The sequence below is a fragment of the Acinetobacter sp. YH12236 genome (assembly GCF_013417645.1).
In the GTDB taxonomy this organism is placed as follows: domain Bacteria; phylum Pseudomonadota; class Gammaproteobacteria; order Pseudomonadales; family Moraxellaceae; genus Acinetobacter.
Genome location: NZ_VPDM01000013.1, coordinates 1 through 57,671 on the forward strand (window position 1 = coordinate 1; position 57,671 = coordinate 57,671).

48 protein-coding genes, 1 tRNA gene and 2 pseudogenes (1 of these 51 running past the window's edge) are annotated in these 57,671 nt (G+C 42.0%); 23 read left to right on the forward strand and 28 right to left on the reverse strand.

The genetic code is table 11. The annotated features are described in order from the left end of the window. Positions 1–160: 160 nt before the first annotated feature. The 3 genes from FTV14_RS07520 to FTV14_RS07530 all read right to left on the reverse strand — a co-directional run bounded on the left by FTV14_RS07520 (position 161) and on the right by FTV14_RS07530 (position 3,203). Entirely contained in the window at positions 161–1,435 is a 1,275-nt protein-coding gene (locus tag FTV14_RS07520) for a glutaminase (RefSeq protein WP_166138439.1), read from the reverse strand. 266 nt (positions 1,436–1,701) lie between these two features. Next, positions 1,702–2,508 carry an SDR family oxidoreductase gene (locus FTV14_RS07525; RefSeq protein ID WP_159122835.1) on the reverse strand — a complete coding sequence of 269 codons (807 nt, stop codon included), beginning with the start codon at positions 2,506–2,508 and terminating at the stop codon, positions 1,702–1,704. Then, positions 2,508–3,203, reverse strand: a complete 696-nt coding sequence (locus FTV14_RS07530) for a hypothetical protein (RefSeq protein ID WP_180002252.1) — start codon at positions 3,201–3,203, stop codon at positions 2,508–2,510. Before FTV14_RS07530 ends, FTV14_RS07525 begins: the two co-directional genes overlap by 1 nt. A 175-nt stretch (positions 3,204–3,378) precedes the next feature. Here FTV14_RS07530 and FTV14_RS07535 point away from each other — a divergent pair, with 175 nt between their 5' ends. The 3 genes from FTV14_RS07535 to FTV14_RS07545 all read left to right on the forward strand — a co-directional run bounded on the left by FTV14_RS07535 (position 3,379) and on the right by FTV14_RS07545 (position 7,943). Beyond that, on the forward strand, positions 3,379–6,273 hold the full coding sequence (locus FTV14_RS07535; RefSeq protein ID WP_180053677.1) for a valine--tRNA ligase: 2,895 nt from the start codon (positions 3,379–3,381) through the stop codon (positions 6,271–6,273). Positions 6,274–6,393: 120 nt separating this feature from the next. Then, a complete protein-coding gene (locus tag FTV14_RS07540; RefSeq protein ID WP_180053678.1) occupies positions 6,394–6,945 on the forward strand; it encodes an SLATT domain-containing protein in 552 nt (183 codons plus the stop codon). Then, the gene (locus FTV14_RS07545) at positions 6,858–7,943 is read left to right on the forward strand and encodes a nucleotidyltransferase (RefSeq protein ID WP_180053679.1); all 1,086 of its coding nucleotides are present in this window, start codon (positions 6,858–6,860) and stop codon (positions 7,941–7,943) included. The genes FTV14_RS07540 and FTV14_RS07545 overlap by 88 nt, the downstream gene beginning before the upstream one ends. A 100-nt stretch (positions 7,944–8,043) precedes the next feature. On the opposite strand, the gene FTV14_RS07550 is transcribed toward FTV14_RS07545, so the two are convergent. From FTV14_RS07550 to FTV14_RS07560, 3 genes are all read right to left on the reverse strand, one after another. Next, complete coding sequence (locus FTV14_RS07550) at positions 8,044–8,424, reverse strand: endonuclease domain-containing protein (protein WP_180053680.1); 381 nt, start codon at positions 8,422–8,424, stop codon at positions 8,044–8,046. A 68-nt stretch (positions 8,425–8,492) separates the two neighbouring features. Continuing rightward, on the reverse strand, positions 8,493–9,536 hold the full coding sequence (locus FTV14_RS07555; protein WP_180053717.1) for a molecular chaperone DnaJ: 1,044 nt from the start codon (positions 9,534–9,536) through the stop codon (positions 8,493–8,495). A 142-nt stretch (positions 9,537–9,678) separates the two neighbouring features. Further along, positions 9,679–10,365 (reverse strand): carbonic anhydrase, encoded by a 687-nt coding sequence (locus FTV14_RS07560; RefSeq protein WP_180053718.1) that lies wholly within the window; start codon positions 10,363–10,365, stop codon positions 9,679–9,681. 478 nt (positions 10,366–10,843) lie between these two features. Here FTV14_RS07560 and FTV14_RS07565 point away from each other — a divergent pair, with 478 nt between their 5' ends. Beyond that, positions 10,844–11,521 carry a DUF421 domain-containing protein gene (locus FTV14_RS07565; RefSeq protein ID WP_104426479.1) on the forward strand — a complete coding sequence of 226 codons (678 nt, stop codon included), beginning with the start codon at positions 10,844–10,846 and terminating at the stop codon, positions 11,519–11,521. Here the strand turns inward: FTV14_RS07565 and FTV14_RS07570 are convergent. From FTV14_RS07570 to FTV14_RS07580, 3 genes and pseudogenes are all read right to left on the reverse strand, one after another. Beyond that, positions 11,518–12,219, reverse strand: a pseudogene (locus FTV14_RS07570) (HAD family hydrolase). The gene FTV14_RS07565 and the pseudogene FTV14_RS07570 sit on opposite strands and share 4 nt — an antisense overlap. Positions 12,220–12,356: 137 nt before the next feature. After that, positions 12,357–13,475, reverse strand: a complete 1,119-nt coding sequence (locus FTV14_RS07575) for a porin (RefSeq protein WP_180053681.1) — start codon at positions 13,473–13,475, stop codon at positions 12,357–12,359. Positions 13,476–13,611: 136 nt separating this feature from the next. Next, complete coding sequence (locus tag FTV14_RS07580) at positions 13,612–14,853, reverse strand: MFS transporter (RefSeq protein ID WP_180053682.1); 1,242 nt, start codon at positions 14,851–14,853, stop codon at positions 13,612–13,614. Positions 14,854–14,986: 133 nt separating this feature from the next. Here FTV14_RS07580 and FTV14_RS07585 point away from each other — a divergent pair, with 133 nt between their 5' ends. From FTV14_RS07585 to putP, 5 genes are all read left to right on the forward strand, one after another. Beyond that, a complete protein-coding gene (locus tag FTV14_RS07585) occupies positions 14,987–15,616 on the forward strand; it encodes a 1-acyl-sn-glycerol-3-phosphate acyltransferase (RefSeq protein ID WP_180053683.1) in 630 nt (209 codons plus the stop codon). A gap of 64 nt (positions 15,617–15,680) precedes the next feature. Next, positions 15,681–16,598, forward strand: coding sequence for a patatin-like phospholipase family protein (locus FTV14_RS07590; protein WP_004783071.1), 918 nt, complete (start codon positions 15,681–15,683; stop codon positions 16,596–16,598). A gap of 101 nt (positions 16,599–16,699) precedes the next feature. Beyond that, entirely contained in the window at positions 16,700–17,182 is a 483-nt protein-coding gene (locus FTV14_RS07595; RefSeq protein WP_004783073.1) for an NfeD family protein, read from the forward strand. A gap of 3 nt (positions 17,183–17,185) precedes the next feature. Beyond that, positions 17,186–18,037: an SPFH domain-containing protein gene (locus FTV14_RS07600; protein WP_159122844.1), complete on the forward strand. Its 852-nt coding sequence runs from the start codon at positions 17,186–17,188 to the stop codon at positions 18,035–18,037. A 213-nt stretch (positions 18,038–18,250) separates the two neighbouring features. Then, complete coding sequence (gene putP, locus FTV14_RS07605) at positions 18,251–19,762, forward strand: sodium/proline symporter PutP (RefSeq protein ID WP_159122845.1); 1,512 nt, start codon at positions 18,251–18,253, stop codon at positions 19,760–19,762. A gap of 83 nt (positions 19,763–19,845) precedes the next feature. On the opposite strand, the gene FTV14_RS07610 is transcribed toward putP, so the two are convergent. Together FTV14_RS07610 and prpF are read right to left on the reverse strand one after the other, a co-directional pair. Next, positions 19,846–20,754 (reverse strand): farnesyl diphosphate synthase, encoded by a 909-nt coding sequence (locus FTV14_RS07610; RefSeq protein ID WP_180053684.1) that lies wholly within the window; start codon positions 20,752–20,754, stop codon positions 19,846–19,848. Between the two features lie 224 nt (positions 20,755–20,978). After that, a complete protein-coding gene (gene prpF / locus FTV14_RS07615; RefSeq protein WP_004783077.1) occupies positions 20,979–22,169 on the reverse strand; it encodes a 2-methylaconitate cis-trans isomerase PrpF in 1,191 nt (396 codons plus the stop codon). A 332-nt stretch (positions 22,170–22,501) separates the two neighbouring features. On the opposite strand from prpF, the gene FTV14_RS07620 reads away from it, so the two are divergent. The 4 genes from FTV14_RS07620 to FTV14_RS07635 all read left to right on the forward strand — a co-directional run bounded on the left by FTV14_RS07620 (position 22,502) and on the right by FTV14_RS07635 (position 27,166). Next, positions 22,502–23,854, forward strand: coding sequence for an amino acid permease (locus tag FTV14_RS07620; RefSeq protein ID WP_166139632.1), 1,353 nt, complete (start codon positions 22,502–22,504; stop codon positions 23,852–23,854). Positions 23,855–23,944: 90 nt separating this feature from the next. Further along, positions 23,945–24,020, forward strand: a tRNA-Arg gene (locus FTV14_RS07625). Positions 24,021–24,357: 337 nt separating this feature from the next. Next, positions 24,358–25,629, forward strand: coding sequence for an OmpP1/FadL family transporter (locus tag FTV14_RS07630; protein ID WP_180053685.1), 1,272 nt, complete (start codon positions 24,358–24,360; stop codon positions 25,627–25,629). A gap of 316 nt (positions 25,630–25,945) precedes the next feature. Next, a complete protein-coding gene (locus FTV14_RS07635) occupies positions 25,946–27,166 on the forward strand; it encodes an OmpP1/FadL family transporter (protein ID WP_180053686.1) in 1,221 nt (406 codons plus the stop codon). 60 nt (positions 27,167–27,226) lie between these two features. Here FTV14_RS07635 and thrH read toward each other — a convergent pair whose 3' ends face one another. Beyond that, entirely contained in the window at positions 27,227–27,844 is a 618-nt protein-coding gene (gene thrH, locus FTV14_RS07640; RefSeq protein WP_180053687.1) for a bifunctional phosphoserine phosphatase/homoserine phosphotransferase ThrH, read from the reverse strand. 208 nt (positions 27,845–28,052) lie between these two features. Here thrH and FTV14_RS07645 point away from each other — a divergent pair, with 208 nt between their 5' ends. Beyond that, on the forward strand, positions 28,053–28,787 hold the full coding sequence (locus tag FTV14_RS07645) for a phosphoadenylyl-sulfate reductase (RefSeq protein WP_034703384.1): 735 nt from the start codon (positions 28,053–28,055) through the stop codon (positions 28,785–28,787). Positions 28,788–28,959: 172 nt separating this feature from the next. Beyond that, complete coding sequence (locus FTV14_RS07650; protein ID WP_159122852.1) at positions 28,960–30,342, forward strand: wax ester/triacylglycerol synthase family O-acyltransferase; 1,383 nt, start codon at positions 28,960–28,962, stop codon at positions 30,340–30,342. 157 nt (positions 30,343–30,499) lie between these two features. Here the strand turns inward: FTV14_RS07650 and FTV14_RS07655 are convergent, their stop codons facing one another. From FTV14_RS07655 to FTV14_RS07680, 6 genes are all read right to left on the reverse strand, one after another. Continuing rightward, positions 30,500–30,673 carry a PA1571 family protein gene (locus FTV14_RS07655; RefSeq protein ID WP_004783090.1) on the reverse strand — a complete coding sequence of 58 codons (174 nt, stop codon included), beginning with the start codon at positions 30,671–30,673 and terminating at the stop codon, positions 30,500–30,502. A gap of 132 nt (positions 30,674–30,805) precedes the next feature. After that, on the reverse strand, positions 30,806–32,260 hold the full coding sequence (gene rng / locus FTV14_RS07660) for a ribonuclease G (RefSeq protein ID WP_005234484.1): 1,455 nt from the start codon (positions 32,258–32,260) through the stop codon (positions 30,806–30,808). 39 nt (positions 32,261–32,299) lie between these two features. Continuing rightward, on the reverse strand, positions 32,300–32,866 hold the full coding sequence (locus FTV14_RS07665; RefSeq protein ID WP_180053688.1) for a Maf family nucleotide pyrophosphatase: 567 nt from the start codon (positions 32,864–32,866) through the stop codon (positions 32,300–32,302). After that, positions 32,854–33,345, reverse strand: coding sequence for a rod shape-determining protein MreD (gene mreD / locus FTV14_RS07670; protein WP_180053689.1), 492 nt, complete (start codon positions 33,343–33,345; stop codon positions 32,854–32,856). Before mreD ends, FTV14_RS07665 begins: the two co-directional genes overlap by 13 nt. After that, the gene (gene mreC, locus FTV14_RS07675; RefSeq protein WP_180053690.1) at positions 33,332–34,189 is read right to left on the reverse strand and encodes a rod shape-determining protein MreC; all 858 of its coding nucleotides are present in this window, start codon (positions 34,187–34,189) and stop codon (positions 33,332–33,334) included. Before mreC ends, mreD begins: the two co-directional genes overlap by 14 nt. A 16-nt stretch (positions 34,190–34,205) precedes the next feature. After that, positions 34,206–35,252, reverse strand: a complete 1,047-nt coding sequence (locus tag FTV14_RS07680; RefSeq protein ID WP_005234480.1) for a rod shape-determining protein — start codon at positions 35,250–35,252, stop codon at positions 34,206–34,208. Between the two features lie 132 nt (positions 35,253–35,384). Here FTV14_RS07680 and gatC point away from each other — a divergent pair, with 132 nt between their 5' ends. Genes gatC through gatB form a run of 3 tightly spaced genes read left to right on the forward strand, consistent with a single transcriptional unit; the run spans position 35,385 to position 38,705 of the window. Further along, positions 35,385–35,699, forward strand: a complete 315-nt coding sequence (gatC, locus tag FTV14_RS07685) for an Asp-tRNA(Asn)/Glu-tRNA(Gln) amidotransferase subunit GatC (RefSeq protein WP_005234479.1) — start codon at positions 35,385–35,387, stop codon at positions 35,697–35,699. A 52-nt stretch (positions 35,700–35,751) separates the two neighbouring features. Beyond that, entirely contained in the window at positions 35,752–37,230 is a 1,479-nt protein-coding gene (gatA, locus tag FTV14_RS07690; protein WP_180053691.1) for an Asp-tRNA(Asn)/Glu-tRNA(Gln) amidotransferase subunit GatA, read from the forward strand. Further along, entirely contained in the window at positions 37,230–38,705 is a 1,476-nt protein-coding gene (gene gatB, locus FTV14_RS07695) for an Asp-tRNA(Asn)/Glu-tRNA(Gln) amidotransferase subunit GatB (RefSeq protein WP_180053692.1), read from the forward strand. The genes gatA and gatB overlap by 1 nt, the downstream gene beginning before the upstream one ends. 50 nt (positions 38,706–38,755) lie before the next feature. Here the strand turns inward: gatB and FTV14_RS07700 are convergent, their stop codons facing one another. Further along, on the reverse strand, positions 38,756–40,279 hold the full coding sequence (locus tag FTV14_RS07700) for an ATP-binding protein (protein WP_180053693.1): 1,524 nt from the start codon (positions 40,277–40,279) through the stop codon (positions 38,756–38,758). A 331-nt stretch (positions 40,280–40,610) separates the two neighbouring features. On the opposite strand from FTV14_RS07700, the gene FTV14_RS07705 reads away from it, so the two are divergent. Both FTV14_RS07705 and yddG read left to right on the forward strand, forming a co-directional pair. Beyond that, positions 40,611–41,216, forward strand: coding sequence for a hypothetical protein (locus tag FTV14_RS07705; RefSeq protein WP_180053694.1), 606 nt, complete (start codon positions 40,611–40,613; stop codon positions 41,214–41,216). Between the two features lie 541 nt (positions 41,217–41,757). Next, a pseudogene (gene yddG, locus FTV14_RS07710) lies at positions 41,758–42,693 on the forward strand (aromatic amino acid DMT transporter YddG). Positions 42,694–42,735: 42 nt separating this feature from the next. Here yddG and FTV14_RS07715 read toward each other — a convergent pair. The 5 genes from FTV14_RS07715 to sbmA form a co-directional block, all read right to left on the reverse strand. After that, entirely contained in the window at positions 42,736–43,230 is a 495-nt protein-coding gene (locus FTV14_RS07715) for a hypothetical protein (protein WP_180053695.1), read from the reverse strand. Between the two features lie 156 nt (positions 43,231–43,386). Then, positions 43,387–45,435, reverse strand: coding sequence for a M13 family metallopeptidase (locus FTV14_RS07720; protein ID WP_180053696.1), 2,049 nt, complete (start codon positions 45,433–45,435; stop codon positions 43,387–43,389). A 193-nt stretch (positions 45,436–45,628) separates the two neighbouring features. Next, positions 45,629–47,668, reverse strand: a complete 2,040-nt coding sequence (locus FTV14_RS07725; RefSeq protein WP_180053697.1) for a M13 family metallopeptidase — start codon at positions 47,666–47,668, stop codon at positions 45,629–45,631. A 412-nt stretch (positions 47,669–48,080) separates the two neighbouring features. Then, entirely contained in the window at positions 48,081–49,064 is a 984-nt protein-coding gene (locus FTV14_RS07730; protein WP_180053698.1) for a hypothetical protein, read from the reverse strand. Between the two features lie 617 nt (positions 49,065–49,681). After that, entirely contained in the window at positions 49,682–50,875 is a 1,194-nt protein-coding gene (gene sbmA, locus FTV14_RS07735) for a peptide antibiotic transporter SbmA (protein ID WP_180053699.1), read from the reverse strand. A 513-nt stretch (positions 50,876–51,388) separates the two neighbouring features. Here sbmA and FTV14_RS07740 point away from each other — a divergent pair. From FTV14_RS07740 to FTV14_RS07750, 3 genes are all read left to right on the forward strand, one after another. Beyond that, positions 51,389–51,583, forward strand: a complete 195-nt coding sequence (locus tag FTV14_RS07740; protein ID WP_125279298.1) for a hypothetical protein — start codon at positions 51,389–51,391, stop codon at positions 51,581–51,583. Between the two features lie 569 nt (positions 51,584–52,152). Continuing rightward, positions 52,153–52,998 (forward strand): trehalose-phosphatase, encoded by an 846-nt coding sequence (otsB, locus tag FTV14_RS07745; RefSeq protein ID WP_180053700.1) that lies wholly within the window; start codon positions 52,153–52,155, stop codon positions 52,996–52,998. Continuing rightward, positions 52,991–54,424, forward strand: a complete 1,434-nt coding sequence (locus FTV14_RS07750; RefSeq protein ID WP_180053701.1) for a trehalose-6-phosphate synthase — start codon at positions 52,991–52,993, stop codon at positions 54,422–54,424. The genes otsB and FTV14_RS07750 overlap by 8 nt, the downstream gene beginning before the upstream one ends. Positions 54,425–54,453: 29 nt before the next feature. On the opposite strand, the gene FTV14_RS07755 is transcribed toward FTV14_RS07750, so the two are convergent. The 4 genes from FTV14_RS07755 to FTV14_RS07770 form a co-directional block, all read right to left on the reverse strand. Then, positions 54,454–55,701, reverse strand: a complete 1,248-nt coding sequence (locus FTV14_RS07755; protein WP_180053702.1) for an MFS transporter — start codon at positions 55,699–55,701, stop codon at positions 54,454–54,456. A 204-nt stretch (positions 55,702–55,905) separates the two neighbouring features. After that, a complete protein-coding gene (locus FTV14_RS07760) occupies positions 55,906–56,619 on the reverse strand; it encodes a glycosyltransferase family 2 protein (RefSeq protein ID WP_180053703.1) in 714 nt (237 codons plus the stop codon). Continuing rightward, positions 56,616–57,230 carry a class I SAM-dependent methyltransferase gene (locus tag FTV14_RS07765; RefSeq protein ID WP_180053704.1) on the reverse strand — a complete coding sequence of 205 codons (615 nt, stop codon included), beginning with the start codon at positions 57,228–57,230 and terminating at the stop codon, positions 56,616–56,618. The genes FTV14_RS07760 and FTV14_RS07765 overlap by 4 nt, the downstream gene beginning before the upstream one ends. Next, a protein-coding gene (locus FTV14_RS07770; protein ID WP_180053705.1) for a PIG-L deacetylase family protein crosses the window boundary here: on the reverse strand, positions 57,220–57,671 show its 3' portion. The gene runs 334 nt beyond the window's last position; only the last 452 of its 786 coding nucleotides appear in the window; the start codon falls outside the window, past its right edge — the gene reads right to left on this strand; its stop codon occupies positions 57,220–57,222. Before FTV14_RS07770 ends, FTV14_RS07765 begins: the two co-directional genes overlap by 11 nt.

Below are 57,671 nucleotides of genomic sequence, written 5' to 3' on the forward strand. Positions count from 1 at the left end.
CGTTCAGAGTTGTATGAGGGATAAGGGCAAATTGTAGGTTTTATCTCAGGTTCAAATTTAAGATTTTAGCAGCACTCCAAACTCTACAATTTGCGTATAGTGGTAGCTAATCACTATATCAATCAAGATACAAGCAGCACTGCTGCGCAAGGGAGGGGTCTCATTTGAACCTTTCCAAAAACTTCTCCAACTCCTCCGTCACCACCACCCTTTTTCTACCCTTCAACTGGTCCTTATCCAGCAAACCTTCTGAATCTACGACTAGTACTTTATGTCCATCCTGTTTTAAACGATCTACACCTTCAAACAGCATTCGAGCACCGACATCATGCATCAAAGTGAGATTAGTCAAATCGAGGATAATGGTACTTTTACCTTCAGGTTCATCCTGCAAAATGCGTAGCAGCATTTCAGACTCGGTAAACTGCAATACGCCACGCAGTTCATAAACCACGACGTTATTCTTTTTCCCCACTGTGTAACGACTTTGCAAAATGGTCTGTGCTGACGGCGTACCTTCCATGAGATGCAGTCCCATATCGTGCGACAGATTTTCAAAGATTCTGACCCCACGTACACTATTACCATGCTCATCAATTTTCGGAGAAAATACCGCAATCCCAACTTGCCCTGGCAGCACTCCAATAATGCCACCTGCCACGCCGCTCTTGGCAGGAATACCCACTGTGGTCAGCCAGTCCCCAGCAGCATCGTACATACCGCAGGTCAGCATGACACTGAGCAATTGCCGGACTAAAGCCCGATCCAGCATGCGCTTACCTGTCTTGGGATGCACACCACCATTGGCCAAGATACTGGTAATCACCGCCAGATCTTTGACGGTGACCTTAATTGCACACTGCTTGATATAACCATGTACGATTTCTTTAGGATCTTCATCCAGCACACCAACGGTACGTAGCATGTAGCCAATCGACATATTACGAAAAGCCGTTTTAATCTCAGAATTATACACCTGCTCATCAAAGGACAATTCACGTCCAGCCAGCCCACTGAGAAAACGGCGTAACTGTTCAGCACGTGATACTGTTTTTTTGGCAGGAATCAGAGAATGTGTGGTAATCGCGCCAGAATTAATCATCGGATTTTTGGGAATATTCCGTTCTTTTTCTAACGAAATCTGGTTAAAGGCCTCTCCCGAAGGTTCTACACCCACTTTTTCCAGAACCTGTTTTAGCCCTAGCTCTTTGATTGCAAGCGCATAGGCAAAAGGCTTGGAAAGAGACTGCATGGTAAATTCAACGTCATCATCCCCGGCAGAATAAATGGTCCCGTCTACGGTCGATAGTGCAAGTCCGAGCTTGTCAGGATTAACCGACGCGAGCTCAGGAATGTAATCTGCCAGTGCGCCTTTTTTATTATCATGACAAGCAGAAAGCACATGATTCAAATAATCCGGTACCGGCGTTTTCATGGCAAATGTTCCCATCTCAATCTTTTATATCATTTTTATTAAAACTGAATACTGAAGACGATTTTGCTACTTTTATGCAGTTTTATGTTGTGAAAATGGGATATGGGCAAAAGAGATAGAAAAAATAAATGAATTCATTGGACAAGATAAGAAATCTTAAAAATGGAAGAGAATAAAGATGAGCACATTATTTTCAGATTACAGGTCTATTTCTATGGAGCAATAAACCTGTAACCGATAACAACCAGCTTGATCTTGCAGGCAGATTATTTCACTTTCGTTTTGCGAATCATCTTATACAACACTTTTGGCGATAGACGTGAAACTAAAACACCTAGTTTTTCTTTAGAGCCACCCACCACGATATATTCTTCGCCACGTTTCAATGCTTCTACAGTCTGACGGGCAAAATCAGCCGGTTCCAGGCCATTTTCAATCGCTTCATCCTGCTTGGCCTGAGGTTTGCCTTCCCCATTTAAGGCATTAAAAGACACATTGGTTTTAATAAAGCCCGGAAAAATCACGGATACCTGAATACCCTGATCTGCCATTTCAGCGCGCAGGCTATTCGCCCACATATGAATCGCGCCTTTGGCTGCTGAATAAGACGCCCGATATTGAGTTCCAAGCAGGCCGGCCACACTGGAAATAAAAGCAATCCGGCCAGATTTCTGTTTTAAAAATGTCGGTAAAACTGTTTTGGTGAAAAACACCTGAGAGAAATAATCGACTTCCATAATGGCGCGTTCAGTCTGCATGGTGGTTTCCTGAATCAGGGCACGCTGGCTGAGTCCGGCATTATTGATTAGCCAATCAATGCGGCCTTTCTCACTCAGCACCTGTTCATAAGCCGTGCGTACCTGACTTTCATCAGTAATATCGGCCACGACTGAGATGTGTTGATCAGGATTCACCAGTCCTGAACGGACTTTTTCCAGTTCTTCCAAACGTCGTGCAGTCAATACTATCTGTGCACCTTGGGCAGCACATTCTTCAGCCAGTGCCTTACCAATTCCTGAAGATGCTCCGGTAATCCAGACTACTTTTCCCTGTAAATTTTCTAGTTTTGCCATTAAATCCTGTCACCCTCTTTATATGAATGTGTTCCTGGCGGCATTTCATCTTCCAGAAATGCCAGCAACTGCTCAAAATAATAACTCATGGTATCCGCATCATAGAGGCTACCGAGTTTATCAAAACGTTTATAACCCAGTTGTGTGGTCAGGTGAATCACACCATTCAATGTTTTATCCACCACCACATTAAATTTCAGCATCTTTTTTGGTTCACGCACCAGATGCGTCACACCCTGATCCACCACCTGAATAAAAGCTTTCAATGCCGGTGAGACATACTGGTTATTGCCACTTTTCATCTGCTCCACGCAGCCCAGCAGTTCCGTGATCAGCATGCGTTCTACCGGATAGCGAACAAAGTATCCATCTTCATTTTCATGGGTCATCTTGTACAGATAGTTCACCATAGGAATCAGCCGATCATTACCAAAGAAAGAAACCGACCATGGCATATATTTGCGAGTCGTTTCTAAAATCTGTTGAATGACTTTTTCGGATTCCTGATCTGGGGAGCTAGAGAGCTGCACCACACGACCAAAAATCTGGTCAATAATTTCACAGGCAATATCGGCCAGATTTTCACCGAGCAGTTTGGCCAGGCTTTCCTGCTCACCGGCATTAAATCGGGAATGCAGGTCTTTAAAGCGTTGATGGGTATCGGGGTGAATCTTGAGAGAAATGCTATAGCTCATCTTGTTATCCTTTTTTTAATCGTCTGCGATGAGTCGCGTTTTTATCAATCTATCATACGTTGAGTTCAGGCAACTGCCAATTGGCGAAAGTTTGCTTTTGGTTAAGCTGCCGCATGCCTTGATTTTTTTGCTACAATAGATGCAATTTTTTATCCACTTTTGATCTGTTTAGACTATGACTGATTCAGCGCAAAATATTGCTACGACCTACGATCCGACCGAGATCGAGAAAAAATGGTACCAAACCTGGGAAGAGCGCGGTTACTTCAAGCCGTCTCAAAAAGGTGAATCATTCTGTATCATGATTCCGCCGCCAAACGTCACTGGTAGCTTGCACATGGGTCATGGTTTTAACAATGCCATCATGGATGCCTTGACTCGTTATAACCGTATGTCAGGCAAAAATACCTTATGGCAGCCAGGTACTGACCATGCGGGGATCGCAACTCAGATGGTTGTTGAGCGTCAGTTAGGTGCTCAAGGCGTAAGTCGTCATGATCTGGGCCGTGAAAAGTTCATCGAAAAAGTCTGGGAATGGAAAGAACAGTCTGGCGGTAACATTACCCGTCAAATCCGTCGTTTGGGTTCTTCAGTAGACTGGTCACGTGAACGCTTCACCATGGATGAAGGTTTATCCAACGCGGTTAAAGAAGTATTCGTGAAACTGCATGAAGAAGGCCTGATTTACCGCGGCAAACGTCTGGTGAACTGGGACCCTAAACTGCAAACCGCCCTGTCTGACCTTGAAGTAGAATCTGATAAAGAAGAACAAAGCTCATTGTGGCACTTCAAATATTTCTTTGAAGATAAATCGCTTCGCACTCAAGATGGCAAAGACCATATTGTCGTTGCAACCACTCGTCCAGAAACATTACTCGGTGATACTGCGGTTGCGGTCAACCCTGAAGATGAGCGTTATGCACATCTTGTCGGTAAAAATATCGTATTGCCTATTACTGGCCGTACCGTTGCCATTGTTGCTGACGAATATGTTGAAAAAGAATTCGGTACAGGCTGTGTAAAAATTACACCTGCACACGACTTCAATGATTATGAAGTGGGTAAACGCTGTGGTCTGGCACTAATCAACATCTTCAACAAAAATGCCGAAGTTCTGGCTGAGTTTGAATACATCGCGAAAGCGGGCGAACAGATTTCTAAAACCATCCCTGCGCCTGCAGACTACATTGGTTTAGAGCGTTTTGAAGCACGTAAAAAACTGGTTGAGCAAGCAGAAGCTGAAGGCTGGTTAGACCAAATCCAACCTTACACACTAAAACCACCTCGCGGTGACCGCTCAGGTGTGATCGTTGAGCCATTACTGACAGACCAATGGTATGTAAAAATTGCGCCACTGGCTGAACCTGCAATTGAAGCGGTTAAAGATGGCCGTATCAAGTTCGTTCCTGAGCAGTACAGCAACATGTACATGTCATGGATGAATAACATTCAGGACTGGTGTATCTCGCGTCAATTGTGGTGGGGTCACCGTATTCCGGCCTGGTACGATGCTGAAGGCAATGTATTTGTCGGTCGTAACGAAGAAGAAGTTCGTGCGAAACACGGTATTGCACCTGAAGTTGAATTGAAACAGGACGAAGATGTACTGGATACCTGGTTCTCTTCTGGTTTGTGGACATTCTCAACATTAGGCTGGACTGGCGACGAAGCGAAAGATAAAGAAAACTATTTCTTGAATACTTTCCACCCGACTGATGTTCTTGTCACTGGTTTCGACATCATTTTCTTCTGGGTTGCCCGGATGATCATGATGACCATGCACTTCATGAAAAATGAAGATGGCACACCACAAGTACCATTCAAAACTGTGTATGTACACGGTCTGGTACGTGATGGTGAAGGTCAGAAAATGTCTAAATCTAAGGGTAACGTACTTGATCCATTAGACCTGATTGATGGTGTTGATCTGGAAACCTTGGTACAAAAACGTACTTTCGGTCTGATGAACCCTAAACAGGCAGCGAAGATTGAAAAATCAACCCGTAAAGAATTCCCAGAAGGTATTCAGGCTTACGGTACGGATGCAGTTCGTTTTACCTTCTGTGCGCTTGCCAACACTGGCCGTGACATTAAGTTCGACATGAAACGTGTTGAAGGTTACCGTAACTTCGCCAACAAAATCTGGAACGGTACCCGTTTCGTGATGATGAATGTTGAAGGTCAAACGGTTGGTCAAACTGCTCGTCCTGATCTTTGGGAATTGCCAGAACAATGGATCGTGAGCCGTCTGCAAAAAGCGGAACAAGCAGTTCAGCAAGCCTTCGCGACTTACCGTTTAGACTTGGCTGCACAAGCGATCTACGAGTTCATCTGGAATGAATACTGTGACTGGTATGTTGAGCTGACCAAACCAGTTCTGAATGATGAAAACGTGTCTGAAGAGCGTAAAGCTGAAGTTCGCCGTGTGTTACTGGCTGTGATGGAAGCATCTTTACGTCTTGCGCATCCAATCATGCCGTATCTGACTGAAGAAATCTGGCAAACGCTTGCTCCTAAACTGGGGATCTCTGGCGAAACTATCATGCTGGCTCAATACCCTGTTGCAGATGAAGCGAAGATCAACGAACAGGCTGAAGCAGATATGCAATGGCTGCAAGGTTTGATCGGTGCGGTACGTAACATCCGTGGTGAAATGGGCTTAGGTAATGCGCGTCTGTTACCAGTTCTTCTTCAGAACACCACTGAAGCTGAAAAAGCACAGATCACGCGTATTGAAGCATTGTTCAAAGCATTGGCGAAAGTTGAAAGCATCACCTTCTTAGGCGACAGCGAGCAACCTCCGCTCTCTTCATCTTCAGTCGTTGGTCACGTGTCTGTATTCGTTCCAATGAAGGGCTTGATTGATCCTAAAGCGGAATTGGGTCGTCTACAAAAGGACTTAGACAAGGTTCAAAAACAGCATGACCAGATTGCCAACAAACTTTCGAATGAAGGTTTCGTGGCAAAAGCTCCTGCTGCTGTAGTTGAAGGTGAACGTGCGAAACTGGCTGAATTTGCTGACCAGTTAGCGAAGATTAAAGCAAATATGGAGCAGATTGCGGCGCTTTAATGTGTTGTTAGTTTGATTCACAAAAAAACCCTCTTTGTGAGGGTTTTTTTGTAATAATTAGTATTGAAATTGTAGAACTAATCACCATAAAACGTGTAACACAATAAATACCTGAATTACATGACAAAAGACGAGCTATTACACGAAATTGCAACCTATGCTTATGCTACAAGTTATGGCAAAGATAAATGCTTTTCTACCTACGACATTGCTACTAAAACAAGTACAAGACTGACTGTGGGTGGTGTTATTTTGGGCATCTTATTATTAGCATACCAAAACCTTAATGCTATTACCGCGCTCGTAGTGACTGGAATAATAGCAGGTGTAATTTGTGTATATATTTCAAAATATGACGATAAAAATTACTTAGATGGAGCTTTAGCTCTTCAAGAAGTTGAAAAAAAATTTAAAAGTCTTTATTTTGCAGTAAAAGCATCTAATAACAATCAGTTAGATTCCTATATAGATCAAATGCATCAGCTTAATGATGAACAACAAAAATTAGCTTTTGAAAAGCATATTTTTGGTAGTGATTGGTACGCTCATATTAAAATGTTTTGGACAAAAAAAATTAATACTCAATGGTTTACAGAAGAATTAAAGATGTTAAAAAAGCTATTCAAACTGTCTATAACAATGAACAAGTCAAAGCAGATGGTCAAATCGTAGGAATCGATTTAGACGGATTTCGAATCGAAGTTTTACCGACTTTCTATTTAGATAAAAATGAAGATGGAAGCTTAGATCTCAATGTGTATACATTTCCTGATACTAATAATGGGGGGCGTTGGCGAAAAACAAAACCTAAGCTTGAAATAGAAGCCACTCGTACACTAAATTTAGAATACGGAAATGATACTTACCGTCATTTATGTCGGATGGTGCGCTCTTGGAAAAACCATGTTGGTGCCAAGTGTTCAGGTCTTTGGATTGATACTTTAGTTTTTAACTTTCTTACACAAACTGAAGAATATAAAGATATTAGTTATAAGAAGTATGGTGAGTTAGTAAAAGACTTTTTTAAATATTTATTTGACCAATACGAGCTTTCACCTGATCAAAAAATTTGGAAAGCACCAGGTAGTAAGCAAAATGTACATGGTTCGTGGCAAAATCATAGAAAAATCAAAAAAGCTTATCAATTATGCCTTGAAGCTTTAGAAGATGAATCTCTTGCTAATGAAAAATGGTCAAAAGTATTTGGGGTGAACTTCCCAGAAGAAGAATTAGAGCAACTTCACGAGAGTTTCCTTGTTCGTAAGAAAGCTCCTAACGAACAATTTATTGAATATGCTTATAATGGAAAAGTTGATATTAGAAATTATCTATCTATTGATTACTCTATTAGTCAGGAATCAATAACTTGGAAAATGCTTAAGAAAGCTTTGTCTAATTATAAAGTTCCTATAAGTAGAAATTTGGAGTTCCACATCAGGGATACAGATGTAGAACCACCATATCAAGTCAAGTGGAAGGTACGTAATATTGGTCCTGCTGCCGTAGCAAAAAATCAAGAACGTGGTGCATTACAAGATAGTACTTTCGGAAAGCACAAAGATTCTCGCCTTCAGGAAAAGTCTAGTTTCTGTGGTGAACATTGGGTTGAATGCTACATTATAAAAAATGGAGTATGTGTCGCTCGTGATCATGTAAGTGTCCATATCTAGTACCCTCACCCCAGCCCTCTCCCATAGGGAGAGGGAGCGTCATTTGAATTAATGCTTGCATGGATTTAGTAATGAAATTCCCTCTCCTTTTAGGAGAGGGTTAGGGAGAGGTGTTTTTACTTTTAAGCCCTAAACACACTTTCCATAAATCATCTAATACATCATCAGTTTCTAACAACACTTCATTATTCCAATACCTCACAACTCTCAAACCCAAAGCCTCCAAAAACTTGGTTCTTTCAGCATCATATTCCATAGCATCATCCGTTCCATGCTGACTGCCATCCAACTCAATCACCAAACCAATTTCATGACAGTAAAAATCCACAATATAAGGCTCAATCACATGCTGACGACGAAATTTAAGATTCATAAAACGTTTGGCACGAAGGATTTGCCACATGAGGTGCTCAGCATCGGTGGCAGTGTGGCGCATGAATTTGGCGAAAATTAAAAGTTGAGGAGAAAGCTTTTTGTTCATGGTATTTTTTATTTTTTGTGAGATTAGCAGATTTTATAACCTCTCCCCAAGGAAGAGGTAGAAAAACCTTAAAGCATCCCACGCCTTAAAAACATCTCTAATCCACTTACCTTTTTGATATACATCAGGCGTTCTTTTTCGACCTTAATCTGCTGCTTGATAGTGGAAGTATCTTCATCAATCTGTTTATACAGATCAGCAATTTGAACCTTACCTTTTGCCTTTTTGACTGCAATTCTGGTTTTTGATGACCAGACCAATCGATTGATCAATGCATCAATCTGCTCTTGTAACTTCTGGCTCTGCACATCCAAAGCCAGTTGATACAGCTTGACTTGCTCTGCACTTAAACTCTTTTGCGAAGGATCTCGATCTTGCTCAATCTGAAGCTGCATTTTTAGTAAGGCAAACAAATCCTGTTCTGCATAAGCCTCATTGGCACGTTGCAACAATTCAGTCTTTTTAATCTTCTTTACGTCATTTGCTTCACGATCCGGATGAATCGCTGCAGCAATCTTTAAATATACCGATTTCACTGACTGCTCTGCCATTGCGGCTGCCTGTTCCTGCTTTTCCTGCTGGCGTTTTAGTTTGGCCTGCTCGCGGATATGCTGAAAATGATCAGAGGCCCATTCTTCAAATCCCTCAACATCAGCCGGATCTGGGACATTTTCATTCTTAAAAAACCTTTCCAGTTCATTGGTCTTTTTTTGGCTTTTTCTGAATTGAGCATGTTCAGCGCGTTGCTGATAATAGATGAAGATTTCATTGACCTTATTGGCTTCTTGCGCTGACATCGCCTGAGAATCTTGCAGATAATCTGCCAGGTATTGAATCTTCTGATCCAGTACTACCAACTCGACCTTGGTAAAATCTGTTTCCTGCAAGTGCTTCCAGAGCTGTTCGAGCTGCTCAAACAGCACACCATGTAATTCATGATAGACCGGCATGAAAGTTTTATGCGTATATTGCTGTAGGTCTTCTTCAGCCTGTTGCCATTGTTTTAACTCCAGCTTCTGCTGTTCGATTTTATCAATCAGACGATCCAGCTTCTTCTGCTGTGGCGAAAGCGCTGTGAATGGCTGGATCATGGTTTTTAAGTCAAAGAGCATGGCAGCAGAAAGACCCAAGGAAATCTTATCTATATTAATTCGTTCAGCTTTCGCCACAAAGTTCTTTTGACCTTAGGCTATTGAAATTTGTATCAGAATTAAAAAAAGCAGAACTAAGTCAGCTTTTTCATCCAGATTTTTGTTATTCCAGTACCACACGGCCATTTAAGGACTGCACTGGACGGTTATTTGGATGACCCATTAACTTGGAAAATTCTGAAATCTGTGTCGCAGAGGCCTGTTGGATCTCTTTCAAAATCAACCAGCGCACACCTTCAGAACATGGTGGTGTCGTCAGCGAACCACTAAAGCGGTAATAATCCAGATTCTTAGGCAACATCTCATTTACAGGTTGCGGAGTTTTCAAGACGACTTTTTCACCTTGCTTTTTCGGCAAGCGATTCCACATACGTTTAAGCATCGGATTTTCTGTACCCTGCGCAAACATCATCGCCACTACAGCAAGTTCACCTTGAGTATTGGCATGGACAAAATGAATCTCTAGAGGATAGCTCTTGCCTTTAATTAGGTTCTCACTTGGGCTATGTAGATGAAACTGTTTCAGCACAAAAGTTTCACCATCCAGCTGTAATTCTCCGCCTTGAGCAAAGTCTACCTGAACGGTATGACCTTTATTTTCAATTGTGTGAATCATAGTGTTATAGCTAAACTTGAGCGGTTCCAGTTCGGCTTTGACTGTTCGCTCGATATTGATTGGTGACTGGTTCAGTCCATTACAGGCTGAATATTTCTGGTTTAGAGTCGACCATTGTTCAGGCTGATCATAGTTCCAGTCTGCATCTGCAAATACCGCTGTACTTAAGCCCATAACCGTTAAAAGCGTGAATATCTTTTTCACAATACATCCTTTCTTGGAAGTCAAAATCAATATTTTTAATTTAAAAAACAGATTTTTAGCTTGATCTAATCGCTATATTTTTCAGGGCACAACATACAGAAATTTATAATTATCAAGTTATTTGATTACAAATCATTAAATAGTGCTCATTATTCCTAGGAAATTGCTCAGATTTTATCTTGATATATTTCAGTAGGATATTATTTGTACTGATTAAAAATCACACAGAGTAAAATGTGAACTGGTTCAAATTTAATCTGTTGAATAATCAATCAATATTTACATGAAATATCTATCTTATTTTCTTAAAATCGCTATATCTTTCACTCATAGCAATCACATTCAAAAAACATAATTTATTTTTATTCAAAAACTTACACAATTACAGCAGCAAACTAACAGCCGAGATTGATAGACTCGTAACAAAGAGTGATCTGGAATAATAACAATGGACTGGGCCACCATATTTATAAATGATACGACCTGGGAATTTGCCACAGAGATTTTGCTGCGCTGTGTAGTGATGTACGCGATGATTATCCTGTTTCTACGGCTGACAGGTAAACGTGGGGTACGACAACTTTCGATCTTTGAAGTCACCATCATTCTTGCTTTGGGTTCCATTGCTGGCGATCCGATGTTTACAGAAGATCTCCCCTTGATCCAGGCAGCGCTGATCATGTCGGTGATCATTTTCCTGTATCGTCTGACCACCTGGCTCATGATGAAATTTCAATGGTTTGAAGACCTGCTCGAAGGCAAACCGATTCATATTGTGGAAGATGGTTTACTGGTCATTGATGAAATTAAAAAAGGCAAAATGTCCCACGATGAATTCTTTGCTGAGATGCGTCAGCAAGGCATTGAACATTTAGGTCAGGTTCGTTTGGGTTTACTGGAAACTGACGGTAAATTCAGCATTTTATATTTCCATCCAGATGATGTTCGGCATGGGCTCCCGCTTTTCCCTAAATCCTGCTGCATAGTCAAAGAAGTCAAGCCAGAAGAGCTTTATGCTTGTATTTATTGCGGTCAAGTCCAGCATTTAAAAGAAGCGGAACAAACTTGTCCACGCTGTCATTCTCACCAATGGGCAAAAGCCATGAATAGTCACCGGATTACTTAAAGCTGCTTAAGCCGCTGCAAATGATCAAAGATTTCTGGTAATTGCTGAATCTTATATTGAATATGTCCGGCATCCGGATGGAAACCTTGCATCCACAAAGCATGCATACCTACGGCTGTTGCGCCTTGAATATCATTGACAGGATGATCACCAATATAAAGACACTGCTATGGACGCACGCCTAAACGCTCTGCGGTAATCTGGAAAATTTCCGGTTGCGGTTTATTAAAGCCGACCAATCCTGAACTGACAATCTCATCAAAATACTCTGCAATACCTAAACCGCGAATGGTATTTAATCGGGTCTCATGTCCGCCATTGGATACAATGGCCAAGCGATAACCTTCAGTTTTAAGCTGTTTTAATACTTGCCCTGCTTGCGGCATCTCTACGGCGAAACGTCCAAACTCGCTGAACCAGAACTGCGCTAGCTCCTCTAGATCTGGTGGAGTTAACCAGGATAATTCCTGCAACAATGCATATGCAGCTGAAGCGCCAATACTGCCATGAGTCAGCAATTCCTTTTTCGGATAACCGCCATTATCAATGCGTCGTACAATTTCGATAATTTTCTCAAGCTCAACCTGTGCTAGTGCCGAAGCATAATACTCCGCCAGATAACGGCTATAGGCCTGTGTCGTCAGGTCACGGTGCGTCAAGGTATTGTCGAGATCGAATAGAACAGCTTGAATGGTCATAATTTAAAAAGGAATTGAAAGTTTTCTGTCATGGTAACAGCTAGGAACTTTCAGGATTAGACCTAAAATTGCTAAGTTTTGTTGTTTCAGACATAAAAAAAGCGATGCCGGAGCACCGCTTTTATTTTGTTCTAAAATTAGAACTTGTATTCAATACCTGTACCAACTACTGGTTGTTTAGTTTCAGCTGCGCCTCTTTCAAGGAATAAGGCACCTGCATAGCCATATGCTTTAACTTGTTTAGAGAATGCATAGTCTGCGCCTAACAAGATTTGCTGTGCTTCGTAATCAGCTGTTCCATTGTTAAATTCAGTCGTGTTCTGACTATATTGGCCTTTAACTGTCCAGTTTTTTGCATTTGGCAGGTTGTATTCAGCACCAATTAACCAGCCTTGTGCATCATCAATGATGGTAGCTGCAGCATCATTACCCGCAACCTCTTCAACTTCTGAAGTTTGATATAGAGCACGTAGAGATAGACCGCCATCAAGGTTAACACGACCAATCGCACGAACAGTGTTGGCTGCTGCGAATGCACTACCTGCTACCCCACCTGTTACTTCTGGAGCAGAAGCATTTACAAAGCCACGACCTGCAAAGTTTGATGGAATCGCTTTGTCATAACCAAGACCTAAAACTACAGGTTTACTGTCATATACTACAGATGCTGACCATGCATCGCCTAAACCACGGCCTGCAACTTTAGCACCACCTTTAGAAGAGCTGATACCACTAGCTTCACCCGTAGCCAAAAGTGTAGTTGCTTTAAGTTTACCTTCACCTACAGCGAGTGCTGGAGCTTCATAAACTACAACGTTATCAATACGGTTCTCACCAGTAAAAATACCATTTACGTCAGCTCTATTTGCAATATAGTTATTAAACGTATCAACTACCGCAGAAAGCTGTTTCACAGGTGTATCGATTTTACCCAATTTTACTGTACCCAGCTTTTCATCTTTTAAACCGACTAAAAGGTTACGTGGAACAAATGTATCGCTGCTTCCCCCATTATCTACATAGAATGTAAATTCAGCTTGATAAAGACCACTTAAACGATCAGTCAGTTTTTCATCACCTTTAATACCGATAAATGAGTTATTACTATTTAATTCCACAACATCACGGTTACCGCTGGCATTGTCTTCAGGTAAGTAATCTACTGTTGCATCAATTTCACCATAGAAAGTTGGTGCTGCAAATGTAGTCCCCGCTAAAAGGCTGAGTGCGATTGCTGTTGCTAACTTAGTTTTCATTAAAAAATCCTTTAACTTATTTTGTTACAAATAATACACACGGCGCCTATATTACAAAATTATTAAAAAAATATTTACATATTCTTTTTAATACTTTAGGTGGGGAGTCAATTAACTTACTTATTCATAAGAGATTTTAAATATTTTTCGCTACTTTCATCCATCGGAAAATAGGAATCAGGCAAAAAATTGCAATGATTACGATCAAATTTAGATAGTTTTGGTAACCTAAAGCGTTCCCTAGTAGCCCGCTCAGGCTATAAAGTCCCCCGCTTACAGTAGCCATCAAGGCGACCTGAAAAGTGAAATCAGTTCCTGCCAGATGCTTGCGGCTGTATTGCATCACCAAGGTCAGCATAACCACTAGGAGCATGGCCGATATCATATCCTCGGCAGCATTGATAAGATAAATGATCCAGTTTGCTACTTTGTTCTGGGCTTCATATTGTGCAGCCAGCCAGGCATAAGCAATTAGACTGAGTATTTTCAGAATAGAGAAAATCATTAAACTCCAGCTGCGCGACCAGTATTTCAAACACCAGCCTGCTAGCCCTGCGCCAATTAATGCTGCAAAAGCACCAAGCATGGTGACATAAATACCAATCTGACTAAAACTCAGTCCCAAATCGACCATCAAAGGTTTTAATAAGGGCCCAGACAGACCATCTGCCACTTTAAAGGTCAGTAAAACCAGCAGCCATGTCGCCAAGGTAGAATCAGCTAAAAAATATTGAAAATAAGCTTTGATTCTAGTCCGAGCAGGTAATTTTTCAGATGATGAAGAAACCATCTTTTGATGATCCGGCTCTTTAAACCATAACACCGGTAAAGTATTCAGAAAGACCAGAGCTGCCAGCAGTAAAAAGGTTATCTGCCAATGCAAAAAATCGAGTAACCACAGGATTGCCCCGCCTCCAACAATAAAGCCCAAGCGGGAGCCAATCACCTGAAAGGTATTACCCCAGTGTTGCTGTTCATTTTTCAGAATATTGACTGCCAGTCCATCTGTAGCAATATCCTGAGTAGCACCGATCCCATTCATCACTAACAACGTGATAAAAAAGATCAGCTGATACAGCGGCTGGTTTAAAGCTTGGATCGGCAAAAAAGACAGTCCTATCAGCACAGCGACAGAAAGCCATTGCAAAGGAATAATCCAGCTTCGATAATGGCCTCTGGATCTTGATCCATAGCGATCAACTAAAGGTGCCCAGAAGATTTTTATCGACCATGGCAGCATGAGCAGGCCAAAGCCACCAATATGTGCCAGAGATACGCCTTCAGCCCGCAGAATGACCGGCAAGGCATGGGTCATAAACCCGACCGGGAGCCCCTGTGCCCAATATAGGGAAAACAATAAAATATAAGTATTCCGCATATTCAGCGCAGGTCCTTAAGGTAAAAATGCTAAAAGCATCCATCATCGCCATACATTTTGCCAATGATCCAGATTTTACAACAGTCTAATATGATCAAAAATAAAGAAAAATACGTTTCAGGATGAGACATCGATGAGTACAACACGCTTTCCCAAACTCCCTCCCCTGGTTCCCTCCCGCGGAGGTAAACTGAGCCAAACCCTGTTTAAACAGCTATTTTTGGTTCAGGGCTGGCAGCTCAAAGGCGAGTTCCCTAACCTGCCTAAAGCAGTGGCAATTATTTCCCCACATACCTCGAATATCGATGCCTGGTTAGGCTTTAATGCTCTACTCGGTCTGGGTATTCAGATTACGATTTTTGGTAAAGACAGCCTGTTTCGTACTCCGCTTAAACCCATTCTGGAATGGATCGGTGTAGTTCCTGTAGTACGCGATACACCGCAAGGTCATACCCGACAGATTGTTGATGTGATTAATAAAGCAGACCGGATCTGGGTCGGTATGGCACCGGAAGGTTCGCGTAAGGGACCGGAAAAAATCCGTAGCGGTTTTTATCATATTGCCAAGGCAGCCAATTTGCCGATCGTGATGTTTTCCTTTGACTATGACATCAAGGCCATTCATATCCTCGGTGTATATCACCTGACAGGTGATTATGAATATGATCTGGAACAGATCTATAAGCATTATGAAGGTAAATTTTCGGCCAAAAATCCGGATTGGGTTGCCAAGCCGTTACAAAAGCTTTTGAAAAAAGACTAGGCAAAACTGGCTTTTTTTGATGTGATAGCCTGAATTTTGTTGATTTAATCGCCAGTTTTTTATAATGAAATTAACCCGTTATGCTCTGATTGGCTGCTTGGGTTTAAGCCTTGCAGCATGTGATAAAGCTACTAAAACCCCAACAACCTCTACTCCTCTTCAGGCTCGTGAACCTGTGGTGGCTATTGCGCTCGGTGGTGGCGGTGCCAAAGGCTTTGCCCATATCGGGGTACTCAAAGTCCTCGAATCGCACGGCATCAAACCGAAGATTGTTACTGGAACTAGTGCCGGAAGCTTCGTGGGCAGTCTATATGCCAGCGGCAAATCTCCTTATCAGTTGCAGCAAATCGCCTTGAACTTTAAAGAATCCGATATTCGTGATTTAACCCTGAACCGCCAAGGGATTATTGCCGGACAGAAACTGCAGGATTTCGTCAATAAAAATGTGGCGAATAAACCGATTGAACAGTTCCCGATTCGCTTCGCGGCAGTGGCAACCCGCCTAGACAATGGCCGTAAAGCTGACTTTATCAAAGGCAATGCCGGACAAGCCGTGCGTGCCTCTTGCAGTATTCCGAATGTCTTTGTGCCCGCTGTAATTGGCGGTACAAAATATGTCGATGGCGGTCTGGTTAGTCCAATTCCAGTAAAAACGGCCAAAGATATGGGAGCAGATATTGTTATTGCCGTAGATATATCTGCACGTCCGGACAGCAATAAAGCACTCAACATGTGGGGCGTACTGGACCAGACTATTAATATTATGGGTCAGCAAAGTATCAATGAAGAACTCAGGCAAGCTAATATCGTGATCCAGCCTAAAGTAGGTCATATTGGTACGCTGGATTTAAAAGCCAGCAATGAGACCATTCTTGAAGGTGAAAAAGCCGCGCAACTGAAAATCCGTTCAATTGAAAAAGCCATCAGTGATTTTAGGCAGTCTCCGGCTGCATTCAAGCCTGCACGACCGGCAAAATTTTAATCAGAAATTTTTTATATTCATCTGCTGCAGCATCTGCTACATTGGAAGTAAATCATATAAAGATGATGATTAATTAAATACTTAGCAATATAGGTCACGATATGGAATTAGTTCTTGAACCTTGGCACTGGTTTGTATTGGGAATACTTCTTATTCTGTCAGAATTACTCCTGCCCGCTTTTGCTGCCCTCTGGTTCGGGATTGGTGCCATTATGGTCGGCATTCTGTACTGGATGTTCCCGATGATGGGACTGACCACCCAGATCCTGACCTGGATCATCCTGTCTGTTCTTTGTACCTTGCTCTGGTTCAAGTTTATCAAGCCGCTTTCTATCGACAAGACCAAAGCCGGCTTGTCGCGTGAGGCCACTATTGGCCAAATTGGCATGGTGATTCAGACCGATCTTGAACAGGATCAGATCCGGGTCCGTTTTCCGCTGCCAGTTTTAGGCTCGGATGAATGGGATTGCCGTGCTCTGGATAAAGTTCAGGTTGGGGATCGTGTCCGTGTTGTCGATATTCTGGGAAATGACCTGGTTGTACAGCCCCACAGCACTCAATATCAAAACGAAAAAGGTGAATAAATTATGTCTCCTGGCACTATCATTGTTATTGCGTTCTTGGCCTTTGTTGCGATTACCATTTTTAAAGGTGTACGGATTGTTCCACAAGGCTATAAATGGATTGTGCAACGTCTGGGTAAATACCACACCACACTTAATCCTGGCCTGAATTTTGTGATTCCTTATGTAGATGAAGTGGCTTATAAAGTCACTACCAAAGATATCGTTCTGGATATTCCTTCGCAGGAAGTAATTACCCGTGATAACGCCGTCTTGCTGATGAATGCGGTGGCTTATATCAACCTGACAACTCCTGAAAAAGCGGTATACGGGATTGAGAACTACTCCTGGGCAATTCAGAACCTGGTACAAACTTCGCTACGTTCAATCGTGGGTGAAATGGATCTGGATGATGCCTTATCTTCACGTGATCATATCAAGGCGCGTTTAAAGTCCAGCATTTCTGATGATATTTCAGACTGGGGAATCACTTTAAAGACAGTTGAAATCCAGGATATTAAACCTTCTGTGACTATGCAGACGGCGATGGAAGAACAGGCAGCGGCAGAGCGTCAACGTCGTGCAACCGTCACTAAAGCGGATGGTGAAAAACAGGCCGCCATTCTGGAAGCTGATGGTCGTCTGGAAGCGTCACGTCGTGATGCAGAAGCACAAGTCGTACTGGCAGAATCTTCACAGCGTGCGATTGATATGGTGAGTCAGGCAATTGGCGATAAGGAAATTCCTGTGGCTTATCTGTTGGGTGAACAATATGTCAAAGCCATGCAGGATATGGCCAAGTCTCCAAATGCCAAGACTGTGGTCTTGCCTGCCGATGTGCTGAATACCATTCGCGGTGTGATGGGACGTCACTAAGTTTCAGAGATACTTCACAATAGGCAGCCAATTGGTTGCCTATTTTCTTTCAAAATAAGAAAATCTCAGCAAAGATTGTGAATTTATGGTTAAATTTCGCGTTTATTTTTGAAATCCTCTGGATTCGATGTTGCCTGGCTTTCGGATTAAAGTCTTTCGCATCTGTCATAATCCTTGTTTCGATCTACTGTCCAACTTAAAAATGGATACCGTATGAGCTCCCTAAATCCAACCTTAATTACCTTTCTTTTTTATATTGTCGGCATGGTCGTAATTGGCCTGATGGCATACCGCGCGACAAACAACTTTTCTGATTACATCTTAGGGGGCCGACGTTTAGGTAGTTTCGTAACTGCACTTTCTGCAGGGGCTTCCGACATGAGTGGCTGGCTGCTGATGGGCTTGCCAGGCGCAATTTATCTTTCTGGCCTGTCTGAAATGTGGATTGCGATTGGTCTGATTATCGGTGCATGGCTGAACTGGCTGCTGGTTGCGGGCCGTTTACGGGTCCATACCGAAGTCCAGCACAATGCCCTGACCCTGCCGGACTATTTCTCGAACCGTTTTAACGATCAGAAAAAAGTGCTGCGTGTGGTTTCTGCATTTGTCATTCTGATTTTCTTTGCAATTTACTGTGCTTCAGGCATGGTGGCAGGTGCACGTCTGTTCGAAAGCATGTTCGACATGTCTTATAGCACAGCGCTCTGGATCAGTGCGATTGCAACCATCAGTTATGTGTTTATTGGCGGTTTCCTGGCAGTCAGCTGGACCGATACCATTCAGGCAACCCTGATGATCTTCGCCCTGCTTCTTACGCCAATCGTAACCATCCTGACTTTTTCAGATATGTCGCAAGTTACGCTCGCTTTGGAAGCCGCACGTCCACAGGCCATGAACTTGGTCGGTGATCTGAGTACCATCGCGATCCTGTCATTAATGGCATGGGGTTTGGGTTATTTTGGTCAGCCGCATATTTTAGTGCGTTTCATGGCCGCCGATTCAGTGAAGTCGATTCCAAATGCACGCCGTATCGGGATGACCTGGATGACGCTTTGTTTGGGTGGTGCAGTGGCCGCAGGTTTCTTTGGTATTGCCTATTTCCAGCAACATCCGGAACTCGCTGCTGTGGTGAATGCCAATCCTGAAACCGTGTTTATGGAACTGACTAAAATCCTGTTCAATCCATGGATTGCCGGTGTGGTTCTGGCGGCAATTTTGGCCGCGGTGATGAGTACGCTTAGCTGTCAGTTACTGGTTTGTTCAAGTACCCTGACTGAAGACTTCTATAAATCATTCCTACGTAAAAATGCCTCACAAAAAGAACTGGTTTGGGTCGGTCGTTTGATGGTGCTTCTCATTGCTTTATTGGCAATCTGGATGGCTGGTAATCCTGAATCTAAAGTCTTGGGTCTGGTGGCGTATGCTTGGGCTGGTTTTGGCGCTGCTTTTGGTCCACTGATTATTCTGTCTTTGTTCTGGAAGCGCATGACCTTGAATGGCGCCTTGGCAGGCATGATCGTTGGCGCATGTATGGTGATTCTGTGGAAGAATACTGTTGGTGGAACAGGTCTTGGTTTTATTCCAGCCGGCATCTATGAAATTATTCCAGGCTTTATCTGTTCTTGGATTGCGATTGTAGTTGTAAGTCTCTTAGGCAAAGCACCAACAGCTGAAATTACAACACGCTTTGAACAGGCAGAACGTCTGTATAACGAAAGCAAGTAATTCAATATAAAAGAAAAGAGGACTTTAAGTCCTCTTTTTTATGCTCGTTTTAAGCTAATTTCAGGAAGATTAGTTTATTTAAATCAGCTCTTACGTGTTAGCAGGAACTGGGTAATCTGCATCAGTTCATCAGCTTGACCTTCAAAATGATTCAGTGCAGTCATCGCCTGATCATGTAACTGCTGTGCATAGGCCTGGGCTTTCTCTAAACCCATTAATGCTGGATAAGTTGACTTCTCCACCTGTTCATCCTTGCCCGCGGTTTTACCCAGCACTTCTGTATCAGAAATAATATCCAGAATATCGTCCTGCACCTGGAAAGCAAGACCAATGGCTTGCCCGAATTCACGCAATTTTGGAATGGCCAGATCAGTCCCTTCAAAGATCGTCACCGCTGCCATCATAATCGCTGCACTGATCAAGGCACCGGTTTTATTTCGGTGAATCGTCTCCAGTGCTTCCTGATCAATTTTTTTGCCTTCGGCCTGTAAATCCAGTACCTGACCATTGACCATTTTCGAGGAAGCAGTCGCCAGAATCTGCATCTGCTTCAAGACAATCGCAGGTTCTACTGCAGGCCCCTGATCAAACAGACGACTACCCAGAATTTCAAACGCCATAGATTGCAAAATATCACCCGCCAAAAGAGCCGTATCTTCACCAAAAGCAGCATGACAGGTTGGCTGACCACGACGTAACAAGTCATTGTCCATACATGGCAGATCATCATGTGCCAGTGAATAGCAATGAATAAACTCGATCGCAACTGCGGCACGGCGTACCGCAGCACTATTCTGATTTGGCTTTAATGCGGCAGTGGCATAACAGAGTGCTGGACGTACCCGCTTTCCTCCTAGCATTACGGCATGATGTACTGCCGACTTTAACGGTTCTGGAATGGAAAAGGCTTCCAAGGCAGTCAGTAAATCGTATTGAATCCGTTGTTGTGCTTGAGTTAGTGCATGGGTTGATACGTCAGTGATAGATGACACATTCGCCTCGAATACGTAGCCAGAATAATAAAATGACAGTTTATAAGTGCCTGTCTGTTATCAGGCATTGTACCTAGAATTGCTTTGAATTTTCAGTCTTAAATCCAAATGTTGTTTCATAATTCTGTATTTAGACTGAAAATTTGAGGTAGAAAATCTGCATCAATAAAAGAACCACCAGAGAACTGATGGTTTTACTTAGGCTAATTTCTCAAGAAATAATTTTAAGAAAGAACATCTTCAGGAACACGCACCCAACCTTCCATTAGCACACGCGCACTACGACTCATGATGGCTTTTTTTACTTTCCATTCTCCATTTTCCTGCACTGCTTGCGCACCCACTCTTAAGGTACCGGAAGGATGACCAAAGCGGACTGATTCACGTTCACCGCCACCTGCAACACGATTAACCAAGGTTCCCGGAATCGCTGCCGCTGTTCCAATCGCTACAGCGGCTGTTCCCATCATGGCATGATGCAACTTACCCATCGATAAGGCACGGACCAGAATATCGCTATCTGTTTCAGTGACTTCCTTACCACTAGAGGACGTATAAGTCTTTGGCGGAGCCACAAAAGCGATCTTTGGTGTATGCTGACGTGTAACAGCTTCACTAATGTCCTGAATCAGACCCATCTGTTGAGCAGCATAGGCTCGGATGGTTTCAAACTTCACCAAGGCAGCTGCATCATTATTGATATGGTCCTGTAACTCGGTACCGTTATAGCCCAGATCTTCTGCCTTTAAGAAAACTGTCGGGATCCCGGCATTAATCATCGTTACTTCAAAGCTGCCAATATTCGGTACTTCTAGCGTATCGGTTAAATTTCCGGTCGGAAACATTGAACCGCCCTCGGCATCATCATCGGCAGGATCCAGAAATTCAATCTGTACTTCGGCTGCTGGGAAAGTTACGCCATCCAGCTCAAAATCACCTAATTCCTGAACCTGACCATTCTGCATCGGTACATGGGCGATAATGGTTTTCTGAATATTCGCCTGCCAGATTCGCACCGTACACAGCCCATTTTCAGGAATACGTGCAGGATCGACCAGGCCATTGGAAATCGCAAATGCCCCAACTGCTGCAGTCAGATTGCCACAATTACCACTCCAGTCCACAAAAGGTCGATCAATCGATACCTGACCAAAAAGATAATCCACATCATGATTTTCTTGCTGACTTTTAGTCAGAATCACGGTTTTGCTGGTACTTGAACTGGCACCGCCCATCCCATCAATCTGCTTGCCATATGGATCCGGGCTGCCGATCACTCTTAATAATAACTGGTCCCGAATTCGGCCTGCCTGTTGTGCAGCAGCAGGTAAATCGTCCAGTTTAAAGAACACCCCTTTACTGGTGCCTCCGCGCATGTAAGTGGCCGGGATTTTGATTTGGGCAGCGAAACTCATGAATACTTTCTTCCTCTGGCTTGTCTTTATTCTGATCAAAATTATTGAATATTTCTGAGACGAGTATAATCGGTTTAAAGCCAAGTAGCTGCCTTGCCCGACCTAAGTATAAAAAAACAGCATTTGTGTCGAGTTAAAAAAACAGCAAACTCATCAGTTACATTTTCAATAAAATTAATATATTGATTCACATATCTTTTATTCTATTTATTTTTATAATTTTTTTTTATAAATACGATAATAATATTTCATCCAGACGGGTGCTCTAGGCTTCTTATCTTTGTTCCATTACAATCTTTATACCTATTTCTTACATTGTCGGGCTGAACACTTTGAATAACGAGTCTTCACAACTTCAGCGTGGCTTAAAGAACCGTCATATTCAGTTGATCGCCATGGGCGGTGCAATTGGCACAGGCTTATTCTTAGGTTCCGCACAGGTGATCCAATCTGCGGGTCCTTCTATTATTCTTGGCTATGCCATTGGTGGCTTAATTGCATTCTTAATCATGCGTCAATTGGGTGAGATGATTGTTCATGAACCTGTAGCAGGTTCATTCAGCCATTTTGCTTATAAATACTGGGGCAAATTCCCTGGTTTCCTTGCGGGTTGGAACTACTGGATCTTATATATCCTGGTGGCTATGACCGAGCTCACCGCCGTTGCAAAATATATTAATTACTGGTGGCCTCATATTCCTGCTTGGACCTCAGTCCTGTTTTTCTTCATCGTAATTACGCTGGTCAATCTCGGCAATGTGAAATTCTACGGTGAATCAGAATTCTGGCTGTCTATTGTGAAAGTGACTGCGGTCGTTTCTATGATTGTCTTTGGTCTCTATCTGATCCTGACTGCTGATGCATCTTCAGGAGCTTCTTTCAGCAACCTTTGGACAGCAGGCGGTTTCTTCCCGAATGGTTTTGAAGGCTTATTCTATATGCTGGCCTTCCTGATGTTTGCCTTCGGTGGGATTGAACTGATCGGGATGGCGGCAGCAGAAGCTGAAAATCCAGAAAAAACCATTCCAAAAGCGATTAATCAGGTCGTATTCCGTATTCTGGTATTCTATGTAGGTGCATTGACCATTCTATTGTCTTTAGTACCTTGGAATCAGTTAGAGCTTGGCGGCCTAGATAAAAGCCCGTTTGTGATGATCTTCAGCCAACTAGGCATTGACTGGGCAGCACATTTACTGAACTTCATCATTCTGACAGCGGCACTCTCTGTTTATAACAGTGGTATGTATGCCAATAGCCGTATGCTTTATGGTCTGGCACAGCAAGGTAATGCCCCTAAAATCTTCAAGACTGTGAACAAACAAGGGGTTCCTATTCCTGCAGTACTGTTCTCTGCCCTGCTGATTTTCGGCTGTGTACTCCTAAACTACTTTGTTCCTGAAGATGCCTTAAGTCACCTGATTTATGTGGTGGTAGGTGCATTGGTACTGAACTGGGCCATGATTAGCCTGACTCACTTCAAGTTTATGCAAAGCATGAAGCAGTTAGGACAAAAGACCAGTTTCCCTGCATTGTGGTCACCTGCAAGTAATATTCTGGTTTTAGCTTTCATTGCGACCATTCTTTACATCATGTGGACACAAGGTTTTAAAGAATCAGTGCTGATGCTTCCGATCTGGGTAGTGATCATGTTTATTCTGTTTAAGGCACTGCGCCCTAAGAATTAATCAAAAAATCTTTTAATCGATGATTTTTAAAGTTATTGCTGCGGCAATAACTTTTTTTTGCATTTTTTACAGTACAATAGCCTTCTTTTCGCGCCCTTAGCTTAACTGGATAGAGCAGTTGCCTCCTAAGCGACCGACGTGGGTTCGAGTCCCGCAGGGCGCACCACCCTTTCAAAATGTGATCTATACTTCAAAAAATTAGCGTTAATCTTCATATTTTTAGAATATTTTTTATACAAAAAATTATTTTTTCTCCATTATTTTATTTCTTTTACTTTCAAATACTTATTTCAAAATAAGGCTATTTTTTGGTGCAAAAACTCTATTTTGGTGCTTTTTTAGACTAATTAGTTTTTTCTAGAGCATTTACTCTTATTTTAATTGTGCTATTTTTGTCACATGGAGTAACAAATGATTGCGGATAAATACCCGAAATCTCCAAGAATTTAATAAGTGCAAACAACAACGCTAGATATAAATTTGTACCTCAAGGAAAGACGTAAATGAAATTAAAAACATTAACTACTGCAATGATTCTTGCAACTGTACCTATGACAGGCGCGTTTGCAGCGGCGATGGACCGTTCAGGCCAATCTATCGCAGCGTTTTTACAACCAGGTAATTATGCTGAAGCAGGCATTTCAGTCCTAGATCCTTCTGTTTCTGGTGTTACATCTGCAGGATTAGGCGGACAATCTACTGGTGATATGGCTAGTGATTATTACTTCCCATCTGCTGCTTTAAAACTTCAAGTAACAGATAATTTCTCTTTCGGTCTTCTTTATGATCAACCTTTTGGTGCTGAAGCTGAATATAAAGCTCAATCTGCTGCATTTAATCCTACTGGAACAGATGGTACAGAAGCTGAAGTACATACCGAAAATTTAACATTTTTATTTGGTTTCCAGCCTAATGAAAACTGGAACTTCTATGCAGGTCCTGTATATCAGAATGCTAAAGGTGAAGTACATCTTCGCGGCGGTGCATATAGCTCTTTACAAGGCTATGATGCAAACATGAAGAAAGATGGTGAATTAGGTTGGATTGCTGGTTTAGCATTCCAAATTCCTGATATTGCCTTAAAAGCTTCTTTAACTTATCGTTCAGAAGTTGAACATGAGCTTAGTACAACAGAAAATGCTAGTACCGTTGTACCAGGTTTCCCAGGAATTGCCCCAGTTGGTGTACCTCCTCAAGCATTTGCTTATGCGCCAGGTAAAACTAATGTTACCACCCCACAGTCTGTAAACTTAGATTTCCAATCAGGGATTATGGCTGATACAGTGGCTTTCCTAAATGTGCGCTGGGTTAATTGGGATGGTTTCGCAATTCGTCCTACTCAATTTGGACAAGCTCTAGACCAACTTGCAGATGTAGGTAATACAATTCCAGATGTTCCAGTTCCAGAAGTTGCTGCAACTAAAGCACTCTTAACTTCATTACAGGGTGGAAACCTAGTTGAATATAATAAAGATCAATGGTCAGCTACAGCAGGTGTTGGTCGTAAATTCAATGAAAAGTGGGCAGGTAATGTCTCTGTAGGTTGGGATTCTGGTGCAGGTAATCCTATAACAACTTTAGGCCCAACTGAAGGCTACTGGAATGTTGGCCTAGGTCTACAATTCTCACCTGCTCCAAATTACTTTATTGCCGGTGGTGTGAAGTACTTCTGGTTAGGCGATGCTCAAGCATTAACTGTTGCTAATCCAAATGTTGGTAACTTTGAAGATAACCATGCTCTAGGTTATGGCTTAAAAATGGGCTATCGCTTCTAATTCCTGATAGTTAATAAAGACCACCTTCGGGTGGTTTTTATTGTCTCATTTATATTTTTATACACCCGTATACTATTCGATGCTTTTATCACCAATCAAATTTTGCCTAAATTTTGTTTTTAATATATTTTGATAAAAATTATTATTTGTTTATTTTCATTAAGTTAATCAAAAAAATATAGTATAAATACTCTAAGCAACCCTTTTATTTAACCGCCTTAGTTCATTTCTTCAACAGAGCTGAGTATTTACTCTTTTTAAAATTATGTTACTTTTCCTGCACATTTTTGTTACAGATGGCATCAGGGAACGTACCATGAAGCTCAATAAAATTTATTCTGCTATTTTACTTAGCACTTTACCTCTTTCTGTAGTTCAAGCAGCTGGCTTGGATCGTTCTGGCCAGTCTATTTCTGCTTTTTTACAGCCGGGTAACTATGCGGAAGCGGGTATTTCTGTTTTAGATCCAGAAGTTCAAGGTAAAGACAATGACGGCAATAAAGTCAGCGATATGGCTGAAGATTACTACTTCCCTACTGCTGCTATAAAAATTCAGGCAACTGATAAAATATCTCTGGGTTTACTTTATGACCAGCCATTTGGAGCTGACGCTCAATATGCGCCTGAATCTAATGCTTTTGCTACAGTAAATACCAATACTGGTGTATTGGAGGGCACTTCTGTTGAAGTAAAAACCAATAGCATTACAGCACTTATAGGGTATCAGCCAAATGAGAACTGGAATGTTTATGCCGGACCTGTCTATCAAAGCGTAAAGGCGAAAGTCTCCCTACGTGGTACAGCTTATAGAGGCCCGCAAGTTCTTGGCGGTTATGATATTGACCTTAAAGAAAGTGAAGCTTACGGTTGGTTAGCTGGTTTTGCATATTCTATTCCTGAAATTGCCTTAAAAGCTGCTGTGACTTATCGCTCTGAAATTAAACATGAATTAGATACCACAGAAACCTTCGGTTTTGGTACAGATGGAGCTTTATATATTCCTGGATTAACTGGCACATTATTGGGTAAACCAGTAATTCCAACTTACCATAAAGCGGAAATTACTACACCACAATCAGTCAACATTGACTTACAGTCAGGCATTGCAAAAAATACTTTAGCTTTTGCTAATATTCGCTGGGTACATTGGGATCAGTTTGCAGTAAAACCTGCTTATTTATCTCAGCTAACTGGCGCCCTCACCGGAAAACAGCAGAATCTTGTCGATTATTCAGATGATCAATGGTCTGCAAATGTGGGTTTAGGTCATAAATTTAACGTTAAATGGTCAGGCTCTGCTGCTGTAGGTTATGACTCTGGTGCAGGAAACCCGGTAACCACCTTGGGTCCAACTGAAGGTTATTGGAGTGTCGGTCTAGGCGGCCAATACAGCCCTGCAGAAAACTATTTTATCCAGGCTGGGGTTAAATACTTCTGGCTAGGAGATGCACAAGCACAAACAGGTGGTGAAGTAAAAGGTAGCTTTGAAGACAACCATGCAATCGGCTATGGTATGAAAATCGGTTACCGCTTCTGATTTTTTGATAGATTCAATAAAAAAGGCGCTTATAGCGCCTTTTTTATTTACTTAAATTCTTTAAGCTGGGATATCACGCACTGATGCATTACGAATTGCTTCTTTCAATGCGTCATAACCATGAATTGGCGGGAATTGCGGGAATTCTGCAATCACATTCTCTGGTGCGTCGAACAGGAAGCCATGATCTGCTTCACCCAGCATTGTGGTATCGTTATATGAATCACCGGCTGCAATCACACGGAAATTCAGACCGTGTAATGCTTTCACTGCCTGACGCTTCTGATCTGGCTGGCGAAGTTTATAAGCAGTGATCATGCCCTCTTCATCAGTTTCCAGCTTATGACAGAAAATCGTTGGCCAGCCTAGTTGCTTCATTAGAGGATGAGCAAATTCATAGAAAGTGTCAGACAGAATAATCAGCTGAAAATGAGTACTTACCCATTCTACAAATTCCTTGGCGCCTTCAAATGGCCCCATATCCGCAATCACAGCCTGGATATCATTTAGACCCAAACCATGCTGTTTTAAAATATTCAAACGCTGGGTCATCAACACATCATAGTCAGGAATATCACGTGTCGTTGCTTCGAGCTCTTTAATACCTGTTTTTTTAGCAAAATTGATCCAGATTTCTGGAACCAAAACGCCCTCTAGATCTAGACATACGACTTCCATGAAGCATCCCCTCAGTTGTATTGAAAAAATTTTGCCCTATCATAGCTGAAGAAAAAGATTTTGCACTGTTCTTTTTTAAATCTGTTTTTTTCATAAGTATTTATTTTTTAGTGATAAGTAGCTTTGGGCATTTCTATTAAAATAGAATAAATCTGAAATAAATTCATATAGGCCACGTCATTTCCAAGCCTATGCCGCCAGGACTCATATGACCAAAATCCCCACTATTGCTATGGTAGATGCGCTTGCATCTGAATATGCAGATAAATCACCAAGTGAAATTTTAGCGCTTGCTCTCGAGCAGGAAGGCGAAATTGCCATTTCATTTTCTGGTGCAGAAGATGTTGTACTGATTGATATGGCATCTAATTTAGGTAAACCTTTCCGGGTATTTAGCCTGGATACAGGGCGTCTGCATGCTGAGACTTATCAATTTATTGAAAAAGTTCGCCAGCACTATAATATTGATATCGAAATCTGTTTCCCGGAAACAGATGCGATTCAACAACTGACGACTGAAAAAGGTTTGTTCAGTTTCTACCGTGACGGCCATCAGGAATGTTGCGGAATCCGCAAGGTGCAACCTTTACGCAAAAAACTGGCAACTTTAGATGGCTGGATTACCGGTCAGCGTAAAGACCAAAGCCCGGGAACACGTAATGACATTCCAGTGGTTCAATCTGATGAAGGTTTTTCTGGTCCAGGCAAACAGCTGATTAAATATAATCCCCTTGCCAACTGGTCTAGTGCAGATGTGTGGAATTATATCCGAATGATGGAAATTCCATACAACCCACTACATGAAAAAGGTTTTATCTCCATTGGCTGTGAACCTTGTACCCGTCCTGTGCTGCCAAATCAGCATGAACGTGAAGGACGCTGGTGGTGGGAAGAAGCCACCCATAAAGAATGTGGCTTGCATGCCGGGAACTTGAAAAAATAATCTTAAAAAACCATCCGTTCGTCGGGTGGTTTTTTTGTGAACCAATCGGCTACAGAAAAATCAGTACCTTTATGCGACAAAATCGCTATACTTTGTAATGTGATACCAATAATTCTAACAAGGTTGCTTATACATGAGCAGCTGAAGAAAATGCAGTGAGGCAATCTACGCTATGCGTCCATTACATCCGATTGACTTTATTTTTTTGTCTTTAGAGAAACGGCAGCAGCCTATGCATGTAGGCGGGTTATTTTTGTTTCAAATTCCTGACAATGCACCAGCCTCTTTTATCCGGGATCTGGTGACTGATATTCGCAATTCCAAATCCTCACCGATTCCTCCATTTAATAACTATTTAAACGGTTTATTTTGGGATGAAGATGAAGAGTTTGATTTAGATCATCATTTTCGTCATATTGCCTTACCGAAACCTGGGCGTATCCGCGAGCTGCTGACTTATATTTCCCAAGAACACAGCGCACTGATTGACCGCGCTAAACCTTTATGGACCTGTCATATTATTGAAGGCATTGAAGGCAACCGTTTTGCCATGTACTTCAAGATTCACCATGCGATGGTAGATGGTATTGCAGGCATGCGTCTGGTAGAAAAATCACTTTCCCATGATCCACATGCGAAAAGTATTGTGCCACCTTGGTGTGTAGAAGGTCCACGAGCAAAACGTCTGAAAGCGCCGAAAGTCAGCCGCATGAAGAATGTGTTACAGGCGATTAAAGGCCAGCTGGAATGTACGCCACGAGTGGCTTATGAATTATCACAAACCGTACTAAAAGATATGGGGCGTAACCCGGATTATGTGTCCAGCTTTCAGGCACCAAGTTCTATTTTAAATCAGCGTGTCAGTGCCTCACGTCGTTTCGCAGCCCAATCTTTTGAATTCTCACGTTTACGTCATATTTCTAAAGCTTTAGGTGTAACGATTAATGATATCGTGTTAGCGATCTGTTCAGGTGCCTTACGCGAATATTTACTCACACAAAATGCCTTGCCAAAAAAACCATTGATTGCGATGGTGCCCGCTTCTGTACGTAGCGATGATTCCGATTTTTCCAACCGTATTACCATGATTCTGGCGAATCTGGGCACGCATAAGGATGATCCTTTGGAGCGTCTTAAAACGGTACGTCGCAGTGTACTCAGTGCTAAAGAACGCTTTAAGCGCATGAATGCCAATCAGATTCTGAACTATAGTGCTTTTGTCTACGGTCTTGCAGGATTCAATATTGCATCTGGCTTAATGCCAAAACGTCAGGCATTTAACGTGATCATTTCCAATGTCCCTGGTCCTCAGGAACCTCTGTACTGGAATGGCGCACGTTTGGAAGCCTTATATCCGGCTTCGATTGTACTGGATGGACAGGCACTGAATATCACCATGACCAGTTATATGGACAAGCTTGAAGTAGGTCTTACTGCTTGCCGTAATGCTCTACCCAAAATGCAGAATCTATTGACTCATCTTGAAGAAGAAATTCAACGCTTCGAACGGATTGTGGATGGTGAACCCGTCCCAAAGTTGAAAGCGGTCAGTTAGCCGCGGACGAATAAAATCTGGCAATGGACTGCTAAAAAGTGTGTGAGCACTTTTGCCAATCATTTAGTAAAAAATAAAGGGGCAATTTAAGCCCCTTTATTTTATTCTTTTTACAGTTTGAATGAAATTCATACAACCGCAATCTATTTTGGTTTAATTAACTTTTAATAGTACGACATTGTTTCAATAACTGATGGCAGACAGAGCGAATCATAGAAGCTGTAATCTGAACTTCATTCCCGCGTTCATCCACAATATATCCTGCATGCACAGCCTTTGGTTCTAATACGTGTTTCAAGCTTTTATTGATTACAACTTTACTCATACTCATCATAGACTCCTTTTGCTAAGCCTAGAACTGGGAGAAAGGCTTTGGCTAATTTGATGTTTCTAGTATTGTAAATATCAGTAGAGTTGTAAAATTTCAGATGTAACAAGTGTTTAACGATATTCTGTTACAATTTCAGCTGAGAATGATATCGTATTGCTCTTGTGTGTATAAATTTTCGACCTGGAATTTAATTACACGATTAATAAAGTGTTCCAGATCCGCCACAGCCGGGGCTTCTGCAGTCAACAGCCGATCAATCACTGCCGGATGGGCAACTACAGTAAAGCCACTTTGTGATTCATAAGCGCGAGCATAGCGCAGGATTTCCCGAAAGATTTCGTAACACACTGATTCTGCTGTTTTCACATATCCACGTCCCTGACAGGTCGGACAGGACTCGCATAACAAGTGTTCCAAAGACTCACGGGTACGCTTACGCGTCATCTCCACCAACCCCAGTTCAGACACCTGGGTGATCTTGGTTTTGGCATGATCACGTTCCAGCATTTTCACAAACTGGTTCATCACCTCTTCACGGTGCTGGGCTTCCTGCATGTCAATAAAGTCAATGATGATAATACCGCCCAGATTACGCAGACGCAGCTGACGTGCAATGACCTGTGTGGCTTCCATATTGGTTTTAAACACCGTATCTTCCAGCGAGCGACCGCCCACATAAGAACCGGTATTAACATCAATGGTGGTCATGGCTTCAGTCTGGTCAATCATCAGATAACCGCCGGACTTCAGTGCGACACGGGTTTGTAAAGCCTTTTGCAGATCTTCTTCGACATTGTACAAATCGAAAATTGGTCGCTCGCCCGGATAATGTAGCAAACGGTCTTTCATGTTCGGCACGAACTCATCCACAAACTCTTTCAGCTTGCCGTGGATTTCGCGTGAATCGATATAGATCTTTTCGGTTTCTTCATTGGCCAGGTCACGAATGACACGCTGTGGCAAAGGCAGCTCTTCAAAGATCAATGAAGGCACTGCAATAACTTTTTGTTTGCGCTGGATGTATTCCCACAGTTTGGCTAAGTAAGCCATATCTTGGGCAATCGCCTCTTCTTCAATGCCATCCGCAGCAGTACGGACAATCACGGAGCCAGGCAACTTGTGTTCTGCCTGAATACGCTCAATGATCGAGCGTAAACGATTGCGTTCATCTTCGGATTCAATCCGCTGCGATACGCCAATATGATTGCCATATGGCATCAGGACCAAATAACGTGAAGGAATAGAAAGATCAGTAGATAGACGAGCGCCCTTGGTGCCAAGCATATCTTTCATCACCTGAACGGTAAGAATCAGACCCGGCTGCAGCAGTTCGAATACATTCGGCGTTGGCTGGTTACGTGGCCAGACCATGTCATTGATATGCAAAAATGCCGTTCTGGACAGGCCAATATCGACAAAAGCGGCCTGCATGCCCGGCAAGACCCGGACCACTTTTCCTTTATAGATATTCCCGACCAATCCGCGCTTGGCCGTACGCTCGACAAACAGTTCATTCACCGTGCCGTTTTCAATCAACGCCACACGACATTCCATCGGTGTGACGTTAATCAACAACTCGTCAGACATAACAACACTCAAAACATTATAAGAATTCTTTTTCAGCAGTTAATTTAGTGCCTTAACCGTCTGCAATAACTGTACTGTTTCATATAGTGGCAATCCCACTACATTAGAATAACTACCTTCTATTCTTGGAATATAACGCGCTGCAATTCCCTGTATTGCATAGGCACCTGCTTTCCCAAGCGGCTCACCTGTTGCCCAGTAACTTTCCATATCATGGCTATTTAGTGGCTGAAATTCAACCTGTGTACGGACTACTATACTGTATTTTTCTTCTTTTGTGCGGACGCACACCCCAGTATACACATCATGCCATCTTCCTGAAATTTTTTCCCACATTTCAAAGGCATGCTGTTTGGATTCAGGTTTCCCCAAAATCTCATTATTAACACCTAAACTGGTATCCGCAGCAATAATAATGGCATCCGGAAACAGCTTGGCCACCGCTTCCGCTTTGACTTGCGCCAGACGTTCGACATAGGCTGCAATGGACTCATTTTCCAGTATAGATTCGTCTACATCTGGGCTACAGATCTCAAAGTTCAGCCCGAGTTGCTGCAGAAGTTCACGGCGTCGGGGTGAGCTGGAAGCGAGGATTAAATGCGCCATTTTCTCAAAAAGTAATAAAGCACTGGCCATATGATGACACTAGTCAGCATGGGAATCCAATGTCGTGCAAATGAGAATTGTACGTTGGTCGAAATCTGGGCAAAGAAGATAATCATCAAATGTGCCAGAATCGCAATTGCCGTAATGACCCATAAATTAGCAAAGGTCAGAATACGGCGCTCACGGGTCAGGAAACGTGCCACAAAAGCAATGATGATAAAGCTAAGTGCATTGAGACCTAAAGGCGCATCAAGCAGTAAATCAATGAAGATCCCGGTAGCAAATGCAAACCAGATTCCACACCAGGTCGGCTGACACAACACCCAGAACAGCATGACCATTAACATAAATAATGGACGCCATCCCGAGGTCTCGTAAGACAGTGGATAGACTGAGAGAACAGAAGCCACGATCACCGATATGACAATGGCAAATAAAGGATCACGATGTGTTTTAGGTCGCATCTTAGCGATTGACATGCGGTTGCTCCATCGCTAATGAGTCAGAGAACAGCACGACGACATGATGACCACCGGCCAACTGTGCCGCTGGAGTAACATTAATCTGGGCAAATTCCCCTGAATTATGCCGTTTCACATTGGATACTGTTCCCACCAGATAACCTGCCGGAAAATGCTGTCCCAGACCTGAACTGTAAACTTTTTCACCAACTTTGATATTGGCGCTGGTCGGTACATATTCCATTTTCAGGCGTCCCAGATCCCCGGTCCCCGAGACAATGGCACGCATACCAGTATGTTCCAGACGCACTGACAAGGAGTGTTCTTTATCAGAGAGCAGCATGACCCGGCTACTATGCGGATAGACATCAATAATCTGTCCCATAATCCCCATATCATCCAGTACGGTCTGACCGACTTTCAGCTTGTTATTGGAACCACGGTTGATCACGATGATATGGCGTAGCGGATCAGCATCGGTACCAATCACCTCAGCAATTTCCATACGCCCATCAAGAATCAGAGGGGTATCTAAAAGACCACGCAAACGGGTATTTTCCGCAGAAAGCTCTGCAATTTTTTGTAAGCGAACTTGCGCCTGCAATAGCTCAGCCTGCATCGCGGTATTTTCACGACGCAGTTGCGCTTCAGATTTGGTTTGTTGATTCAGCCATTCTCGCGACAGTACCGGATAGCTGGCCACGGCATAAATGGGGTTATAGGCCGCGTACAAGACATCCCTTGCAGGTTGAACAACATGTGGCATGCGCCAGTCAAAGAATAGCACCACCAGACATGTTATCAGTGCAATGATAAAAGAGCGAAAAGATGGCGGTTGTCGAGAAAACAGATGTGCTTGCACCCGCCGAATCCTTGTCTTAGCCTACAAATAACATGTCATGATTTGGATTGTCGAAGAATTCGAGTACCTTACCACCACCACGAGTCACGCAAGACAGTGGATCTTCAGCAACCACAACAGGCAGACCTGTTTCTTTTGCAAGCAGCTTGTCCAGGTTACGCAGCAATGCACCACCACCGGTCAACACGATCCCGCGTTCAGCGATGTCAGAAGACAGTTCAGGAGGTGTTTGTTCCAATGCAGATTTCACCGCAGACACGATGTTTTGTAGTGGATCAGAGATCGCTTGAGTGACTTCATCCGAGTTCACCACAATCGCGCGAGGCACACCTTCAGCCAAGTTACGGCCACGAACTTCAATTTCCAGCGGTTTTGCACCTTCATCTGGAAGTGCCATGCCAACTTCTTTTTTGATCACTTCAGCTGTGGTTTCACCGATCACGCAACCATGTGCCTTACGTACGTAGTTGATGATCTGTTCATCAAATACATCACCGCCAATACGCAGCGAGTCTGCATATACACAGCCCTGTAATGAAATTACTGCAATCTCAGTTGTACCGCCGCCCACATCAACAACCATCGAACCACACGCCTGCTCAACCGGCATGCCTGCACCAATTGCAGCTGCCATCGGCTCTTCAATCAGACGTACTTCACGCGCACCCGCATTATAAACTGCTTCACGGATCGCACGGCGTTCAACCAGTGTCGATTTACATGGCACGCAAACCACCACGCGTGGCGCTGGCGGGAATAAACGTTTTTCGTGTACCTTACCAATGAACTGATTTAACATGGTTTCGGTCACTTCGAAATCCGCAATCACGCCGTCTTTCATCGGACGGATTGCAGAAATATTTGCTGGGGTACGACCAAGCATTTGTTTCGCGTCAAGACCTACGGCAGCAACAATTTTATGTGAACCACTGTGACGGATGGCTACAACCGTCGGTTCATTTAATATAATGCCTCGTCCTGGCGCATAAATAAGTGTATTTGCAGTACCTAAATCAATAGCGAGATCTGGCGAAAACAAGCCTATTAGTCGTTTTAGAATCACGGGGACGTTCTCAGTTAAACTTTATATGGACGCAAGGTGGCCACTTTAACTAAATGTGATGATTTGGACAAGTCAATCGCTTATCATAACGCATGATAATTTGAATTTTTTTAATACTGATTAGGTAATATTATGTCTACATCGGATGCACAGTCTTCTGCAGATTTAAATGCAGAAACAGTTTCAGCTATTGCCAACCTCGCAAGGTTATCTCTTAATGATACGCAATCTGCTGAATATGCTCAAAGTTTAAATAAAATTTTAGGCATGATGGAAACCCTGAAAGGCATCGATACTGACGGTGTTGAACCACTGAAAAGCCCTTTCGACCACCCACAGCCTTTACGTGAAGATGTCGTGTCGGAAAGCAATCATCGTGAGGAATACCAAGCAGTTGCACCTGCTGTACAGGACGGTTTGTATCTCGTCCCACGCGTGATTGAGTAATTACTACCCAGTTCATTCTTTTTATTAAATTAAACGTAAAGAATTATTTCTCATGACAGATTTACACCGCTTATCCATTCGTGAACTGACTGAAGGTTTGGCAAATGCTCAATTTTCATCCCGCGAATTGACTCAACACTATTTAAAACGCATCGAAAAAATTGATGCACAGGTCAAAGCTTATGTGACCGTGACTGCTGAACAGGCATTAGCTCAAGCTGATGCTGCCGATGCTGCAATCAAAGCTGGCAATGCCACTGCCCTGACTGGCGTGCCCATTGCACATAAAGATATTTTCTGTACCCAAGGCATTAAAACCACAGCCGGTTCTAAAATGCTGGACAATTTTATCTCTCCTTACGACGCGACCGTTGTAGCGAAAGGTAAAGCTGCGGGCTTAGTCACACTTGGTAAAGTGAACATGGATGAATTTGCCATGGGTTCTACTTCCGAGTCATCTTATTTTGGCGCGACCAAAAACCCTTGGGCACTGGATCACGTTCCAGGCGGTTCTTCAGGCGGTTCTGCTGCGGTTGTGGCTGCTGATCTGGCACCATTTGCAACCGGTACGGATACCGGTGGTTCAATCCGTCAGCCGGCTTCTTTTTGTGGTCTGACTGGTCTGAAACCGACTTATGGCCGTGTATCACGTTTCGGTATGATCGCGTATGCATCATCTTTAGACCAAGGCGGCCCAATGGCACGTTCGGCTGAAGATTGCGCTTACCTGATGAATGTCATGGCCGGTCATGATGCCAAAGACTCAACATCAATGGACAAAGACGTTGATGACTACGTTGCCAACCTGAACGGCACTTCTGTAAAAGGTCTGCGTATTGGTATTCCAAAACAGTACTTCAATGTTGAAGGTCTGGATGCGGACGTTAAAGCACGCGTTGAAGAATCACTGAAAAAACTGGAAGAAATGGGCGCAATTCTGGTTGAGATTGATCTCAACATGACTGAAGCTTATGTTCCTACTTACTACCTGATCGCACCTGCTGAAGCATCTTCGAACCTGTCTCGTTATGACGGCGTGCGTTATGGCTACCGTTGTGAAGAGCCGAAAGATCTTCTCGACCTTTACAAACGCTCTCGTTCAGAAGGGTTCGGTGCTGAAGTTCAGCGTCGTATCCTGATCGGTACTTATGCCCTGTCTGCGGGTTATTACGATGCTTATTATGTGAAAGCACAAAAAGTACGTCGTTTAATCCAGCAAGATTTCTTAAAAGCATTTGAATCTGTCGATGTAATCGCTGCGCCTTCTGCACCGACTACTGCATACCGTATCGGTGCAAACCTGTCTCCGGTTGAAATGTACCTGGGCGACATTTACACCATCGCGGTCAACCTTGCAGGTCTTCCTGCGATTAACGCGCCTGTTGGTTTTGACAAAGACAACTTGCCAGTTGGCTTACAGCTGATTGGTAACTACTGGTCAGAATCTCAATTGTTGTCTGTGGTACATCAGTATCAACAAGCAACCGATTGGCATACTAAACGCGCTGCAATTGCTGAGGAGAATGCATAATGGCTAAAAACGCTGCTAAACCAAAATCTAACCTGATTGACGGTTGGGAAGTCGTTATTGGTATCGAGATTCACACTCAGCTTGCGACTAAATCTAAAATCTTCTCTGGTTCTTCTACCGAGTTTGGTAATGATCCAAACACTCAGGCGAGCCTTGTAGATTTGGCTATGCCGGGCGTATTGCCAGTATTAAACAAAGAAGTCGTTGATCTTGCGATTCGCTTTGGTCTGGGTATCGATGCATATATCGATCAGGCTTCTGTATTTGCACGTAAAAACTACTTCTACCCGGATTCTCCAAAAGGCTATCAGATCAGTCAGATGGACAACCCGATTGTGGGCTTGGGTCATATCGACATTCAGCTTGAAGATGGCACGGTCAAACGCATTGGCGTGACGCGTGCGCACCTTGAGGAAGATGCAGGTAAATCAATCCATGACCAGTTCGAAGGTATGTCAGGCATCGACTTAAACCGTGCTGGTACGCCGCTTCTTGAAATCGTATCTGAACCGGATATGCGTTCAGTTGAAGAAGCCGTGGCTTATATTAAGGCAATTCACACGCTGGTTCGCTGGTTAGGTATTTCTGACGGTAACATGGCAGAAGGCTCGTTCCGTGCCGACTGTAACGTGTCTTTACGCCGTCCGGGTCAACCGTTCGGTACACGTTGTGAATTGAAAAACCTGAACTCATTCCGTTTCATTGAACAAGCGATCAATGTTGAAATTGAACGTCAAATGGAAATTCTGGAATGGGACGGCACCATTGATCAGGAAACTCGTCTGTTCGACCCTGTGAAGATGGAAACCCGTTCAATGCGTTCTAAGGAAGAAGCGAACGATTACCGCTACTTCCCGGATCCTGACTTGTTGCCTGTGGTGATTCCAGATGCGCAAATCGAAGCGATTAAAGCGCAAATGCCTGAGCTGCCTGCTGCTCGTCGTGCGCGTTTCGTGGCTGACTTCGGTGTGACTGAGTATGATGCTCACGTACTGACACTGACTCGTGAAATGTCAGAGTTTTACGAAGATGTGGTGAAAGCTGCTGGCGGTGCTGCACAAGGTAAGATTGCTGCAAACTGGGTGATGGGTGAATTCTCAGGTGCTTTAAACAAAGCTGGCCTAGACCTTGCTGACTCTCCTGTATCTGCTGAGAAGCTGGGTGGCATGATCGCACGTATTGTTGATAACACCATTAGCGGTAAGATTGCGAAACAAGTGTTCGGCTTTATGTGGGAAGAAGGCAAAACTGCGGACGAGATTATTGCTGAGAAAGGCTTGAAACAGGAAACTGACACAGGTGCGATCGAAGCAATTATTAAGGAAGTTCTTGCTGCTAACGAGAAGATGGTTGAAGAGTATAAATCTGGTAAAGAGAAAGCGTTCAACGGTCTAGTTGGTCAAGTGATGAAAGCGTCTAAGGGTAAAGCTAACCCAGCACAAGTGAATGAGTTGATGAAGAAATTGATTGGTTGATCTGATCAGCTTTGAAAAAGGAAACCCGCTTTAGAGCGGGTTTTCTTGTTTCAAGCAACTTGTGTTGGTGAAGATGACTCCAAAAGTATATCTGTATAGGTAGCCAAAAGATTATGTATAGGTTGCACATAGTCATCCCAATACACAGTTTTTGATAATAATCGAATAATACGACTTAATCCTGCATCTCTACTTTCACCTAATTGGAGAATTAAATCATTAATAAAACCATGATTTTCATATGGAATTGGTAGTTGTTTAAGCAAATCAACTATTTCTTGCTCTTCTTCATCCAATTTATAGTCACCAAATGAATTTTCTAATAATAACGTTTGATAAATAAATTTTTCAGGGGATACATTCTGAGGTAGATTATATTGAAATATTGATTTTAGGCTTGCATTTTGAAGTTGGACCATTAAGGGATCATCTCCTACAAGTTTTGTCTTAAGTTGTTCTCTTTTTTCTTCTTCTGTTACATAAACATCACCATCTAAAATAAAAAAATGATTTTCTAACTGCTTATTATTAAGAAACATTCCAGCAGCAATGGTAAAACAATTTGAAGCAGCACCATATCTGTCCACCTGAATATGCTTCTTTAACTTAAGTTTAGATGCAATTTGATTAACAATGATTTTCGAAAGATCATCTTCAACAAATATATTCACTGATCGAATTGGTCCACCAATCAAACGGGTGAGTGCATCTGGTTTAGTCTCGTTTAGACAATATGTTTTTTGATTTGAACTAAAAATATGTCGAATATTAATATCATCTCGCTCCACAACACTCTCTCTATGTGTTGTAAAAATTACTTGTAATTTCTTATCTTCTGCACGTTCTACAATTACCTCTATTAATTTTTTTAATGCTAGATCATGTAATAACAAATCTAACTCATCTACAAGAATTAAAGAATATTTTCCAGCTTCATAAATAGTTTTAAGAATATGAAAAACTTTTTGCTCTCCTGCACTCATACTTAAGGCTGAATACTTTAGATTAGCAACCTCTACACCTATAAACTCTTTCGAACCAGTTTGGTGACTATTAAATCGAATATATTGCTTATTTAAAATATACGAAGCTTTGGATAATACTGTGCTAATTTCAGGACTTTGCAAAGCTTGTGTAGCATAATTTACCTTAGATTGCTTTTTTTCTGATTCAATCATAGGGACGCATTTATCAATACCTATATAGTAAACCTCTCTTTTAAAACGATTTACATATCGAGGCGTCCATCTAACTTGGGTTTTTCGATACTCACGGACAATAATGTGTTCTTCTCTTTTATCTTTATAAGAATATTTAATTGATAAACATGAATCATTCCATGTCGCATCTGTATTTGGTAGAAAAAAATCACTGAATTTGTAATTTTCACCTTTACCGTTTTCCAATGGTGAAAAGGCAGATGCTAAAGCATGCAAAATGGTTGATTTACCATTTCCATTTGGACCAAGAATCGCTGTTACATTTTTACCTTGAAAATCAATCTCTAAATTTTTTAAATTTTTGAGATTTTCTACACTCATACTTATAAGTTTATGATCACTAATATTGCTCATAATGCGCTATTTTTCTACTTGGTTAGCTATATACTATTCTTTTTTATAAAAAATTCCACAATTTCACATAAGAAAATATAACCATCAAAAAAGTATCCTATATCGCCAAACTCGAAGACTTAGGACGTATTCAACTCTCAAAGTCCTTTTTTATGCGTGATTTCAGAATCCCTCTAAATCTCCCTTTAAAAAAGGGAGACTTTGTCATGTGATTAATTGGATACGCAGTGTTCCCTCTCCCTTTTTAAAGGAGAGGGCTAGGGAGAGGATTATTATTTAATTTTCAACATTTAAAATATACAATCAATCCAAAAATCACACCAAAAACAACATGACCATCAAAAAAGTATCCTCTATCACCAAACTCGAAGACTTGGGACGTATCCAACTTTCAAAGTCCTTCTTTATGCGTGATTTTCTCTATAGTGAAATTGCCAATTGGTACGGTGTATCCAATTTTCCCGACCATCCTGACATTGCCATTCGCACAGGTACAGAACTCTGCCAACAACTACTCGAACCACTGCAAGAAAAGTTTGGACGTCTCGCTATTCGTTCAGCATATCGTTCACTAAGCGTCAACCAACTTGGCAATGAAAAGGGACATAACTGCGCAACCAACGAGAAAAACTTTGCCAGTCATATTTGGGACTACCCCGATGCAAAAGGTTATGGGGCAACGGCTTGTATTGTCATCCCATCTTTTCTAGAATTGTATGAAAAAGACCAAGCGAATTGGCAACAACTCGCCTATTGGATTCATAACAACTTAAACTACAGCCACCTACAATTTTTCCCAAAACTCTGTGCATTTAATATTGGTTGGCATGAACAGCCTGCACGGGAAATTTATAGTTATATTCAGCCAAAAGGTTATTTGCTGAGGGGTGAAGCTGTAAATCCGGAGTTTGAGAGGTTTTATCCTGATTTGTTGTAATTCTTTCTCCCTCACCCCCTTGCGAAGCAGTGCTTCTCATCCCATAGAGAGAGGGAGAAATCATTCCTAATTAAAAGCCGCTATAAATTTAATATTGGAAGTTCCCTCTCCTTTTAGCAGAGGGTTAGGGAGAGGTATTTCTAAAATGAAGCACTAGAGAGGCTTAGAGAAAGGTTAAATTCATGCTATAAAATCAAAAACAAACCGAAGAAAAATAAAAACATGTCAAATCACATTATCTTACTCAGCATTATCCTGATCATTCTTGTGTTCATCATTGGCGCATATCAGTCAAGACGACGCAAACCCATCAAACCACGGAGGCACACAGCCAGAGAAAGCAAACTGGCCAACCTTGCAGATGGTATTGAGCTAATTTTCACGCCCATTTTTTGGATTATTAAACTCATGATCGGGATATTCAAATCATAAAGCGGTTGTTAACGATTTTTTTGAATTTGATCATAAAATCGTGTCTGTCCCATATTGAAAATCACTCAAGAGGAATACAATCTGCACATTCTCCCATCCCGCCCTTACCATGTCGAAAAACCTCGCTACGCTGATTGGCTTAAGTGCCATTTTACAGTGGTCGTCTATCGTGGGATTGCTCAAAAAAATCAGTTTTAGTATTGGGCCTGATCTGGCTGTACTCATGATGTATAGCTTAAGCACCCTGCTCTTACTGGTTGTTTTTGGCGTTCCCAAACTCAAAACCATACCCAAATTTTATCTGCTCAGTGCAGCTGCATTATTTATGGTGTATGAAATCTGCTTTGCCTATGCCGTAGCACTCGCACAAACTGCACAGCAAGCCATTGAAATTAGTTTAGTGAATTATCTGTGGCCGAGTATGACCATCGCCATGCTGATTTTATTTCATGAACTAAAATTTCACAGCTTGGTGGTGGTGGGGCTCAGTATTAGTCTGGCAGGTATTTTTTATATCCAGACGGGCAACGGCGATATTCATTTAGCAACCGTCATTCACAACATACAAGCCAATCCAACCAGTTATATATTGGCATTTATTGGGGCGAGTTTATGGTCGTTATATTGTGTATTTACCAAAAAATACAGCCAAGGACATAACCCAATTGTGTTCTTTTTCGCGATGGTAAGTGTGGTTCTCTGGAGCAAGACGCTGCTCTTAGATCACGAACAACTGCCGCAACTTCTTAATATTGACTTGAATATTATGCTGTATATGTTGCTAGTCTCGATCGTGACTGGCTTAGGTTATGCAGCCTGGAATATCGGGATTAATCAGGGTAATATCGCGATGCTGGTCGCGTTATCTTATTTTAGTCCGATCTTTTCGTCTATCATTTCGATGTGAGTACTGAATACCAGTCTATCCCACACCTTTTGGATCGGTACGATGATGGTTACCTTAGGTTCATTTATTTGCTGGCTGTCAACCAACTGGGATGAAATTCGAGACCGACTGTTTCCGGGCAAGCTCTATAAAACTTAAACCACATTTTTGCGGTTTAAGTTTGACTGCATCTGCAATCCATTAACGGGTGATGCCTAATTTATTCCACACGTCAGGGGTCAAAAACGTCGTGACCAGTTTGCTCATATCGATATATTTGAGTACGCCACTTAGCTGACTTTTAATTTCCGGATTTTTCAGTATTTCCTGACCTGTGACCTGCCCAAGCTCCTGGAAACTTTCGCCCACTGCTTGTACTCCTTCAGCCTGAATCACCGCTTTGGTTTGGGTTGGACATTGCTCAACCAGAATCCGCTGTAAAACTGTTGCTAAATTTCTGTCGAGTGTTTCCTTTTGAGTTGCAGTTACATTGCTAAAAGCTTTTAGATCGGGATGATTACTCAATGCCACAAAGGTCCATTGCAAGACTGTGGCTTTATCGGTGGCCGTCGTGGATTTCATTAAACAGTCACTGAGCTGATCAACTGTTGGGCCGGCTGTCGCAACTTGAGTTGCACCCAGCAATGCTGTGGTCATGAAGACTGCCCGAAGACCCGATAAAGCTTTGAACCCCATATTTCTTTCCTTTTTCACCCGTTCAAACTGCTTGAACAATGCAGTTTCTTTGTAGCATGTAAAAGATTAGAAAACCTGTAGAACTCTGTAACCTGAGAGATAAAAAAAAGTCCCGACATCAGTCAGGACTTTTGGAATCGAATGAGGAAATCAGACTTACCAGATTTTTACCCGTTTATCTTCTTCCAGATACATTGGATCTTCTTGCTTGACGCTAAAGGCTTCATAGAAAGGTTTCTGGTTAAGTAAGGTCGCACGACCACGAATGGCTGCTGGTGAATGCGGATCTGTTTTTAACAGCTGTAATACCAGTTCCGGACGAACTTTGGCACGCCATGCCTGCGTCCAGCCAATATAGAAACGCTGATCTCCGGTATATCCATCAATCACCGGAGCAGGCTTGCCATTTAGTGAAAGCTTATAAGCTTCATAGGCAATTGCCAGACCTGAGTTATCGGCAATATTTTCACCTAAGGTCAGCTCACCGTTGACGTGATAGCCCGGTATCGCTTCATAAGCATTATATTGCTCGACCAGAGCTTTGGTTTTTTCCTTGAACTTTTTATCGTCTTCTTCGGTCCACCAGTTTTTCATGTTGCCATCTGCATCAAAGCGGCTGCCCTGATCATCAAAGCCATGACTGATTTCATGCCCGATTACTGCCCCGATTGCCCCATAGTTCACGGCATCATCAGCATTCATATCGAAGAACGGCGGCTGTAAAATAGCAGCAGGGAAAACAATTTCATTGCCCATTGGGTTGTAGTAAGCATTTACCGTTTGCGGCAGCATATGCCATTCTTCACGATCAACCGGTTTACCCAGTTTATCCAGCGCAATGTCATAATTGAAACTGTTGGTACGACGCAGATTACCAATCAGGTCGCCATCTTTAATTTCCAGCTTGCTATAGTCACGCCATTTATTTGGATAGCCAATTTTTACTCTAAAGCTTTTCAGCTTACGGTGTGCCTGTGCTTTGGTTTCTGCACCCATCCAGTCCAGTTTTTCTAGATTCTGTTCAAATGCCAGCAACAGGTTTTCTACCAGTTTTTCCATACGCTGTTTCTGTTCAGGCTGGAAATGTTTTGCGACATAGACTTGTGCCAGACTTTCACCGAGTACGGCATTAGTCATATCAACCCCACGTTTCCAGCGTGCCCGTTGCTCGGTCACACCGCGTAAGGTTTTGCTGTACATTTCAAAGTTTGCATCAGCAAATTCCTGGCTTAAGTAAGGTGCAGCGCCATCAATCAGATGGAATTTGAAATAGGTTTGCCATACATCGAGGGGTGTGCTGCTTAAAATCTTGTTTAAATCTTCAAAATAACTTTTTTGCGCCACAATCACGGTTTTGGTTTTTTTATCTAAACCCGTCGCTTTAAAATAGGTTTTCCAGTCAAATTCTGGCACCAGGCTTTTGACGTCTTTTAATGTATAGACGTTATACATTTTTTCGAGATTACGGTTCTGCACATTATCCCACTGAATTTTGGCAATTTCAGTTTCTAAGTTCAGGATAGATTGTGCATGTGCAGCCGCATCTGCTTCTGTTTCACCCGATAGCGTCAACAGCTTAGCAATATGTTTAACATAAGTTTCACGGGCACTTTTCAGTTTTTCATCGTCTTTTAAATAGTAGTCACGATCCGGTAAACCTAAACCACTTTGACCCAAAAACACCGCCATTTGATCAGACTTTTTCAAGTCAGGAATCACGCCAAATTCAAAAGGTGTACTGACACGGTTTTTTGCATAGTCTGCAAGCAACAAAGTGAAATCTTTTTTGCTTTTCATGGCCTCAATTTTGGCGATATCTGCTTTTAGCGGCTGGATACCTTTTGCATTTAAAGTTTCCGTGTCCATAAAGCTGGCATATAAGCTCCCCACTTTCTGCTCATTGCTGCCATAATCCGATTTGTTTTTCGCCAGCTCTTCTACAATGTCATGTAATTGCTGGGTCGAGTTTTCACGCAAAATCGTGAATGCGCCCCAGTTTGGCATATCAGCCGGGATTTCCTCATGCTCTAACCAGTGCCCATTTACATGCTGATAGAAGTCCTGTTGTGGTGCGATTTTTTTATCAAAATGTTGAAGATGAATCCCCGAGCCAAGTGCTGCAATAGCGGTTTGATCTGAAGCATAATTTGCAGAGGAAACGGCTAATAAAGCACTTACCAATGCGGTTTTTAGAAAAATTTTCAAAGCTTGCTATCCTCGCGCTTCACTGCGCAGTTGAATTTATCAATACGTGTTGACCTGATAATCAAACACTTAAATCTTTATAAGCAGCATATATGCCAATTTTTAAACTGGTCTTGGCTCTGCATGCTGTTCCTTCGCAGAAAAAAATAGGCCTGTCTCTTTTCAGATAAACAGACCTGTTTTTTAAAACCTGTTACCAGATGGAGATTCGTTTTTCAGGTGATAAATACATCTTGTCCCCTTCTTTAATCTCAAAAGCTTCATAGAAACTTTGCTGATTACGGACAGCGCCATTGCCACGTACATGACCTGTTGCATGGCTGGCAAGGTTTAGGCTATTTAACAGATATTCAGGATTACTTTTACTACGCCAGACTTGTGCCCAACCCATATAAAAACGCTGATCTCCACTAAAGCCATCAATAACAGGTGCTGTCTGACCCTTGAGTGATAACTTGTAGGCCATATGAGCGATCCCTAAGCCCAGGTTGTCAGAGATATTTTCACTTTTATTTAATTCCGCATTCACCTTATGCCCTGGCAGAGCTTCGTATTGTTTATATTGCTCGACTAAAGCTTTGGTGCGTTCGTTGAACTTCTTACGGTCGCGCTCGTTCCAGGTTTCTTCACCCTTGCCTTTGGCATCAAAGCGGCTTCCTCTATCGTCAAAACCGTGGCTAATTTCATGTGCGATAACAGCCCCGATGGCACCATAATTCACTGCAGGATCATGACTATCATCATAATAAAATGGTGCCTGCCAGATGGCCGCAGGTAATACGATTTCATTCAGCTTGACATTATAGTAAGCATTGGCTGTTTGTGGCGACATGTGCCAGGCTTCTGGATCGATCGGCTCTCCCACCTTGTCCAGTTCACGCTGGTAATTGAATAGCCGGGTCCGCTGGATATTACCAATCAGATCATCCTTACGAATCTCTAGGGCTGAATAATCCCGCCATGTTTTCGAATAACCAATTTTGATATTGATGCTATCCAGTTTATGCCGCACTTGTTTTTTGGTATCCGAACCCATCCAGTCTGCCTGATCCAGTTTCAGATGAAAGGCTTTACGGACGTTTTCCACCATTTCCAGCATCGCTGGGCGCTGGCTTTCATTAAAGTGCTTTTCTACATAGAGCTTGCCAAGCACATTGCCTAAAATACCGTTAGTTAGCTTCAAGGCAGACTCATTCCGTGGAGAACGTGCTTGTACACCCTCTAGCGTTTTGTCATAAAATTCAAAATGATGATTTTGAAAAACTTCTGTTAAAAATGGCGAATAACTATTGATCAGATTGAATTTCAAATAGGTTTGCCAGGTTTCAATTGGAACAACCTTCCATAACTGATCCAGCTGACGCAAATAATTAATCTGCGAGATCGCAACCTCTTTTCTTGCTCCTTTTAAGCCCAGTTCTGAGAAATAATTCATCCAGTCAAAAGAAGGCATATAGTTAATGATATTTTTAGTCTCAACAAGGTAGGTTCTCACCTCATCATTGCGTAGCTCCACAGCGGACCAGCTAATTTTTGCCAGTGCCTTTTCCAAAGCCAGGATGGTACGGGCATCTTCAATCGGCTTAGGCTGACCGGCAAAATTCAGGGTATTGGCGATATAAAGCAGATAAGTATTGCGAATTTCCTGTTGTCGAGGCTGCTCACTCAGGTAAAAATCACGATCAGGCATCCCCAAGCCACCTTGCCCTACATACATCATCGCCTTGGAAGAAGCTTTACGATCCTGATAAAAACGGGTAGAGAATGGCAAATTCAGATTGATTTTTTCCGCATAGGCAAAAAATTCTGCCAGATCTTTTTTGGTCTTGATACTTTCAATCCGCTGCAGGTCTTGTTGCAATGCCTCAAGTCCGAGCTGTTCTAGCCGATCGGTATCCATATAACTGGCATAAAGATCCGCGACCTTTTGTTCATTGCTACCTTGCGGATGCTGTTTTTTGGCCAGCTCATTAAAAATGCCAAATAACTGCTGGGTTGATCTCATACTCACTTCAGCAAATGCACCCGACAATGCCTGATCTTCTGGAATCTTTGCGGTTTTCAGCCAGTTTCCATTCACGAATTGATAAAAATCCTGCTTTGGATCAACCGTCCGATCAATCGCATTCAGATCAATTGCCGATTTTAATGAAGTTGTACTCACTGCATAACTCACAGGTGAATGTAGAAATGCACCCACAAGAATCAAATGACTTAAAATATGTTTTCTCAAGCGATAAATCTCATTATTGTGTATGTTAAAAATCAATTAGTTTTTCTTGCTCTGTCCATAAGCACAAAACTGATAATTTTTAAGCAAGAGATATACCAATAATTTTTAGAATATGCCGTTGAATGGGCTTGTATTTAACAAGAGAGATAGAGGAGAAAATCTGAGATGGCGGCGGGAAATTTACTCTGAAATGAGGTTCGATTTGCGACCCAATAATAATTAATTTTTATTCCTATCAACAGAATAACTATTTATCTTTTATCATTGATCTTCAAAAGAAAAATATTATTTTTAAGTTCTGCTATGCTTAAGAAATACTTTTTTCAATATCACCAATCCTTAAAGTAGATGACTTTTCATGTGCATCTACTTTGCCAAATAAATGATCAAACTGAATGTGAAAACAGTAGACTTATTTTAACTGCCGCAACTGATTCTTTGCCCCAGTATGGTTATAGTTGGTGGCCAGATTCTGCAGTACTCGTTTGGCCTGAACCTTGGAATTTGGAATACGGTTAGCATAGACTGGAATACTGCTTAAACAGCGTGCCACTAGCATGCCGGATTCGGTATAGACACGTGTTCCTTCTGTACCCTGTAATTTGCCATAGTTATAGGCACGCTGGGCATTATTGCAGGCATTGTTCAGGTTCTTACCGCTATTGATATCACGGCGTGCAGCTACATACAGTTTCATCTGCTGCTGTTGTGGCGTTTCGATACTACTTGTACGAGCAGCGGGAACAGCAATCACTGCCGGTTCAACAGCAGGGATTTTTATCTCTTTCTTATCGGCTTCTTTTTTATCTACTTCCTTTTTCTCATCTTTGACTGAGGTTTTGGCTGCATTCTTTTCAGCAATTTTATTAGACTTAGCCGTAGTTTTATGGCCCTGATAGAAATGACGCGCTTCAGACGAGCTTTGAAGCTTGCTCAGAATCCGTACTGTGCGGGTAGTATTATTCTTATCTGGCTGACGTTCAGAAATCGGCTCAATAGAAACAATCCAGTTTTGTCCTTGAGGCATCGTACATTGATAAGCACCAATGCCTTGGGTGACATAACGGTTTTTGCTTAAACGGTTTTTCTGTGCAGAATCTTTTACTGAAGCCAACTGGCTTTTGTATAACAGTAAAAACTTGCCGCCCCGTTCATGACAGTACTGGCTTAAAGTGGTTCGTGGATAGAGGGATTGTGGCTCTAAATGCTGCTTGGATTTTTCCCATGAATAAACATATTCTTTTGCCGAACCATCAGCCTGATTCAGGTTTCTTGTAACGATCAGTTCTTGAGGACTTGCATAAGGATGCTGCATATCTGATTTCATTTGCTGAATACTATTACATCCAGCCAGACTTGCTACACATATTGTTGGAATTATTAATTTTAGCTTCACTGCTTATCTCCCCCAGGCCTCTATAACATATAGCAAATGTGCTAAAACAACAATCTCAACAGATTGATAAATATAAAAATATAGCGAGACCTATCACTAAAAATGAGGAATAGAGTGCCTAATTCATCTAGCTTATAGCCAGATAAATTGATCAAATTAACATTCTTCAAGTCAACAAATACGCTGGATTATTCGCCAATTGAAAGATGAAGCAGTAGAAAAAAAGATATAAAAAAACCGAAGAAACAGATCAGTTCTCCGGTTACTCATTCAACAAAAATTAGAGATATTATTATCATGGATAATAACGGCAATTATGCTCTCTATCGCTGTCTGAATGAGATTATAATTTGAATAATTTCCTTTACGTACACTAATTATTTTTATACGCCATATTATTGGAAATTAAACAGCACCCTGGCTGGCCTTTAAAATTCTAGACAAGAAAAAATAGCTTGAATACCCTAATATTGGGATGTTTGGGTACCATTCATCCTAATTTTTTAGCACCTCTCCAGATCGTAATTTTCAATTGGATTTTGAATAAAAATTAATCAATAAAAAAGCCAAACCTATGATGGTCTGGCTTTTAAAATTGTCTATGAATATAAGAAAAATTAATCGAGATGGGATTCAAATGCTTTCAAACGTTTATAGATGGAGAGCAATTCAATAATCGTAGGCCAGGATAAAATCAGATATTGGAAGGATTCACGAACCTTACCGAAAACATTCAAGATCTGCATCATCAAACCCAGTGTAATCGCACCTGCGGCAATACTTGGAAACAAAATAAATAATCCGTAAATATTGTCCAGTTGCAGATACCAGATGCGGACCATATTGAAATAGGCATAGTGGAAATATAGCCGGAAATAATTCTTACGTACCCGGCTAAACAGTTCTTGCAAGGTGAGCGGGTGAGCGCGATCAGCATAATCTTCACCATAAACCAGCTCTTTACGATAAGCCGCTTCAACTTTCTGATTATTGAATTCCAGTCCAGGGAGTTTCATTCCGACAATCATTAAAATCACAGTTCCCAGAACTGCCCATCCGATCGACGCCCACATTAATGCATGCGGTATTTCACCGACAATGGGCAGTACTTTTACATGACTCGATAACTCATACAGGATTGGCAGGAAAGCCATTAATAGCATCAGAGATTCAATGAGTGAGACACTCAGCTGTTCCGTAGTTTTGGCAAAACGCATGGTATCTTCCTGAATACGCTGTGACGCCCCTTCAATATGACGTAACTTTTCCCAATGCGCCGTATAGTAGTCATTCATCGCCGTACGCCAGCGGAATACATAATGACTGACAAAGAACAGGTTAAACACCGCCAGCGTGACATAGACCATGGCAATATAAATAAAGGTCAATGCACCTTGATATAGTAGGCTGACATCTCCGCCCCCTTGGGTGAGCATATTCTGGATCTGGTCATAGAACGGACTATACCATTCATTTAAGACGACATTAACCTGCACCCCAAACCAGATATTGAACAGGATAAAGGCCGAGCCCCACACGGACCAGCGCTGCCAGGGATGTTTCGCTTTAAAATACCAGAAGGTAGCAAATATCGCGGTACTCACAAAAAACCAGAGATAGAACCAGAGAAATTTTGGCGCCCAGAAACGGCTGATTCCTATCGGCATTTTAAGATCATGATAACCTTCGGTCATACCCAAATAGACACCCCAGCCTGATCCCCCACTATGCCAAAGGCCAAGATTGATCAGAAACCACAGTACCAGACTACCAAAGAACCACACTGGTTGTGGAAAAAATGACTTAAACATTGGGGCTTAATTCTCCTTATAGATGTACGGGTCATCCAAATGACGCACAGTTTATTCTTATTTTCAGACTTTCAACGAACTGCAGCATAAATTTGCAATTCAATGTAAAAAATTACATACAAACACAAAATCGCTAAAGCTGAATTAATATCAGATTATATGATTCTTGCCTTAATACTAGCGCATAACGTACGCAATAGAATGGAGGAGATCATGACTGGCCTGTCAAAAAGTGACAAGCAGATTTAGCGCTAGATTGACTATTTGGTACCGTTTGTCTTTTTCTCTTCTTTTCGTCGGTAAATAAACTGAAAATATTCGAGTTTAAGAAACACAAATCGTTTGAAAATTAAATCTTAATCTCTATCCCTTTAATTTACTGACTTAAGCGCTTTTTAAGAAAAATTGACCGACTTGTTGACTTATGTCTCGGTTTTTCAAAAATTAGTTAAATGTGCAAAAATCATGTTAAGATTAAAAAACAGCGAAGTATCAATATTTGGGAATAAAAATATGGAAAGTTCTGTGATTGAATTACTTAAGCCAGTGACCTTGGAAAAGGAAAACTGTCACCCGATTATTTTTGAAGCTGGTACTGTTTTAAAAGTTTTGATGCAAACCCCTACCAGTCTTTTAGTCAGTAATGATGATGACTTTAACTTTACTATTCCATTGAAAGATGAGAACGATGTCTGGAGAGAGCTATAAGCACTCTGCTCTCCTCTTTATGGGGTTATGTCTACACCTAGTCTCTCAAAGATATAACCCTCTCTCTTCTATGTAGCACCAAGATTTTATAATTTATCCTTCCTTTCAAAACTGGCTTTAATAAAAAATTAATAGGCTGCGCTATATTTATATTTTATATTAAATGTGTTTTTAAATATTTCTAATTTAATGCCTATTATTTAATAGAAAGCTAATGAATTAATTTCTAGAAATATAAATCAAAACCATTTTTTTACATTAAATAATCAAAAGAGTCTTATTTATAGCACTCAAAATTACTCAATCACTTAATATGCAATACCTTAAATATCATTATTAATATATTAAAAATCACTGAAAAATTATTTTACAAATATACAAAGAATATCAATCTTTCCTACTGAATATTTCCAAATTTTACAAAGTAACTTTACATGTCAAAAGTGTTTCTTTTCTGCGCCTAACACCAATTTGAAAAATAGAATATGTTATAAAACTAATTAGATTAAAAATCACACAGTTTAACTCTAATTTTTAATCTATTTTATATCATGTACTTAGGTGGATTTATGTCAGGCATACATAGGGAACAAGATTTAGAAGATTCATCTAGCTCATCTTTTTATATATCGCCAAAGATGATTTTAAATGATTGCAACCTGAATATGGACTCAGACCAGGTTGTTTTATTTCTTGATATTGACGGAACAATCTCTGAATTTCACCCAGATCCAGATAAAAGTATAATTCAACCTGAAATTATAAATATATTGGAAAATTTACAACAATATATTCAGCTGATATTAGTTACGGGTCGTTCTATTTTACAAGCACAAAGACTTATTCATCCTCTGCAATGGAATATCGCTGGATCACATGGTCTGGAATTAATCTATCAAGCTGATTTAAAGACATTAATCTCTTTAAATAAGCCGCAGCTACAAGCCCTAAAACAATATATTCAGGAACAGGCAGTTCAAATCCCTGATTTGCGGATCGAGGTTAAAGATTATTCTGTTGCGCTACATTTTCGTGAACATCCTCAACTGGAAGATCGCGTACATGCCTTTGCGCTGGAATGTCTCAATCAGTTTTCAGACTTTGAGTTAAAAGCTGGCAAGTATGTTTTTGAACTGGTGCCCAAAGGTGCCAATAAAGGTTCAGCGATTCAACAGATTATTCAGCAATACCATCTCACTGATCATTATCCCATGTTTATCGGCGATGACCTGACCGATGAAGCCGGATTCAAGGTCATCAATGCCCTTCACGGCTGCTCAATCAAAGTAGGCCCTGGCCAGACCCTAGCACGGTACAGACTGGAAAACGTCTCTCAAGTTCAGGCCTTCCTGAAAGAATTTTTAAAGGTAATTGAAGTACAAGAACAACAACGATTGGAGAAATCACATGTCTAAACTCATTGTGTTATCAAACCGTGTGAATCTACCTAACCCAGAAAGTATGAAGGCTGGTGGATTGGCTGTTGCATTGCAGGATGCATTGCAAGATATAGGCGGTATCTGGGTTGGATGGAATGGCTCCAGAGTTGACCAGAACAAGGAACAGAAATTTCAGATTCTGAAACATCAGAATGTGGAATATCATACCAGTGCACTGAGCGAAGCCCAGTACCAGGGTTATTATTGTGGTTTTTCTAATAATGCCTTATGGCCGTTAATGCATGACCAGCATCAACGTGTTGAATATCAGCCGCAGGATTTTAAAACCTATAAAGATGTCAATTTGCGTTTTGCCAAACACCTGAAACAGGTGGCTTCACCACATGACATCATCTGGATTCATGATTATCATTTTCTGAGTGTTGCGCATTACTGTCGTAAATTAGGTATGCGCAACCGGATTGGGTTCTTCCTGCATATTCCTTTCCCCGAACTAAAACTTTGGCAAACGCTGCCTCCTTATCAGGAACTGGCCCGACATCTGGGAGATTTTGATGTCATCGGTCTGCAAACTCCACGCGATCAGGCCAACTGTATTGATTTCCTGGAACAGGTATTAAATATCCAGCATTGCAATGATGAAATCCTGAGTTATCAGTCTAAACGGATTTATGTGAAAGCTTATCCAATCGGTGTACACCCGGCGCAGATTCAGAAGCAGGCTGCTGAAAGCCAAGTCACTGACCTGCCCTTTGATCTGGATAAAGCACATGCCCATAAGACCATTATTTCGGTTGACCGGATTGATTACAGTAAAGGGCTGCTGGAGAAAATTCATGCATTCCAGGAGTTGCTGGATGAACAGCCTGAATTTAAAAATCAGTTCCAGCAATTACAGATTGCCTGCCCATGTCGACTAGATGTGAACAGCTATAAAAAACTTTATGAACAGTTCCAGGCTGCGGTGCAGAATTTAAACCATCAGCATGGCAATGCAGACTGGCTGCCTTTTGACTGTAGCTATGACACTTTGGGTCATGAAGCCCTGATGCAGCTCTATCGTAAGGCGGATATTTGCTGGGTGAATTCAATCCGTGACGGGATGAATCTGGTCGCCAAAGAATATATTGCTGCGCAAGATCCATTAGATCCAGGCGTATTGATTCTGTCTAAATATGCCGGGGCTGCCGAGCAAATGAAGGAAGCCTTACTGGTCGATCCTTATGATCAGGACAGTATGGCCAAAGCCTTGAAAAGAGCCTTGCGTATGCCTAAGTCAGAACGTTTGGAACGTTACCGCTATTTACAGCAAGGCTTAAAGAATTTCGATATCATTCGCTGGCGTGATCAGTTCCTGTCGGACCTGAAAAAATCACAAAGCTTGCGAATTTATCGACCAGTGGCCAAAGGCATCTCGACCCAGTTCAATATGCATGCATAAGTCTGAAAAGCCCATAAAAAACAATAGCTTTATGCTGGTGTTTTATGGTCTAGGCCGGCAATAAGACCTTCTGCTTTTTCTGATTCTTTGTGACCGGCAGTCAGATGGTTCAGGATTACAATGCTCATTAAAGCAACTGCGATGACCGTAAATACTAAACGCAAGCCAATAATTTCACTACCGAAACCTACCAGCGCTGGTCCGATCAATGAACCGGTATAAGCAAATACCGATACATAAGATAATGCTACATGAGAAGCCATAGTTTTTTGACGGCCTGCACGAGAGAACATCAATGGAACAATGTTAGCACTACCTAGACCCAAGATCGCATAACCGGTTAAAACGACTTGCCATACTGGTGCAAAGATCACCATGAATAAGCCTGCTGCAGCCAGTAAAGCACTTAGTAAAATAGTGATTTTTTCACCCAAGCTTTGAATGATGAGATGACCGCTAAAACGTCCAAGAACCATTAAGCCAGCAAAGAAACTATAAGCCAAACCGGTATGCGCTGCAGGTACATTAAACTGGGTTGCCAGATAAATACCGCTCCAGTCCATTGCTGCACCTTCAGACAGGAAAGATACAAAACAGATCAGGCCAATACCTAAAATTGCGAATGTTGGTAGCGCTTTTTTCGCAGGTTTTGCTGTAGCTGTATTAGTTTCTTCTGTAGTTGATGACTGACCACCTAAGCAGAATGGAATTGCCAGCATCGCAATCGCAAGCAACATCACACTTACGACCAGTGTGCCAGTTAAAGGTGCCAGACCAAATCCCATTAACGTGGTCATGCCCAATACACCGACCAGACCACCCAAGCTACATACGCCATGGAAACCAGACATCAAGCTTTTATCCATGAGTCTTTCAATCTGGGCAGCCTGAATATTTACGGTTACCCCCAAGGCACCAGCACTGGCACCAAAGAAAAACAAGGTAATTGCCATCATCAAGCTGGTAGGACTAATCGCTAGCGCTGGCAAGATGAACAGAAATGCAGCCAGAATAACAGCCAGTACTGTACGGCAACCAAACTTACTTGCCATACGACCTGCCAATGGCATTGCCAGCATTGAGCCAACTCCGGCACATAGCAAAAGCAAACCAAAGTCAGCATGATTCAGTAATAAGCGCTGCTGCGCATAAGGAATTAATGGCGCCCAGGCAGCTGTACTAAAACCTAGACTAAAAAAACACAGTGCAGTGGCGATTTTCTGCCAGAGATACGGTGATGGAGACTGAAGACGAGAAATTAACTGTGAATTTAACATTGTCATTCCAAGAGAAAGAGCTCAGGCATCCATTACCGATCATCCATAGAAAAACCCCGCGGACTTATAGCTGAAAAATATAAGTAGCAGGGCTTAATTTGTGTGAATTATAAACAGAATTTTTCTAAATGAAATAGCTTTTAGAGATGAATTTTTAAATTTTTTACAAGTAATTGATTGTATAAAATTTATAATTTTATAGTTTTATTTGTATACGCTGATCGGTTTTTTCATTGCTTCCTGTAACTCAAGCTTTTGTAAAAAACAGGCGAAACCTTCAGCAACTTTTGATTGTAGTCGACTACTGGTCGCTACCCTCAACTGATTGGACCAGGTAATTTTGACTCCTGCCTGTTGTAAACGGCGAACAAAGTCGACATCTTCATGACAATCTAGCTGGCTAAATCCGTTAGAATTATTATATATACTTGTTTTAAAACATAAATTTGCACCATGAATATGCCGATGATCCATTTTGTCCTGATAGTGGCCTAAATATTTTAGTCGGGCTTCCAAGCTTAAATTTTTCCATTCGTCCACTTCAACGACCCCACAAATTGCGTCAGTGGGTTGGTGCTTCCACATGGCTTTGAACCAGTCTTCCTGTACACTTGAATCCGCATCAGTACAACAGATCCAGTCGCATCCTTGTTCAATTACTTTTTGTACTCCTAAATGACGGGTCTTACCCACTGAACGAAAGTCACAACTAATGACGTCCACCCCCAGTCGCATCGCTTTGATCGCGGTTTGATCGGTACAACTGTCTAAGACAACTAAAATCTTAATCTCGGGAATATTTTCTGATGAACCAAGGTATTGATAAAATTCAAATTGTGCTTTTTTTAAGGCCAGCAAGCAGCGTTCTATAAAGGCTTCTTCATTACAGGCAGGAATAACCACGCCAATTTTATTCATTTAAGGCCCTCTTGCTCTGCCACAGATTGTGGGCTATTCATCCAGACATCAATTAGAAAATCAGGTTCCTGAAGTTGTGAACATTTTCTGTAAAGTAAGTGTGCATTTAGATGGTCATGAATATCATCACCAGTAAAGCTAAAACCTGAAATCGGTGCCCGCCAGTGACAAGCCAGAATACAGCCTTCTGCATCAAGAGCGTGGTGCAGCCAGTGGGTCAATTTCTCTAAAGCGGCCTGATCCAGATAATATAAGACTTCACTCAGCACAATTAGCTGGAATTTACGCTCTGGCAAGTCTTCCGGAACAACGCCTTGGACAAAACTGACATGAGAATAATCTTGCAGGCGTTGTTGTGCCAGCCGGATCGCTGTCGTATTGGCATCCAGACAGATGAGTTCTCCAGTATGAGGAGCCAGTTCCTGACTTAGCATGCCATTACTGCAACCGATTTCTATGGCAGATTCAAAATGCAGTTTGGGCAAGAGTGCTTTACAAATTTGACGTTTACGCTGTTCATACCAGCGCTGTTCATAATGCCATGGATCTCCCTGATTCAACGCATATAAAGCATCAAAATAGGCATGATCATAAGTTGATTTACTGTTCATACAGATAAACCTCCCATGGCTGTAAAACACGCTCTAATGCATGCTCAGGGACAATCGGTGCCTGTTCTGTCGTCGGATCATTCTCAATCTGACTTTTGAAACATCGTGCAGCTCGGGCTTTACATTTTAATTCTTCATCTGTCAGCCTGAGTTTGTGCGCAACCGTCCAAGGAATTCGGGTATCTCCTGGTGTGGCCCAGTGCCACGCCCAGATTAAAACTTGAATATATGGTAACTGTAGCTCAGTGGCGAGTTGCTGGACGACCTGCCCAGTTATTTCATGATCTGGATGTCCATCATGAACAAAAGTCGTGACCAATACATCATTAGGCTGTAAATATGAATACAATTGCTGTTTGAGCAAGTCTCGCTGCTCAGCCACTTTTCCATCCTGAATATCCAAAGCAATCCGAAGAACTGGCTGTTCTAAGGACAATTCTT

What these genes read in the sequence shown, in the direction of transcription:
- FTV14_RS07520 (WP_166138439.1), bottom strand. Translation starts at nt 1,435, where the DNA reads ATGAAAACGCCGGTACCGGATTATTTGAATCATGTGCTTTCTGCTTGT.
- FTV14_RS07525 (WP_159122835.1), bottom strand. Translation starts at nt 2,508, where the DNA reads ATGGCAAAACTAGAAAATTTACAGGGAAAAGTAGTCTGGATTACCGGA.
- FTV14_RS07530 (WP_180002252.1), bottom strand. Translation starts at nt 3,203, where the DNA reads ATGAGCTATAGCATTTCTCTCAAGATTCACCCCGATACCCATCAACGC.
- FTV14_RS07535 (WP_180053677.1), top strand. Translation starts at nt 3,379, where the DNA reads ATGACTGATTCAGCGCAAAATATTGCTACGACCTACGATCCGACCGAG.
- FTV14_RS07540 (WP_180053678.1), top strand. Translation starts at nt 6,394, where the DNA reads ATGACAAAAGACGAGCTATTACACGAAATTGCAACCTATGCTTATGCT.
- FTV14_RS07545 (WP_180053679.1), top strand. Translation starts at nt 6,858, where the DNA reads ATGGTTTACAGAAGAATTAAAGATGTTAAAAAAGCTATTCAAACTGTC.
- FTV14_RS07550 (WP_180053680.1), bottom strand. Translation starts at nt 8,424, where the DNA reads ATGAACAAAAAGCTTTCTCCTCAACTTTTAATTTTCGCCAAATTCATG.
- FTV14_RS07555 (WP_180053717.1), bottom strand. Translation starts at nt 9,536, where the DNA reads ATGCTCTTTGACTTAAAAACCATGATCCAGCCATTCACAGCGCTTTCG.
- FTV14_RS07560 (WP_180053718.1), bottom strand. Translation starts at nt 10,365, where the DNA reads ATGGGCTTAAGTACAGCGGTATTTGCAGATGCAGACTGGAACTATGAT.
- FTV14_RS07565 (WP_104426479.1), top strand. Translation starts at nt 10,844, where the DNA reads ATGGACTGGGCCACCATATTTATAAATGATACGACCTGGGAATTTGCC.
- FTV14_RS07575 (WP_180053681.1), bottom strand. Translation starts at nt 13,475, where the DNA reads ATGAAAACTAAGTTAGCAACAGCAATCGCACTCAGCCTTTTAGCGGGG.
- FTV14_RS07580 (WP_180053682.1), bottom strand. Translation starts at nt 14,853, where the DNA reads ATGCGGAATACTTATATTTTATTGTTTTCCCTATATTGGGCACAGGGG.
- FTV14_RS07585 (WP_180053683.1), top strand. Translation starts at nt 14,987, where the DNA reads ATGAGTACAACACGCTTTCCCAAACTCCCTCCCCTGGTTCCCTCCCGC.
- FTV14_RS07590 (WP_004783071.1), top strand. Translation starts at nt 15,681, where the DNA reads ATGAAATTAACCCGTTATGCTCTGATTGGCTGCTTGGGTTTAAGCCTT.
- FTV14_RS07595 (WP_004783073.1), top strand. Translation starts at nt 16,700, where the DNA reads ATGGAATTAGTTCTTGAACCTTGGCACTGGTTTGTATTGGGAATACTT.
- FTV14_RS07600 (WP_159122844.1), top strand. Translation starts at nt 17,186, where the DNA reads ATGTCTCCTGGCACTATCATTGTTATTGCGTTCTTGGCCTTTGTTGCG.
- putP (WP_159122845.1), top strand. Translation starts at nt 18,251, where the DNA reads ATGAGCTCCCTAAATCCAACCTTAATTACCTTTCTTTTTTATATTGTC.
- prpF (WP_004783077.1), bottom strand. Translation starts at nt 22,169, where the DNA reads ATGAGTTTCGCTGCCCAAATCAAAATCCCGGCCACTTACATGCGCGGA.
- FTV14_RS07630 (WP_180053685.1), top strand. Translation starts at nt 24,358, where the DNA reads ATGAAATTAAAAACATTAACTACTGCAATGATTCTTGCAACTGTACCT.
- FTV14_RS07635 (WP_180053686.1), top strand. Translation starts at nt 25,946, where the DNA reads ATGAAGCTCAATAAAATTTATTCTGCTATTTTACTTAGCACTTTACCT.
- thrH (WP_180053687.1), bottom strand. Translation starts at nt 27,844, where the DNA reads ATGGAAGTCGTATGTCTAGATCTAGAGGGCGTTTTGGTTCCAGAAATC.
- FTV14_RS07645 (WP_034703384.1), top strand. Translation starts at nt 28,053, where the DNA reads ATGACCAAAATCCCCACTATTGCTATGGTAGATGCGCTTGCATCTGAA.
- FTV14_RS07650 (WP_159122852.1), top strand. Translation starts at nt 28,960, where the DNA reads ATGCGTCCATTACATCCGATTGACTTTATTTTTTTGTCTTTAGAGAAA.
- FTV14_RS07655 (WP_004783090.1), bottom strand. Translation starts at nt 30,673, where the DNA reads ATGAGTATGAGTAAAGTTGTAATCAATAAAAGCTTGAAACACGTATTA.
- rng (WP_005234484.1), bottom strand. Translation starts at nt 32,260, where the DNA reads ATGTCTGACGAGTTGTTGATTAACGTCACACCGATGGAATGTCGTGTG.
- FTV14_RS07665 (WP_180053688.1), bottom strand. Translation starts at nt 32,866, where the DNA reads ATGGCGCATTTAATCCTCGCTTCCAGCTCACCCCGACGCCGTGAACTT.
- mreD (WP_180053689.1), bottom strand. Translation starts at nt 33,345, where the DNA reads ATGTCAATCGCTAAGATGCGACCTAAAACACATCGTGATCCTTTATTT.
- gatC (WP_005234479.1), top strand. Translation starts at nt 35,385, where the DNA reads ATGTCTACATCGGATGCACAGTCTTCTGCAGATTTAAATGCAGAAACA.
- gatA (WP_180053691.1), top strand. Translation starts at nt 35,752, where the DNA reads ATGACAGATTTACACCGCTTATCCATTCGTGAACTGACTGAAGGTTTG.
- gatB (WP_180053692.1), top strand. Translation starts at nt 37,230, where the DNA reads ATGGCTAAAAACGCTGCTAAACCAAAATCTAACCTGATTGACGGTTGG.
- FTV14_RS07700 (WP_180053693.1), bottom strand. Translation starts at nt 40,279, where the DNA reads ATGAGCAATATTAGTGATCATAAACTTATAAGTATGAGTGTAGAAAAT.
- FTV14_RS07705 (WP_180053694.1), top strand. Translation starts at nt 40,611, where the DNA reads ATGACCATCAAAAAAGTATCCTCTATCACCAAACTCGAAGACTTGGGA.
- FTV14_RS07715 (WP_180053695.1), bottom strand. Translation starts at nt 43,230, where the DNA reads ATGGGGTTCAAAGCTTTATCGGGTCTTCGGGCAGTCTTCATGACCACA.
- sbmA (WP_180053699.1), bottom strand. Translation starts at nt 50,875, where the DNA reads ATGTTTAAGTCATTTTTTCCACAACCAGTGTGGTTCTTTGGTAGTCTG.
- FTV14_RS07740 (WP_125279298.1), top strand. Translation starts at nt 51,389, where the DNA reads ATGGAAAGTTCTGTGATTGAATTACTTAAGCCAGTGACCTTGGAAAAG.
- otsB (WP_180053700.1), top strand. Translation starts at nt 52,153, where the DNA reads ATGTCAGGCATACATAGGGAACAAGATTTAGAAGATTCATCTAGCTCA.
- FTV14_RS07750 (WP_180053701.1), top strand. Translation starts at nt 52,991, where the DNA reads ATGTCTAAACTCATTGTGTTATCAAACCGTGTGAATCTACCTAACCCA.
- FTV14_RS07755 (WP_180053702.1), bottom strand. Translation starts at nt 55,701, where the DNA reads ATGTTAAATTCACAGTTAATTTCTCGTCTTCAGTCTCCATCACCGTAT.
- FTV14_RS07760 (WP_180053703.1), bottom strand. Translation starts at nt 56,619, where the DNA reads ATGAATAAAATTGGCGTGGTTATTCCTGCCTGTAATGAAGAAGCCTTT.
- FTV14_RS07765 (WP_180053704.1), bottom strand. Translation starts at nt 57,230, where the DNA reads ATGAACAGTAAATCAACTTATGATCATGCCTATTTTGATGCTTTATAT.